Consider the following 57,359-nt stretch of genomic DNA (forward strand, 5'->3'; position numbering starts at 1 on the left):
CTGGAAGCCGTTCCTCCAGGCTGAGTTCGTCGATGACGACGTTCTCGATCTCCTTGCCGTCCACCGCGTAGTGGAGACTCGCGTGCCCGTTGATGGCGCAGACGGTCGTGACCGCTTGACGGCCGCCGCGGGAGAGAGCCTCGGCGGTGCCGTCGAAGGTGTATCCCAGGTCGTCGTAGACGAAGGTCCAGGGCCCGAGACGGCCGGCGAGCAGGGTGGCGGCGTCCCCCGTGTCGCCGCCGAAGGCCGCACCCGGCAGCGACGTGTACCGGTTCGGCTTCTTGTCGGGAAGCACGCACAGCTGGATCGAGGCGGGATCCACGCGAAGGGCCTCCAGTGCCCGCACGGGTCCCATGTCCCGTACGACGTGCAGGCTGTGGTTCGGATCGTCGCTGGCGAGGTCGCGTATCCAGACCGGCAGCCCGTCCGAATCGAGCGCATCGCGCGGGAATCCAGGCGTGACCATGGGCGACCTCTTAACGCTCTTCATCGTGTCCCGGCGCACCGGAACGGTGCCGCAGGCTGCTCTGGAGAGATCGCGCGTCAGGCGACGGTCGAGCAAGATTGCAGAGGGAGGGGGACGCGCGCAACTCGACCGTGATCCTTGGTCGGCCGACGGACAGCGTCAACGTCCGGAGGCGGGGTCTGCTCGAAGGCGCACCGCCGATGCTCCGGAGGGCAGAACAACGCCTCGGCAGGCGGGGTGACCTGCACTGTTGGGCATCCTGAAAATTGTTCCTGCACTTCTTCCTGGTACCTCTCGCGCAGGTGCGATGTGCTGACACCGCTCGCCGTGAGCCCTCGGACCGCCTGACCGCCATCGGATCGGACGGCCCAGGACAGCTCGCGCCCGACGGCCGCGTCGGCTGCGCGTCCGCATGACCTCGCCAGGGAGTCGCCGTGTCCGTGGTCCTGTCCACCGCTCCGTTGTCCGCCTCGGACCGGGCCGACTTCTGGCAGGACGCCGTGTCGCGAACGTTCGTCCCGCTCGATGTCGATCTGCATGAGAACGAACCTGCCACGGCGACGATCGTCAGCCGGCGGGTGGGCTTCATGCAGGTCTCGACGGTCACGGCCGGACCGCAGACGGTCGCCCGCAAGCCGCGGTTGATCGCACGGGACGGCAAGGAGGCCGTGACCCTCACGCTGATGCACCGCGGGAGCGCCGAACGCTCGCAGGACGGCCGGGACGCGGTCGTGCACCCCGGGCAGTTCTCCATGTCGGATTCCCGGCGGCCCTTCGGCAAGTCGCTGCGGCAGGCGTTCAGCCTCACCGCGTTCCACTTCCCCAGATCCGCGCTCGGAGTGAGCGATCCCGAACTGCGGGCCGTGACCGCCACGTCCTTCGGTCAGGACGAGCCGCTCTCCGCCCTCCTCGCCGGGCATCTGAAGCGCCTTGGCGGCAGTGCCGAGTCGGTCGCTCCCGCGCAGGCCGACCGGCTCGCCGCGGTGACCTGTGAGCTGTTGACGTGCCTGATCCAGGAGAGGCACGGGCGGCTGGCTCCCCAAGAGCCCGCCGCGGTCCAGGCGATGCTCCTTCGCGTCAAGGAGTACATCCTGCGCCGTCTCGCGGATCCGGACCTGTCCCTGGTCGAGATCGCCTCCGCGCACCAGGTGTCGCTCAGGTATCTGCACAAGCTCTTCGAGACGGAGGGCGTGACCGCGGCGCGGTGGATCCAGCAACAGCGTCTGGAGCGCTGCCGGAAGGAACTGGCACGGACGATGTCCAACGCACCGACCGTCGCCGTGGTGGCGCACAGCTGGGGATTCGCCTGCGCCTCCCATTTCAGTCGTGTCTTCAGGCTCGCCTACGGCATTTCTCCCCGGGAGTACCAGGCGGCCGCGCGGAGGGGTTCGAGGTGACGAAGGGCATGCAGGTGCTCGCTCCCGATCGTGCGGTGAGCGGCACCCGGGTCGACCGTGGGACGGCCGGCAAGGCGACGCGTTCGCTGATGACGGCGCCCGACGCCGTCCCCGACGGCCGCCGTGACGGCGAGGTGCCGCCACGGGGAGTCGATCCCTGGCAGCAGGCTCTGCACGACACGTTGGGCCTGACCGATGCCACCGTGCCCGACGGGCGGCACGCCGGAGTCATCCGCACGTTCCGTCTGGGCCACTTGAAGCTCGCCACCTTGGAAGGCAGCGGGATGCGGCTGCGCCGGGCCGGGCGGCCCGCCGGCCAGGACGACGGCCTCCTGGTCGTCCTGCTGGTGGAACGGGGCACCGCCACGCTCGAACAGGACGGCCGCCGCGTGTTCCTGCATCCGGGGGAAATGGTCTTCTACGACCTGACGCATCCCGTGTCGCTCGACCTCCCCGGCCCGTTCCGCGCGAGGTTCCTCGCCCTCCCCCGCCGGCTCATGGGGCTGAGAGAGGAGCGTCTTCGGCAGATCGCCGCGGTCCCGGTCACGACGGACGCGGCCGTGGGGTCACTGGTCGCCGCGTTCGTGACGCACCTGATCGACATGGCGGCGGACTGCCCGGCGGCCACGGGAGTTCCTCTCGCGAGCAGCGCGATCGACCTGCTGAGCCTGCTCGTCGAGGAGCAACTGGGCCTGGGAGCGCAGCCGGCGGCGGGTCTCGACCGCCTGCTGGAGATCAAGAGGTTCATCGCGCGGAACATCGACGACCCGAACCTCACCCCGCAGACGGTGGCCCGCGCCAACTCGATCTCCGTCCGCTACCTTCACAAGCTCTTCCAGGCCGACGGCGGCACCGCCGGTCAGTGGATCCAGCGGTGCCGGCTGCAGAAGTGCCGAAGTGAACTGGCCGGACTGGACGCCTCGAAGCGCTCCATCTCCGCGGTGGCCCACCGCTGGGGATTCACCAGCGCGTCCCACTTCAGCCGGGCCTTCCGGTCCCTGTACGGGATCTCGCCGGCGGAGTGGAGGGATCCGGGCGTGAAGCTCTTCAAGGAAGCCGTGGCACAGGCGGGTTCGGTCGCCGCGCAGCGCTAGACCGGGGGGGTGCGCCCCCGAGGCGTCCGCCTGCCCCACCCGGCAGCCGACCGCGGCCTTGACCAGCGGGTCCGCGACCACTGGGGTACCACCCCGGTGCGAAACCACCACGACCCCCGGTTTCATGAACACACGCCGAATCAGCGTCGGCCGCTTCATCCGGGCGTCAGAGGTCGCCGACCTCGTGCTGGACCTCCTTGCCGCCCGGCAGCCGGCATCGCCGTCGACGGCCGCACCGGCCCGTCTTTCTGACCGGCCGTCACCCCCGCGGTGGGCTCCGGTCCCACCGTCTTCCCTTTCCTCCTCCCATCGGAGTTATCAGTGAGATTCCGTCTGTCCGGTTCCCGTGGCCTCGCGGCCTCGGCCCTCGCCGTCGCCGTCGCCCTCGGCTCGGTCACCGTCACGGCCTCGGCCTCCGACACACCTGCGTCGTCGGCGTCGGCTTCGGCGCACGAACAGCTGCCCGCCGGGTTCAGCGAGCACAAGACCAAGGTGGCAGGCACCGGCATCGACTACGTGATCGGCGGCCACGGCCCCACCCTGGTCCTCATCCACGGCTACCCGCAGACCTGGTACGAGTGGCACGACATCATGCCCGCCCTGGCCAAGCACTACACGGTCATCGCACCGGACCTGCCCGGCGCCGGCCGCAGCGACGCCCCCGCGTCCGGCTACGACAAGAAGACGATGGCCGCCGAACTGCACGTACTCCTCGCCTCCCTCGGCAAGGACCAGGACGTGAACGTCGTCGGCCACGACATCGGCACCATGGTGGCCTACGCCTACGCCGCCCAGTACCCGAAGACCGTCAAGAAGCTCGTGCTCAGCGAGGCCCCCATCCCCGACTCGGGCCTTTATGACTTCCCGTCGCTCACCGCACAGGGCCCCGGAGCGTGGCACTTCGGCTTCTTCTCCCTGCAGACCGGTCTGCCGGAGAGCCTGATCCAGGGCCGTGAACTGACCTGGACCAAGGGCTTCATGCGTGGCATCGCCGTCCACAAGGACGCCCTGACCGACGACGACCTGAACGTCTTCGCGTCCTACCTGCGGGACTACGCGCACCTGGAGGCGTCCTTCGCCTGGTTCCGGGCCTTCCCTCAGGACATCGCCGACAACGCGCGCTTCCGGAAGAACAAGCTGACCATGCCGGTGCTCGCGATCGGCGCCGACGGCAGCCTCGGTTCCTCGGTCGGCAAGCAGGTCCGCAAGTACGCCAAGCACGTCACCCCGGTCGTCGTCCCCGACTCCGGCCACTGGATCTACGAGGAGCACCCCGAGGAAATGACCAGCCTGCTGCTGCAGTTCCTCGGCGACCAGCGATGACTTCGGGGGCGAAGATGACGCAGTTCTTCCCGACCTTCGATCCGACGGCCGAACGCGAGCCCTTCTGGTTCCTGGGCGGCCAGGCCAGGATCCTGCTTCCCGGCACCGCGACCGACAACCGGCTCAGCCTCATGGAGTTCGCCGACCCGATCGGCCACGCTCCCCCGCACCACGTCCACGAGGACGAGGAGGAGGTCTGGTTCGTCCTCGACGGCGAGGTGACGTTCTTCGTCGGTGACGAGCGCCACGACCTGGTACCGGGTCAGGTCGCCTACGGGCCGCGCGGGGTCCCGCACAGCTACCTGGTGCGCTCGCCCGAAGGGGCGCGGATAGCTGCGCTGTTCAGCCCGGCCCGCATCGAGGAGTACTTCCGCACCAACGGCATCGCGGTGGCCGAGGCCGGCGTCCTGCCGCCGGAGTTCGATCTCGGAACGGTCGTGGCGTCCGCCGCGGACTTCAACCTGCGTGTCACCGGGCCGCCGCCCACCCTGTGATCCGGTCCGCCCCGCCGGGCGGATCCGAGCAGTTCCGCGAACGGGCGCGGCGCCGGCCGAGCGTCACGCTCGGCCGGCGCGAGCAGGCCGGACGTCGATCCACGACGGCCTGAGCCCAGCGGGCCGCGCCCGTTCGCGACGCACCCGCAATCCGGTCGATCCGCTCGCGGACGACTTCCACCAGACCAGGAGAGACACGCGTGAATGCCACGACCCGCCGCACCGTACTCGTCACCGGCTCCACCTCCGGCATCGGCGAGGCGACCGCCGCGGCCTTCGCCCGCGACGGTGCCGAGGTCATCGTCAACGGCCGTGACCCCGACCGGACCAAGGCCGCCGCCGAACGCGTCCTCGCCGCCGCGGGCAACGGCGAGGTCCGCGCCGTCGCCGCCGACGTCAGCACCGCGGACGGCGTCCGCGCCCTGACGGACGCCGTGCCGGACGTGGACGTCCTCGTCAACAACGCCGCGATCTTCGACGCGAGGCCCGCGTTCGAGATCACCGACGAGGAGTGGAGCCGCTACTTCGAGACCAACGTCCTCAGCGGCATCCGGCTCACCCGCCACTACGCCCCCCGGATGGTGCGGCGCGGGTGGGGCCGCGTCGTCTTCATCAGCAGCGAGTCGGCCATCAACACGCCCAAGGAGATGATCCACTACGGCGCCACGAAGACGACCCAGCTGGCCGTCGCCCGCGGTTTCGCCCAGGAGGTCGCCGGCACCGGCGTCACGGTCAACTCCGTCCTTCCGGGTCCCACCCTCACCCCGGGCGTCCGGGTCTTCATCGCCGACCGGGTCGGCAAGGGCATCCCGTTCGAGGAGGCGGAACGCCGCTTCATCGCCGAGGAGCGCCCCTCCTCGCTCCTGGGACGGCTGATCCGCCCCGAGGAGGTCGCCAACCTCGTCCACTACGTCGGCTCCGACGCGGCCTCCGCCACCACGGGCGCCGCACTGCGTGTCGACGGCGGCGTGGTGAGCAGCATCATCCCCTGACGGCCCCAGGTGCTCGCGCCGCGTCCGCACCTCCGGCCGGTCGGCCGGTCGAGATCCGGCACCCCCGGCCCCCGCGCTCTGCACGCCTGAACCACTGGGGTGGCACCCCGGTGCGAAACCACCGGGGTCCCCGGTTTCGTGGACACCGGTCCGGTCAGGTGACCCAAACAGGAGAGGCTCCGTCATGTCCGTCAACCTTCCCGTGGTCTTCGTCCACGGACTCTGGCTGCACAGCACCTCGTGGCAGCCGTGGATAGACCTGTTCCGCGAGGAGGGCTACGAGCCGTCCGCTCCCGGATGGCCCGGCGACCCGGACACGGTCGAGGAGGCACGTCAGAACCCGGAGAGCATCGCCGGGCACGGCATCGACGACGTCGTCGAGCACTACGCCGCGCTGATCGCGAAGCTTCCCGAGCGGCCCATCGTGATCGGTCACTCCTTCGGCGGGATGATCGCGCAGAAGCTGCTCGGCCAGGACCGCGCGGCCGCCGCCGTCGCGATCGACGCCGCCCAGATCAAGGGCGTCCTGCCGCTGCCGCTGTCCGCGCTGAAGGCGACGTTCCCGGTCTTCAAGAACCCGGCCAACAAGAACCGTTCGGTGTCGCTGACCGCCGAGCAGTTCCGGTTCGCGTTCGGCAACGCCGTCTCCGAGGAGGAGTCGGCCGCCCTGTACGAGCGCTGGACCATCCCGGCGCCGGGCAAGCCGCTGTACGAGGCGGCGTCCGCCAACTTCAACCCGCACTCGCCGGCCAAGGTCGACACGGAGAACAACGGCCGCGGCCCGCTGCTGCTCATCTCCGGCGGCAAGGACCACACCGTGCCGGAGACCGTCACCCGGGCCACGCTGAAGCAGTACCGGCACTCCGAGGCCGTCACCGACATCCTCAACTTCGCCGACCGCGGGCACTCCCTGACGATCGACGGCGGCTGGCGCGAGGTCGCCGACACCGTCCTCGGCTGGCTGCGCGAGCAGGGCCTGGAGAGCGGACGATGACCTCCTCCCCCGCACCGGCGTCCGGCGACGACGCGGGTCTGGCCGGGCGGACGGTCGTGGTCACCGGTGCCGGGCGCGGCATCGGGCTGGCCGTCGTCGAGGCCTTCCTCGCGGCGGGCTCGCGGGTCGTGGCGGGTTCACGCAAGCGCACCGACGCCCTCGACGCGCTCGCGGAGCAGGGAGCCGGACTCACCGTCGTGGAGGTCGACCTGGGGACCCGAGAGGGTCCGGCGACGCTGATCGCCGAGGCCGTCGCGGCGCACGGCGGTGTCGACGTGCTGGTGAACAACGTCGGCGCGGTGCGGCCGCGGGTGGACGGCTTCCTGGGGGTGACGGACGAGGACTGGGAGTGGACGCTGACGCTGAACCTCCTGTCCGCGGTCCGCGCGACGAGGGCGGCCCTGCCGCATCTGCTGACCACCGGTGACGGACGGATCGTCACCGTCTCCTCGGTCAACGCGCGGCTGCCCGACCCGCTGGTCATCGACTACGGCGCGGCGAAGGCGGCGCTGACCAACTTCTGCAAGGCCCTGTCCAAGGAGGTCGGGCCGCAGGGGGTACGGGTGAACACCATCGGTCCCGGGCCGGTGGAGACGGCCCTGTGGCAGGGGGCGGGCGGTGTCGCCGACACGGTCGGCCGGTCCCGGGGCGTCGACCCCGGGGAGGTGGCGCGGGGCGCGGCTCAGCAGTCGCTGACGGGCCGTTTCACCCGGCCGTCCGAGGTCGCCGATCTCGTGGTCTACCTGGCGAGTTCCCGGGCGGCGAACATCACCGGTGCCGACTTCGTCATCGACGGCGGCCTCGTCGAGTCCCTCTGACCGGCCGGCGAGGCGCGGCGGCGGCGTCGGCCCCGCTGCGCCTCGCCCGCCCTCCGCGCCCCTTGGAGAGATCACATGACCGTTCCGACGCTGTGCTTCCCGAGCAGCTCACGACGACGTCGGGGACCACAATGACGAGCCCGTTCTTTCCGACCCTGGACCGGGCCCCCGACCGGGAACCGTTCTGGTTCCTCGGTGGCCAGGCCAGGATCCTGATTCCCGGCGGCGCGACCGACAACAGGTTCAGCCTCATGGAGTTCGCCGACACGGTCGGCCACGGGCCCCCGCACCACGTCCACGAGGACGAGGAGGCGGTGTGGTTCGTGCTGGACGGCGAGGTGACCTTCTTCATCGGCGACCAGCGCCACGACCTGGCGGCCGGGCAGATCGCGTACGGTCCGCGCGGCGTTCCGCACAGCTATCTGGTGCGTTCACCCCAAGGGGCGCGAGTCGGGGTGCTGTTCAGCCCGGCCTGCGTCGAGGAGTTCTTCCGGGCCAACGGCACCCCGGTGGCCGAGGCCGGCGACCTGCCCCCGGATTTCGATCAGGCACTGGTCATGGCCTCGTCGGATCCCTTCCACCTACGTCTCACCGGCGCTCCGCCGGCCTGATCGGACAAGCGAACTCCCGCGAGAGCGGGGCCAGATCATCGAGGAGAACGTCATGACAGGCATCACCCCCGTCGAACCGCGCGAGAACGGCCGGCGGCGCAGAAGGCCGGCGCTCGTGGCGCTGGCGGTCGGAACCCTGCTCACCGTGCCGGCGCTGTCGGCCGCCGTGCCCGCCGGTCCGGCGCTCGCCGCCGGCTCCGCGGCCGCCTCGGCCAAGCCCGGCACACCGAAGCCGACCGTGGTCCTCGTCCACGGCGCCTTCGCCGACGCCTCCAGCTGGAACGCGGTCACGGCACGGCTGGAACGCCAGGGATACCCGGTCGTCGCCGTCGCGAACCCGCTGCGCGGTCTCGCCGGCGACTCCGCCTACGTGTCGAGCATCCTCGACACCATCCCCGGGCCCGTCGTGCTCGCCGGCCACTCCTACGGCGGCGCCGTCATCACCGACGCCGCCACCGGTCACTCCAACGTGAAGGCCCTCGTCTACATCGCCGCCTTCGCCCCCGACGAGGGCGAGACCGGCCTGTCGATCCTCGGGCAGTACCCCGGCAGCCAGCTCTCGCCCGCGCTCACCGTCCGCCCCTATCCCGGCGGACAGGACGCCTACGTCAACCCCGCCGACTTCCGCCAGGTCTTCGCCGCCGACGTACCCGCCGCCACGACCCGGCTGATGGCCGCCGGGCAGCGTCCGGTGTCGCTCGCCGCCTTCGCCGAACCCAGCTCCGCGCCCGCGTGGAAGACCATCCCCTCCTGGTTCCTGGTCGCGGGCTCCGACCGGGCCATCCCGCCGGCCGCCGAACAGGCCATGGCCAAGCGGGCGGGCTCGCACGCCCAGGTGATCCGGGGCGCCTCCCACGCGGTCCTCGTCTCGCACCCCGACGCCACCGCGCACCTCATCGAGGCAGCCGCGCACGCCACCTCCTGACACCCCGGTGGCCGCTCCGGTGCACGCCGGTACGGCGTGCACCGGCCGGTGCACCGGGCGCAGCAGCGGATCCGTGAAAGGAACGACCATGCCCCTCCCGTCGCCTCACCCCCGATGAGCGGCTCCCGCGAGCACGGCCCCCTGCCGGTCCTGCTCCTCGCCCTGACCGTCGGCACCGGTCTGGTGGACGCCGTCAGCTATCTGGCGCTGGGCCATGTCTTCGTGGCGAACATGACCGGCAACGTCGTCTTCTTCGGCTTCGCGGTCGGCGGTGCCGACGGCGTCTCCTGGAGCGCGGCGCTGCTGGCGCTGGGCTGCTTCGGAGCCGGCGCGTTCGTCGGCGGACGCCACGGCGTCGCCCGCCGGATCCACCGCGGCCTCCTGCTGGCCCTCGGCTGCGGGACCCAGTGCGTGCTGGTCGCCGTGACGGCCGCTCTGGCCGCCTTCACCGATCCGGCCCGGCGCGGCACCCAGCTGGCCATGATCGCGCTGCTGGCCGTCGCGATGGGCCTGCAGAACGCCGTGGTCCGCCGGCTGGCGGTCCCCGACCTGACCACGACGGTGCTCACGCTGACCGTCGCGGGCCTGTTCGCGGATCGGACCCCGAACGAGGTCCGGCTGCGGCGTGTCGCGTCGCTGCTGGCGATGCTGGCGGGGGCACTCGCCGGCGGTCTGCTGCTGCGACACGGCCGGCTCGCGGCTCCGCTGTGGGCCGCCGCGGCCGTCCTCGCGGCGTGCGCGGTGACGGCCGACCGCCTGCGTCGGCGCGACGCCGCCGAGCGCTGGGGCTGATCGGGCCCACTCCCGTGCGGCCGCCAGGTCCACGGCCTCTCCCGTCGGCGTGCGCACCCCGTACGCCTGCACCTTCCTTGCCACTCCGGCGCGCATCACGCCGGTCCACCCAGCCTGCGAAAGGGAATCGACATGCCGTACATCACCGTCGGCCAGGAGAACTCCACCGACATCGAGCTGTACTACGAGGACCACGGGAGCGGGCAGCCCGTCGTGCTGATACACGGCTATCCGCTGGACGGCCACTCCTGGGAGAAGCAGCTTCCGGCCCTGCTCGACGCGGGTCACCGGGTCATCACGTACGACCGGCGCGGCTTCGGCCGGTCCTCGCAGCCGACCACCGGTTACGACTACAACACCTTCGCCGCCGACCTCGACACGCTGCTGACCGAGCTGGACCTCACCGACGCGGTGCTGGTCGGCTTCTCCATGGGCACCGGCGAAGTCGGCCGCTACCTGGGCGCCTACGGATCGCAGCGGGTCGCCAAGGCCGCCTTCCTGGCCTCCCTCGAACCGTTCCTGCTCAAGACCGACGACAATCCGGGCGGCGTCGACGGATCCGTCTTCGACGGCATCCTGGAGGCGGTCACCAAGGACCGGTACGCCTACTTCACGGGCTTCTACGAGGCGTTCTACAACCTCGACGAGACGCTCGGCGTCCGCATCAGCGAGGAGGCGGTGCGGGCCAGTTGGAACGTGGCGGCGGGTGCCTCGGCGTACGCGTCGGTGGCCTGCGTGCCCACCTGGATCACGGACTTCCGCGCCGACGTCGCCAGGATCGACGTACCGACGCTGATCCTGCACGGGACGGCCGACCGGATCCTGCCGATCGACTCCACCGGCAGGCCCTTCCACGCACTGCTGCCCTCGGCCGAGTACGTCGAGATCGAGGGCGGCCCGCACGGTCTGCTGTGGACGCACGCCGACGAGGTCAACGCGGCGCTGCTGGCCTTCCTCAGCAAGTAGCCGCACGGACGGCTCGGCCGCGTGCCCGAAGGACGGCCGTGATCCGGTGCGGGTCCCGGCGGCAGGTGTCCCGTCGGCGGTCCGCACCGGGGCGTGACCGCCGACACCCGGCCGGGTCACGGCGGTCGCGCCGGCCCCGGCCCACGGCTCGGCGCAGCCGTCCTCCCGGCCCCCGCTCGGCTCCCCCTCTTCAGCCAAGGACCACTCCATGACCAGCGGAATCATCGGAGCCGGTGCCGACGCGACCACGCCGGCCCCCCACACGAAAGCCCCCCGACGGGATCGGACCGCACCCGACGGGCACCTGCTGGCGGTCCTGACGGCCGAACACGTCAAACCACTGACCGCGTATGTCGAACGCATGCTGAACGACCGCCACTCGGCCGAGGACATCGTGCAGGAGACCCTGATACGCGCCTGGCTCCGCTCGGATCGGCTGCTCGCCGACAACGGCTCGCTGCGCGGCTGGCTGCTGACCGTGGCCCGGCGCCTGGCGATCGACCGCATCCGCAGCGCCTACGTCCGCCACGAGTCACCGGGCGCGGAACACCGGGGGATCGTCCAGGACGACCACGCGGAGGCGGTCGCCATGTCGGTCGACGCCGTGACCCTGCTGCGCCATCTCTCGCGCGAGCACCAGGAGGTCCTGGTGCACACCTACCTCCACGACAGGACCGTGCAGGAGACCGCCCGGATCCTGGGCATCCCCGCGGGCACCGTCAAGTCCCGTCAGCACTACGCCCTGCGCCGGCTCCGTTCCCGTCTGTCTGACGAGGCGGCCGCGGCCCGGGGCGACCTCCGCTCACCCTCGCCGCCCGGCCCGCCACTCGCTCGGCGAGGTGCCGTACGCCGCCCGGAACGCCCGGCTGAAATGGGCGGCGTCCGTGAAGCCCCAACGGCGCGCCACCGCGGCGACGGTAGGGGGGACCGGGGAGCGGCGGGACAGCTCGCCGCGGCATGCGTCGAGCCGGCGCCGCTGGATCCAGCGGGCGGCGGTGGTGGACTCGTTCTCGAAGAGCTTGTGCACGTAGCGGACCGATATCCGGTGTTCGCGCGCGATGGAGGCGAGGGACAGGTCGGGGTCGGCGAGATGCCGGTCGATGAACTCCTTGATGCGCAGCAGCAGGGCGGGGCCACCCCCGGGGGTGTCCTGGGCGTCGCGGCCCAGCCGCTCGGCGAGAAGCGCTCCGACGAGGTCCACGGCGTGGGCCGCCAGCGCGTCGCCCGCCGTGGCGGCGAGGTCGGGAGCGCGGTCGGCCAGGCCCCGCAGGAACGGCAGGATCACCCGGCCAAGGCCGGCGTCCTGGTGCAGTGCGGTCGCCGTCACCCGGTGGAGTTCTCCCTCGGACTGCGGGAGCAGGGCCCGGGGCACCAGCAGCACCTGCATCCGGAAGCGGTGCGGGAAACGTAGGGTGTAGGGCCGTGTCGTGTCGTACAACGCCACCTCGTCCGGGCTGAGTTCGGCGCTGCGGCCGTCCTGCTCCACCTGTGCGTGACCGCTGCGCTGCAGACCCACGTAGACGAACTCGGCGCTGTCCCGGGCGATCAGCCCCGGTGTGCGGTCGACCCGGCCGCGGTCGCAGTCGACGGTGGTCGCCTGGAGCGGGCCGAGCCGGTCGGTGCTGATCCGTCCGCTGAAGGGCTCGTCCTCGGGGAGGGTGATCCGCAGCGGGACGAAGGTGCGGAAGACCTCTTCCTGCCAGTGCTCCAGACGCGCACCGCCGGGATCGGACCGCACCGAGAACACCACGCTCATGCCCACTTCCCCTGGCTCCACGACCCGAGCACCGACTGGCGACGCCCGGCCCGGGACGCCCGCACGCCGGCTTTTCCCCCGCCGGCCGTGCCCTGAAGTCCGGTTCCCGTGCTGTGCCGACGCCTGCGTCCCGGTCGGGCCGCCAGGGGCGAGTGCACGATGCGCACAGCACCGGTGCGCGATGAGCAAACGTGCCCAGCGCCCCGTTTCCTAGGGTGCGTTGTATCGCAGCCCGGCAGGCGGGCCCCGATCCGGGAGAGTCGCGGATGCCATCGTACGTCGCGTCGCATGATCTCGAACTCGGCCTGACGGCAGGAGCGTTCACCCGCACCGCCGTCCCCGTCGCACCACGCGCGCACGGTGACCGCGGCCTCGCGCACGCCGCCCTTCCTGCCCGGACCCGGCGCAGGGTCCTTGCGATCGACCTCACCGCGCCGTAGGAGCCAGACGTGCCCGCCTCATCCGTCCCCGTCCGTGAACCACGCGTACAAGGACGCCTGTCCGTCGGAACCCACCTGCGTCTGAGCCGGTCGCAGCACTCGGAACACATGGAAAGGCAGGCCCATGGTGTGGTCCGGCATGCGTCGTGAGTCCGGTCCGCCGATGGTCGGCCGCGCCCCCGAGTGCGAGGCGATCGGCAGACTCCTCGACTCGGTCCGGGACGGCTTCGGCGGGGCCCTGGTCCTCAACGGCGACGCCGGGGTCGGCAAGTCCCGGCTCCTGGAGCACGCCGCCGCGTCCGCCGAGGACCTGGCGGTCGTCAGGCTGGTCGGCGTGGAGACCGAGACGCGGCTCGCCTACGGGGCCCTGCACCGGCTCCTGCGGCCCCACCTCGGCCGGCTGTCCGCGCTGCCGCAACGGCAGCGTGACGCCCTCAACGCCGCGTTCGGGCTGACCGACGCCGCTCCGTCCGACCGCCATCTGGTCGGCCTGGCCGCGTTGACGCTGCTCTCGGACGCCGCCGCGGTGGCGCCGATGCTCTGCCTGGTCGACGACGTGCAGTGGCTGGACCGCGAGTCGGCGGAGACCCTGGCGTTCGTCGGCCGGCGCCTGTACGCGGACTGCCTCGGGATCCTGTTCGCCGGCCGGGACGGCAGCAGCGACCTCGACGTCTTCGGCGCCCTGCCCGCACTCCGGCTGGAGGGGCTCGCGGACGCCGAGGCCAGGCAGCTGCTGAGCGCCGGTGTGACCGGACACCTGGACCAGGCGGTCGCCGAGCGGCTCGTCGCCGGCACCGGGGGCAACCCGCTCGCGCTCCTCGAACTGGCGGTGAACCTCGGTTCGGAACAACTGGCCGGAGTGACGGCGCTGCCCGAGCCGCTGCCGGTGAACCGGCAGCTGGAAGAGCACTTCCGGCAGACGGCGGCCCTGCTGCCCGCGGACACCCAGACCCTGCTGCTGCTCATGGCCACGACACCGACGGACGACCGGGCCGCGCTGTGGCGCGCCGCCGGCTCCCTGGGGTTGTCGGCCCGTGCGGCCATGCCCGCGGTCGACGCGGGGATACTGACCCGCGGGACCACCGTCGCCTTCCGCCATCCGCTGATCAGGTCGGCGGTCCACTCGGCCGCGTCCGCCGACGAACGGCGGCGTGTCCAGGCGGCGCTGGCCGCCACCAGCGCCCCCGAGCGCCGGGCCTGGCACCGCGCCGAGGCGGCCGACGGTCCGGACGACAGCGTGGCGGCGGAGCTGGAAGCCGCCTCCGAGCTGGCCCAGGCGCGGGGCGGATACTCCGAGCAGGCTCTGGTCCTCACCCGGGCGGCGGAGATGACCGCGCATCCGGGCAAGCGGGCCGAGCGGTACCTCCACGCGGCGGCGGCCCATCTCACCTCGGGCAATCTGGCCGAGGTCCGGACACTGATCGAACTCGCCACTCCCGACCTGAGAGGACCGCGGGCCCGGGTGCACGCGACACGGCTGCGGGCGTCCGTCGAGATGATCCGCTCCCGCCCGCGCGAGGTGCCCGCGATGCTGCTGGAGGCGGTGGCCGATCTTCGTACCACCGACCCGATGGCGGGCTGGGACCTGCTGCGCGAGGCGGTGCAGGCCACGGTCATCGGCGGCCGGATGATCACCGGGACGACTCCCCACGAGGTCGCCAAGGCCGCCGCGGATGCCTGGCGGGACAGCGAGCTGCCCGCCTGGAGCCCCGATCCGCTGATAGCGGCGCTGGCTCGCTCCCTCGCCTACGGCTACGCGGAGGGAGCCCCGGCCATGGCCGCGGCCCTCGCCCGGCTGCGCGCCGCCGACGAGCTCCAGGAACAGGACGCCTTCAGCGTCATGGTCAGCATCGCCGGCGACGAACTGTGGGACATCGAGGCCAAGCGGGACCTGCTGGAGAAGCTGGTGACGGCCGACCGCGACCGCGGAGCGCTCTACGGGCTCAGCCTGGCGCTGCTCGCGCTCGCCAAGGTGGAGATCTGGGACGGCCGGTTCGCCGCCGCCGAGAGCTGCTACAACGAGGCGGACGACTACCTGTCCGCGACCGGCTACTTCAGGTCGGGAGACTTCCACAAGATCCTGCTCTACGCCTGGACCGGCCAGGAGGCCCGGCTGCGGGCGGCGGCGGCCACGATGCGCGCCATGTCCGAGGAGCACGGGACCGGAGTGACGTACCGGTGGGCGGGCCAGGCGCTGAGCATCTTCGAGATCGGCAGCGGGCGGTACCAGGAGGCACTCGACGCCCAGCTCGACATGCTCGACGACCACCCGGTGGCCCTCGGCGACGTCAATCTCGCCGGAATGGTCGAGGCCGGACTGCGGACCGGCAACCGGGAGGCGGCCACCCTGGCCATGCGGTGCCTGGAGGAGCGCGCCCCGCTCGCGGGGACGCCGTGGGCGCTGGGACTGCTCGCACGGTGCCGGGCCCTGATGAGCGACGACGACGAGGCCGAGCAGCTGTACAAGGAGTCGATCGTGCACCTGGAAAAGGTCCCGGTGGCCGTGGACCTCGCGTGGTCGCGCCTGCTGTTCGGCGAGTGGCTGCGCCGCCGCCGGCGCCGAGCCGACGCCCGGGTCCAACTGCGGGCCGCGTACGAGTCCTTCGCGTCGTGGGGAGCCGCGCCCTTCGCCGAAAGGGCCCGAGTGGAACTGCAGGCCACCGGCGAGACGGCCCGCAGACGCACGGCCGACACCCAGCTCGACCTCACCGCGCAGGAACGCCACGTGGCGGCGCTGGCCGCTTCGGGACTGACCAACGCGGAGATCGCCACCAGGCTGTTCGTCACCACCTCGACCGTCGAGTTCCATCTGAGCAGGGTGTTCCGCAAGCTCGGCATCACGTCGCGCAAGCAGATCGAGAGCAAGCTGGGCGAAGCGGGTTCCGCCGACCGGTCACCGCCCGGACGGTGACCTGCCGAGGCGACCGCCCCGGACCGGGGCGGCCCCCCGGTGCGAGTGGCGCCCCGGCCGCGGTGGAATGTGTCGGATCGACACCACGGGTGCCGACGGGCAGCACGATCACCAGGAGGCGGCGATGGCAGGATCCGGAGCACAGGGGATGACGGACCATGCCGGCATCCCGCTCACCCACGGCCGGCCCCGGGTCAACGGGGTCGACCTGCACTACGCGACGGGCGGCAGCGGTGATCCGGTCGTCCTGATCCACGGCGTGCCGAAGACCATGTTCTTCTGGCGCCACGTCATCCCGCTGCTCACCCCGCACCACACCGTCGTCGCGGTGGACCTTCGGGGTTTCGGCGGCTCCGGGCGTCCGGCGACCGGCTACGACACGCGGACCCTGGCCGACGACGTCGCCGCGCTCATGGCGGCGCTGGGGCACGAGCGTTACCGCGTGGTCGGGGAGGACTGGGGCGCGGCGGTCGCCTACGCGGTGGCGGCCTTCCACCGGCCCCACGTCGTCCAACTCGTCTTCCAGGAGACGAGGTTGCCGGGGCTTTCGGCCGCGGACCTCGGACCGCTCGACGCCGAGGACCCCCGTAACGGCTGGCACCGCACCTTCTTCGGCCTGCCGCACTATCCCGAACTGCTGCTGGCCGGCCGGGAGCGCGCCTTCTGGACGTACTTCATGCGGCGGATCATGTGGGACCCCAGTGCGTACACCCAGGCCGACGAGGACGAGTACACCCGCGGCTTGGAGCAACCGGGCGGCAGCCACGCCGTGTTCGAGCTGTACCGCGCGACCGGGACCGACGCCGCGCAGAACCGGCCCGAGTTCGCCGTGCCGCTGGAATGCCCGGTGCTGGCCGTCGGGGGCCGCGCCTACCTCGCCGCGGAGCCCGGCGAGCAGATGGCCCGGGTCGCCACGAAGGTCACACCTGTGGTGATCGAGCGGGCGGGGCACAACATCCCGCTGGAGGCGCCCGACGAACTCGCCCGCCACTACCTGGAGTTCTTCGCGACGGGACTGTGAGCAGCGGGCACGCGAGCGGGCCGGGCCGTGATGTGAAGGTGCTCTACAGGCCGTCCCGCGACATCCCGTGCACCGCCGGGACAACGCCCAGCCGCCCTTTCCGGTAGTCCTCGAAGGCCCGCTCGAGTTCGTCGCGGGTGTTCATCACGAAGGGCCCGTAGTGGGCCATGGGTTCACGGATCGGCAGACCGCCGAGCAGCAGAACGTCGAGGTCCGGCGCGCGGGAGTCCTGTTTCTCGTCGGCGCGGACGGTCAGCGCGGATCCGGCCCCGAAGACCGCTGTGCGGCCGGTGTGCACGGGGTGGCGGTCCGCGCCCACGGATCCGTGTCCGCCGAGGACGTAGAGCAGGCAGTTGAAGTCCTGACGCCACGCTAGCCGCAGCTGGGCGCCGGGACGCAGGGTGGCGTGGACCATGGTGATGGGTGTGTGCGTGATGCCAGGGCCCTGGTGGCCGTCGAGATCGCCGGCGATGACCCGCAGGAGTGCTCCGCCGTCCGGAGTGCTGAGCAGTTTGACGGTGCCGCCCCTGATGTCCTGGTAGCGCGGAGTCATCATCTTGTCCTGTGCGGGCAGGTTCACCCACAGCTGGATGCCGTGGAAGAGGCCCCCAGACATGACGAGCGACTCCGGCGGGGCCTCGATGTGCAGGAGGCCCGAACCGGCCGTCATCCACTGGGTGTCACCATTGGTGATCCGGCCGCCTCCCCCGTGGGTGTCCTGGTGGTCGAAGATCCCGTCGATGATGTAGGTGACCGTCTCGAAGCCGCGGTGCGGATGCCAGGGCGTGCCCTTCGCCTCTCCCGGCGCGTACTCCACCTCGCCCATCTGATCCATCAGGACGAACGGGTCGAGGTCGTCGTAGTCGATTCCCGCGAACGCGCGGCGCACCGGGAAGCCTTCGCCCTCGAAGCCGCTGGGCGCCGTCGTGACCGTGCGGACCGCACGTTCCCCGGCACCGGCCGGAACGGTCACCCGAGGCAGGTTCAGCAGGTTCTCGACCGTCACTGCGGGCATGTCGGCACCTCCTCGAAGCTGAGAGCTCCAGCCAGAATCATAGTGACATTCCGCGCAAATGAGAATGTTTCCGGCCTCGGTCGGGCACGGGACCACCGGCTACACGGCGCTTGCTCCACGCGACTCCCGGTGACGGTCCCGGGCTGTCGGCGACGCAGGCGTTCGCGGTCGGACCTGCGCGTCTTCACCGTGCGAGTCCTCGCCCCTGGGGTCACCCCAGTCCTCGGCGGCCGCCGGTGGGCGTCTCCCGCTGGGGTGGAGCCCCGATGCGAAGGCCGTTCCTCCGCTGCTGTGCTGACGTCGTCGGCGATCGCGGCCGGCGTGGCCGCAAGGGCGGCTCCGTCGGCACCTGACCAGAGGTGGGGGGACCATGACATCCATGCCGGTGGCCGGCATCCGAGCCGGCGCTCCGGAACAGCCCGCGGACCTCGTCCTGCGCAACGCGAAGATCTTCACCGGCGACCGGGGACACCCGGCCGCCACCGCGCTCGCCGTCCGCGACGGTTCGTTGACCGTCGTCGGCGGGGACCGTGAGGTCGCTCCGCTGGTCGGACCGCGGACCAGGGTGGTGGACGCACTGGGGCACCGTGTCGTCCCGGGCCTGAACGACTCCCACAATCACGTCATCCGCGGCGGACTGCACTACGTCCTCGAACTCCGCTGGGACGGCGTGCGGACCCTTCGCCAGGGCCTCGCGATGCTACGGGAGCAGGCGGCGCGTACCCCGCCGGGCCAGTGGCTGCGGGTGGCGGGCGGCTGGAGCGTCGAATCGTTCGCGGAACAGCGCATGCCCACGCCCGCGGAGCTCAACGCGATCGCACCCGACACCCCGGTCGTCGTCACGCACCTCTACCAGGCCGCGATCCTCAACCGTGCCGCCCTGCGGGCAGCGGGGATCACCCGGGACTCCCCCGACCCCGTGGGCGGCCAGATCGTACGCGGCCATGACGGCGAACCCACCGGGATGCTCCTGGCCGCGCCGGGCGCACTGCTGCTCTACTCGACCCTGGCCAAGGCTCCCGTCCTGGACCCCGAGGAGCAGAAGGGATCCACCCGGCAGTTCCTCCTGGAGCTGAACCGGTTCGGGCTGACGTCGATGATCGACGCCGCCGGCGGGTTCCAGGACTTCCCGTCCGGGTACCGCGCGGTCACCGACCTCCATGCGGCGGGCGAGCTGACCATGCGGATCGCCTACCACCTGTTCCCGCAGACCCTCGGCCAGGAGGTCGAGGACCTGCGCCGCTGGATCGCCATGGTGCGGCCCGAGGACGGCGACGAGTGGCTTCGGCTCAACGGCGCCGGGGAGAACCTGACCTGGGCCGCGGGCGACTTCGAGAACTTCGCCCAGCCTCGCCCCGAACTGGGCCCGTACGAGGCCGAGTTCGAGAGGGCGGTCCGGCTCCTGACGGAGAGCGGCTGGGGATTCCGGTTACACGCCACGTACGACGAGACGATCCGCCGCGATCTCAACGTCTTCGAGAAGCTGGCCTCCGACGGGCTCTTCCCCGCCGGGAACCGCTGGCTGTTCGACCATGTCGAGCTGGTCTCGGAGAAGAGCCTGGACCGGATCACCGCGCTCGGCGGATCGATCGGCGTGCAGCACCGCCTGGCGTACCAGGGCACCACCTTCCGTGACCGCTACGGCTCGCTCGCCGCGCAGGCGGCGCCCCCACTGGGCGCGATGCGCGACCGCGGCCTCCAGGTGGCCGCCGGGTCCGACGCCACCCGTGTCTCGACGTACAACCCGTGGGTCGCCCTGTACTGGCTGGTGTCCGGCTGCAACGTCGCCGGCGTGCCGCTGCGGACGGGGAGCAACCGCATGAGCCGCGCCGAGGCCCTCGCCGCGTACACCGTCGGGGGTGCCCGGCTCACCGGTGAGCAGCACGTCAAGGGCGTCCTGCGCCCCGGTTGCTACGCCGACTTCGCCGTGCTGAGCGACGACTATTTCGAGATCTGCGAGGAGCGGATCCCCGAGATCGAGTCGCTGCTGACCGTGGTGGGCGGCCGGGCCGTGCACGCGGCCGGCTTCTTGGAGGGCCTGGCGCCGCCCGTGCCGCCCGTCCGGCCGCAGTGGAGTCCGGTCGCGCACTTCGGCGGCTACCGGACGGGGCACGGGCCCGGTCGTTCCGGGCTGCGCCAGGCCGAGGGCGTCCGGGACGCGGCCGCGGAATCCGCCGAACACCTCCTGTGGCGGCAGCGGACCGGCCGGGCCGGCCACGCCTCCCGGCAGTCCGACCCCTTCGGTCCCTGCCACAACTGACCACCTTCGCCCTGTCGTTCCAGATACCGAAAGGCACTGCCATCCCCATGTCCCACGAACCCGTCTCCTCGACCGGCCGCCGCCGCTTCCTCAAGGGCACCGCCGGTGCCCTGGCCGTCCCCACCGCCGCCGGCCTCCTCGGCGCCCTGGCCCGGCCCGCCTACGCCGACGGCACCGGCCTGCCCGACTTCGACCCGGTACCCGCCGCCTCCGCCGGGCCCGCCCCGAACGCCGACGGCTACCACGTCGGCCGGATCGACGGGCACCTCTACTGGGTCACCGACTCCTACTACCAGGCCATGTTCCTGACCACCACCCGCGGCGTCGTCCTCGTCGACGCGCCGCCCACCATCGGCCACAACCTGCAGCGCGCGATCAACGACGTGACCCGCGCCAACGGCCGTCCCAGCAAGGTCACCCACCTCGTCTACTCCCACTCCCACGCCGACCACATCGGCGCCGCGGGCATCTTCGGACACGACACCGTCCGCATCGCCCACGCCGAGACGGCCCGGCTCCTCGCCCGCGCCGGCGACCCCAACCGTCCGCTGCCGACGGTCACCTTCCGTGACAAGTACCGGCTGCGGGTGGGCGGGGAGACCCTCGACCTGGCCTACCACGGGCCGAACCACTCGCCGGACAACATCTTCGTCCACGCACCCGAATACGACACGTTGATGCTGGTCGACGTCCTCTACCCCGGCTGGGTCCCCTTCAAGGGACTCGCCGTCTCCCAGGACATACCCGACTGGATCAAGGCCCAGCACATCGCCATGGACTACCCGTGGCGCACCTTCGTCGGCGGCCACCTCGGACGGCTGGGAACCCGCGCCGACGGCACCCTGCAGATCCAGTACATGGACGACCTCGACACCAGCACCCGGTCCGCGATCACCTCGGTCGACCCGTCGCCCTACTTCGCCAAGTACGGCGCCCAGGGCAACTCCTGGGCCATCTTCAAGACGTTCCTGGACGCCGTCGCCGACACCGCCGCCGCCCCCGTCGCCGCCAAGTACGCCGGTGTCCTGGCCGCCGCGGACGTCTTCACCAAGGACAACGCCTGGACGCTCCTGGAATCCCTCCGTATCGACACCGGCATCCTCGGCCCCTTCAGCGTCCACCCCTGAGGACGTGACCGCCCGGCCCCGGGGTCGCTGCCCCGGGGCCGGGCCGCGGGACACGAGGGTGCCGCCGACGGGAATGAAACCGTCCCCCGGTTGTTGAAAGTCGCATGAAAAAGATCGGGTTCCTGTCCTTCGGCCACTGGGCGTCGTCGCCGCACTCGCAGACGCGCTCCGCGGCGGACTCCCTGCTCCAGGCGATCGATCTCGCGGTGGCCGCGGAAGAGCTGGGCGCGGACGGCGCCTACTTCAGGGTCCACCACTTCGCCCGGCAGTACGCCTCACCGTTCCCGCTGCTCGCGGCCATCGGCGCACGCACCAGCCGGATCGAGATCGGCACCGGCGTGATCGACATGCGGTACGAGAACCCGCTGTACATGGCCGAGGACGCGGGCGCCGCCGACCTGATCTCCGGGGGAAGGCTCCAGCTCGGCCTCAGCCGGGGATCCCCGGAGCAGGTCGTCGACGGCTGGCGGCACTTCGGTCACCTGCCCGAGGAGGGCAGGTCCGACGCCGACATGGCACGCTCGCACACCGAGCGGCTGCTGGAGGTCCTCACCGGCGAGGGTTTCGCTGAACCCGACCCCCATCCGATGTTCGCCAACCCGCCGGGTCTGCTGCGCATCGAGCCGCACTCCGAGGGGCTGCGGCAGCGCATCTGGTGGGGATCCGGGTCGAACGCCACCGCGGTCTGGGCGGCCCGGCTCGGGATGAACCTGCAGAGTTCGACGCTCAAGGACGACGAGAGCGGCGAGCCGCTCCACGTCCAGCAGCGCAAGCAGATCGAGGCCTACCGGGAGGCATGGCGGGCCGCGGGCCACACCCGCGAGCCGAGGGTGTCGGTCAGCCGCAGCATCTTCGCGCTCACCGACGACCGGGACCGCGCGTACTTCGGCAGGGAACGCGATTCCACGGACAAGATCGGCTACATCGACGCCCAGACACGCAGCGTCTTCGGACGCTCCTACGCCGGCGAGCCCGACGTCCTGGTCAAGCAGCTCGGCGAGGACGAGGCGATCGCCGCCGCCGACACCCTGCTGCTCACTGTGCCCAACCAGCTCGGGGTCGACTACAACGCCCACGTGATCGAGAGCGTCCTGACCCACGTCGCCCCGGCCCTCGGCTGGCGATGACAGCGCGCCTTTGTGGATGAGCTGACCGGCGCGCGCGCCGTGGGCGCGGCCGGTGCCGGGAGGCACCGGCCGCGCCCTTCGGGTCAGAAGGTCAGGCTCCAGCGGTCCAGGTAGCCGGGTTCGACGGTGTAGATGCCGGGGGTGTTGTCCGTGACCCGCAGCTTCCAGGTGCCGTTGGCGGGTACCGCGGAGGCGTCCACGGTGTAGGTGGCGTGGATCTGGCCCTCCCCGGTGTCCCAGTACCACGGCTTCACCGGGATCTCCGTACCGTCCTGACCGACCAGTGTCACCACCTGGCCGCCGACCCACTGGTGGACGAGGTCGATGCTCACCTTGAGGTCCTTGGGGGCGTTGCCCTTGCGGCCGGTCACGACCAGCGGGGACTCGACCGTCTGCCAGTTGGGGATGTCGAAGCGGGCGGGGTTGACGAAGGAGCGCCCGCCGGAGGCGAGCACCGGCCAGTCGAACCGCACCGTCAGCCTGGCCCTGCGCTGGGCGGTGTTCCGGATCGTGACGGCCGCCCCGAAGGTGCCGGCCTTCTTCGGTGTGCCGCTGATCAGGCCGGTGCGCGCGTCGATGGACAGGCCCTTGGGCAGACCGTGCGCCGCGTACGCGAGGCGTCCGGGGGCGGAGCCGACGGCCTCGATCTGACGGGTGGCGGGCTGGCCGACGGCGACGGGCCGGGTGGAGGGGGCCGTGACGGCGATGTGGTGGACGAAGCGGGAGCCGACGTCGACGGCCGCCCAGGCGTTGCCAACGGCCTCGTAGGTGGCGCTGCCCTGTCCGAAGAGGTCGGCGGCCGCCTGGAGGGTGGCGGTGCGGGCACCGGCGTAGTCGGTGGTGCTGGTCATGTAGGTGGTCAGGGCCCGGTACCAGATGTCCGTGGCGTTGTTCAGACCGATGCCGGCGACCGGCAGACCGTCGTAGGTGGGGCTGTCGTACGCGACGCCGTTGACGGTCTTCTTCCCGCTGCCCTCGGAGAGCAGGTAGAAGAAGTGGTTCGCCGGGCCGGAACTGTGGTGGACGTCCTGCTTCTTGAGGTCCGGGCTCCAGTAGTCCGCGGACGTGCCCTTGACCGGATCGGCGTCCTTGGAGGGCTGGTCCATGTAGCGCAGGGGCTTGCCGGTGCCGCGGACGTCGGCGAGTTCACCGATGGTGTAGTCGGGGACGTCGGCGGGGCTGTTCGCGAAGAACTCCACGGCGGTGCCCATGATGTCGCTGGTCGCCTCGTTGAGTCCGCCGGACTCTCCGGTGTAGACGAGGCCGGCCGTGACGTAGGTGACGCCGTGGGTCATCTCATGGGCGGCGATGTCGAGTTCGGTGAGCGGGTTGGCGTTGCCCAGCCCGTCGCCGTAGGTCATGCAGAAGCAGAGGTCGTCCCAGTAGGCGTTGGCGTAGCCGTCGCCGTAGTGGACGCGGGAGGACGCTCCGACACCGTTGTCGGCGATGCCGTTGCGGCCGAAGCGGTCCTGGTAGAAGTCCCACGTCTCGCGCTGGCCGTAGGCGGCGTCGACGGCGGCGGTCTGCCGGTCGGCGGTGGTTCCGTCGCCCCATACGTCATCGTCGTCGGTGACGAGGGTGCCGTTGCCGCCGCCCGTCAGGTCGTAGGTCTTGTGGCCGCCGCGGTCGGGGTCGGTCAACTCGTAGAGACCGTTGTCGTCCACGGTGCCTATCTCGACCCGGCCGCTGTAACGGCTGTTGCCGATGCCTGAGTTGATCTGCTCCGTGCTCTGCAGCCGTCTGCCGGACGTGGCGTCGGTGACGACGTCGAGCCGACTCGGTGTGCCGTCGGCCTGCGTGCCGGTGACGTAGGACTGCCAGGCGAGGACGGGCTCGGCGCCGTCCATGAAGACGACGAGCCGGGGCTCGTCGGTCGTGGCCGGGTCCGCGGTGCGTTGCTTCTCGGCCGTGGAGAGGGCGGCCTTCTTCGCCTGCGCGGCGCTGAGGCCGGCCTTCGTCGTGGGGACGGTGACCGTTGCCGACGACGCCATGGTGACGGTGCGGCGGCCGGCCCGCTCGTGGACCACCAGGTCGCCGCCGATGACCGGGAGGCCCGCGTAGGTGCGTTCGTAGCGGGTGTGCACCGTGCCGTCGGCGTCCTCGATGACGTCCTTGGGTATCAGTTTCTCCTTCGCGCCCAGGTGCAGGGCGCGGGCGGTGGCGGCCCGGCGGTCGGTGGCCGACGTGAGCAACTGCCTGCGCTGTACGGCGGAGAGGGCGTCGGGGCGGGCGCCGGCCCTGGCTTCGGCCACGATCTCTCGTGGTGCCGTGCCGGTGCCGGTGGGCGCGGCCGCGGCAGCGGTGGCGGGGAGGAACGGGGTCAGCAGTGCGGCCACCGTCACGGCGGCGGCCGCGAGGCGAGCACGTGCGGCTCGGCTGCCGCGTACGGAGGCGGGAGAGGGGGTGGGGGGTGATGTGGTGCCCGCGGGGGACGGGGGGCGGTTCACTCGAGCAGCTCCTTGTGCCCGGCCGGAAACGGCCGCAGGGACGGAGGATGCCGGAGGCCTTCGTGGGCTCCGGGAAACGGCGTGCGGCTGAAATCCGCTGCCGGGGTGGATCGTGTCAGCGCGCCCGCCCACTGTCACCACTGCGGAGATCATTGTCCGAATTCCGGTGAGCACGGCGGGGCCCCGTGTTTGCGAGGCCCCGCCCGTCACATGCCGGTTTACGGTCCGGCAACAGGGCGATTACGTCACGCGCGATTGTTTTCGGCCACCCCAACGCAGGTAGCACACGTACCGGTTGGCGCGGTTATGGGCCCTTCCCCCATGGCCCGGAGCAGCAGACTCGCCGCGTCGGGGCGGCCGACCGTCGGGGATCAGAAGCTGCCGGGTTCGGTCAGGACGGTCCTGACGGCAACTTGTCTGCCCGAAGAGGCAAGCCCCGGGCCCGCTTGCCGCCCCGGCACCCGGCTCCGCCACATTTCCAAGCCCATCGAAGTGTTGGCGGCCGACGCGCCCGGAGGGTCAGGATCGCCCGGACCGCACTTCAGTCAACTAGGGGGCATCACCATGAGATTCAGCAAAGGCGCCGCACTCGTCGTAGCATCCCTGGCGCTCACCACCGGCACGCTCGCCGGTCCCGCCTGGTCCGCGCCGGCGGGCTCCGGCGACAACGCGCAGGCGAGCGTGGACGGGGTGGACGGCGTCCCGGCGCGCGGGGACGGCGGCGACTGCGCCTTCGGGCGGCTCTGCCTCTACACCCAGCCGAACTTCAAGGGCACCCGCTTCGATCTGTACGTCTGCAACGACTACCGGCTGGTCCAGTGGAACGGCGCGGGGTCGGCCTGGAACGCGCAGACGGTCGGCACGGTCGCCGCGTTCAAGAACCGCCAGTTCACCGTGCTCGCCACCATCCCGGGACGTGAGGTGAACGGCACCATCCACGGATTCAGCAGCTACAACTTCTCGCCGGTCTGGTACGCGTACAACTGCTGACGGCGACGCCGGCGGATGGCGGCCTCCACGAGGAACGGGGGGAGGCCGCCATCTGTCTCGTACCGTTCCCCTACCCGGGTACGGCAGGCAGGGACGCCGGGACGCGCTCCAGGACCCCGCCCGCGAACACGTCGTACAGCGGCAGTGTTTCCAGGTGGACATAGCCGATGTGGCAGTCGCAGGCGGCCAGCGGGCAGGCCCGGGGCCGCAGCGCGGCACGGTAGGAGCCGTCGTAGAGGTTGCCGAGCGGGGCCGGGACGAAGTGGCAGCGGCGGACCGTGCCCGCCCCGTCCACGGAGACCACCGACTCGCCCGTCCGGCACGGCAGTCCGGCGCTGGCGTGCGGGCTCCGGCTGTAGGGGAACAGCGGGTCGAGGTCCGTCCAGAGGGCGGCCTCCGCGTCCGTGTAGGTGTGGCCCTCGGCCGCGTTGACCCACAGGTAGACGTGGTCCGGCAGGTCCGCGCGCAGCCGCCGGGCCGCGTCCAGGTGGTCCGCGAGACCGACGATCCCCACGCTGTACCGGATGCCGCGCGCCGCCAGGTCCCGGCACTTGGCGAGGAACCGGTCGTAGGGCGTCTGGCCCGGATGGTACGTGCACCACAGGGCGAGCGTGCCGGGGTCGGCGTCGGCGAGCCAGTCGGTGCGGCAGCTCAGGTTGGTCTGGATGGCCACCCGGCGCACGTGCGGCCGGTGGGACAGTTCCACGAGGGCCCGGCGGTACCAGGAGCGGACCAGCCCCTCGCCCCAGGGCGTGAACAGGACCGACAGCCGGTCCTCGCTCTGGGCCCCGGCCCACTCCGTGAAGCGTTCCAACGCGGCCCGGTCCGCGCGCAGTTGCTCGGCGGAGTCGCGCCGCTTGGCGAACGGGCAGTACGGGCAGTCGTAGTCGCAGGAGGCGAGCGGGCCGCGGTAGAGCAGGGTCAGGTCCATGGCGGCGCGGTCACTTCCGCTCGTAGGCGGCCATGGCCGCCCGGACCGCGGGTGAGAACAGCTCGGGGCCGATCGCGTCCGAGTGCGCGAGGCCCTCGGGGGTGAGGCGCAGTACGGTCCCGTCGTCGGTGAGCCAGCCGCGGTCCGCGAACCGGTCCAGTTCCGCGCCGAAGTGCGCGTCCGGCGCGGCGCCGAACCGGGCCAGGTAGGCGTCGTGGCGCAGTCCGTCCGCCTGGAGGAGGGACTGGAGCAGGTGCCGGCGCCCGGCCTCGTCCGCGTCGACGCGGCGGCCGATCTCGGCACGGGCGAAGTCCCCGGCCGGACGGGAGACGTAGTCGTCGATGATCCCGCGTATCTCGTGCATGTCCACGGCGTAGTCGAACGAGTAGTGCAGGTCCCTGGTGTACGACCGGGCGCCGCAGCCCAGCCCGATCATGCCGTCGGTCTGGCAGGCGTAGTCGTCGGCGCCCTGCGGCGGGGCGTCGGCCCGCCGGAACATGCGCATCGACTGCTGGGTGTAGCCGTGCGCGCGGAGGTGGTCGCGGCCCGTCCGGTACAGGCGCAGCCGCTGCTCGTCCCAGGCCGGGTCGCCGTCGGTGCCGGCGCGGCGGCCGAGCCCGGTGAGGGGGCGGACGTACAGCGGGTAGAGGTACAGCTCCTCCGGGCGCCAGGCGAGGGCCGCGTCCAGGGAGCGCAGCCAGGTCTCCTCGGTCTGGCCGTCGATGCCGTAGATGAGGTCGATGTTCAGGACGGGGATGGCCGCCTCGCGGACCCGGGACAGCGCCGCCTCCACGTCCGCGCGGCGCTGCGGCCGTACGGCCGCCCGTGCTTCGGAGTCGACGAAGCTCTGCACGCCCAGGCTGAGCCGGGTGGTGCCGCGCTCGGCGAGGACGGTGAGCCGGTCGGCGGTCGCGGTGGCGGGCGAGGCCTCCACGGACAGCGGTACGGCCTTCAGGTCGGCGCCCATCCGGTGCTCGGCGATGTCGCAGAGCCTGGTCAGCTCGGCGGCCGTCAGGAAGGTGGGGGTGCCGCCGCCGAAGGCGGCCGTCGCGAACCGCACCGGGCCGCTGTCGCCGAGCGCCTCGCGTACGGCTCCCGCCTGGCGTTCCAGGGCGTCGAGATAGGCGCCGGTCAGGCCGTCGGGGGCGCCGATCCGGGTGAAGAGGTTGCAGAAGCCGCAGCGGACCTCGCAGAAGGGGATGTGGAGGTAGAGGGAGAGCGCGTCCTTCGGCTCGTCCGCCCACAGGTCGCGGAGCGCGGGGCGGTCGGGCAGCCTGCGGTAGGCGGTCTTGTGCGGGTAGGCGTAGACGTAGCTCTGGTACGGGCTCGCCGCGGTCGCGGTGGTCATCGGGCGGCCTCCGCCGGGTCGAGGAAGAAGTGGGCGTACGGCACGGTCCACACGGACTCGTGGCCCAGGCGGTGGCCGGTGTAGCCGTCGTCGCCGTAGGCGGTGCCGTGGTCGGAGCAGACGATCGCGAAGCAGCGGCGACGGCTGCTCGCGGCGGTGAACAGCCGGCCGATGTGCCGGTCGACGTACTCCAGCGCGGCGGCGTGCGTGGCCCGGCTGTCGCCTGCCTCGCGGGTGGCGCCGGGCAGGTGGAACCAGTTCGGCTGGTGCAGCGCGGAGACGTTGACGAAGAGGAACAGGCGCTGCTCGTGCGGGAGTTCGCGCACGATCCGTTCCGCGCGGGCGATCTGGTTCTCGAAGGAGGCGGGCGAGGTGACGCCGAACTCCGGCTCCCAGTGCGCCTCGTCGAACAGGCCGGGCAGTACCGAGCCCAGCGGGCCCTGGCGGTTGAAGAAGCCGACGCCGCCGACGCACACCGTGCGGTAGCCGGCCTTCGCGAGGCCGGAGACCAGGTCGGGGGTGTCGTAGACGAAGGTGCCGGGGGCGGTGGTCTCGCTGCCCGCGAAGCTCGCCGCGAACAGCCTGGGGTGCGGGCCGGGCGCGGCCGGGGTGGGCAGGAAGCCGGCGAAGATGGCCTGGTGGGAGGCGTAGGTGAAGCTGCCCGGGGCGTGCCGCTTCTCCCATACGCCGCCGGGGAGATGACGGGACAGGTTCGGCAGGCGGCCCGCGGCGGCCAGCTCGGCGGCCACGTCGTGGCGCAGGGTGTCGAGGGTGACGAGGAGGAGGTCGTGGCTGCCGACGACCTCGTTCATGTCCGGCTCAGCGGCCGGGGCGGGCGAGGGCATGGGGTGTTTCCTTCTGCGGGTGGGGCTGTGTGCTGGGGTGGTGGCGCAGTGCGGCCGTCACCTGGGCGGCGTAGGTGTCCTGGCCCTCCGCGCCGCTGCCGGGCAGTCCGGTGAGCCGGGGCAGGAGGTCGCCGAAGGCGTTCACCTCGCCGACCGCGGCGCGCCGCCAGCCGGTGGCCGGCAGCAGGTCGACGCCGACGCACAGGGTGTGCGGGAAGCAGGCGGCGGCCCGCTCGCAGACGCCGAGCACGTCGGACCAGCCGGCGCCGGCCGCCGTCACCGCGGCCCGCGCCTCGTCCAGGTCGCCGCGGCGGCCGCCGAGGTGGAGGTTGGTGAGCGGCGAGCGGCTGGTGCGCACGACCGCGTGCGTGGCGCGGCCGGCGACCACGACGACCCGCAGGTCGGCGCTGCGCCCCTGCTGCGAGGCCTTGGGCAGCCACCGCTCCAAGTGCAGTCCGTCCGGCGCGAGCGCGTCCACGATCGCCGCGATGTCCGCCTCCGAGGTGTAGCGGCGGACCTTGAGGGAGTTGTGGAGCGTGGCGTCGGACGCGCGCTCCACCGAGGTGGTCGCCCGGATCCGGCCGCCGCCCGCCGACTCCACCGCCAGTACGCCGGAGGCGGAGGAGCCGTGCGCGGGCTTCACGAACAGCCGGTGCAGCCGGTGCTCGCGCATCAGCGCCCGTACGTCGTCCCAGCCGCGCACCGGAGCCGCGCCGGGGCCCGAGGTGGGCGACTCGGGCACCGGCACCCCGGCGGCGTCCAGTACGGCGTGGCAGCGGCGCTTGTCGAAGAGCACGGCCAGTTCGTCCGGGCCGTCGAGCCGCAGACCGCCGCGCAGGGTGGACAGGGCGGCGACGAACCCGGCGTACCAGCGGGCCGAACCCGCCACCCGGGTCGGCTCCCCGGGACCCCGCAGCATCCGGTCGACCTCGGCGTCCTCGCCGGGCGAGTCGATCCGGACGATCTCCCCGGCGGCGAACTCCGCTCCCCCGGACCGCAGTACGTCCGCCCAGGCGACCACCCTCGGTGCGGACAGCCCGGCCGCGCGGACGGCGTCCGCGAACAGGGTGACGCGGCGGTTGCCGGGGTTGCCGACGACCGCGAACCGCGCGCCGGCGGCCGACGCGGGGACGCCGGTCACTCGCCCACGGCGACGTACCGCCACACCGTGCCGTCGTCGTCCTTGTCCTCGTCGGCGTCGCCGCGGCCGAGGTCGACCTCGACGCCGGCCGGTTCCAGGGCGCCGCGGACGCGGTCGCGCAGTGGTTCGGTCAGGTAGTTGTGGTGGAGGTCGAGCTTCTTCAGGTGGGTGAGCGGCCCGCCGTCCAGCAGCGCGGTGGCGCCCTCGTCGGTCAGGACGCCCATCGACAGGTCCAGCACCTCCAGTCGGCCGAGCACCGCGGAGCCGGCGACCGCGGCCGCCACCTGGTCCTGGATCTCGCTGTTGCGCAGGGCCAGCCGGCGCAGGCTGGGCAGCCGGGTGCCGGACAGGATGCCCTCCAGGTCGGACACCTCGCTGTCGCCGCCGTAGTCGGGGGTGCCCAGCCACAGGTCGAGGTCGGTGAGGGCGGGCAGGTCACTGGCGCTCACCCCGCGCACCACCTGGGCGGGCAGGCCGCCGCTCTCCATGGTCAGGCTGCGCAGCGCGGTGTGCCGCAGGCCGGTGAGGACCAGGCCCGAGCCGCCGCGCACCCCGAACTCCTCCAGCTCGGGGAAGGCTTCGAGCAGCGGGGTGACGTCGGTCTGGTTGATCCAGGAGATCTCGCACTCCTCCATCACCATGTCGCCGAGGAACAGCCCGCGCAGCGCGGGCAGCCGATCCCGGGCGGCGAGCAGCGCCTCGATGATCCCGGTCGGCGCGGTGTCGTACGCCTCCTGCCAGGCGCCGACGATCAGCGCCCGCACCTCGGTGGTGTCGACGGTGTCGAGGAAGCGGGCGAACGCGTCCGCCCAGTCCTCGTCCGCGTCGTAGACGTCGCTGGTGATCCGCCAGGCGACCGAACCGGCGTCCGGCAGGCTGTCGGCGGGCGCACCGGGTCCGGGGAAGGTGCGGGCGGGCAGCCGACAGAACGTGGCGAGGTGGTCGTTGATGGTCATACGGCCGCTCCTGTGACGGAAAGGGGTGCGCTCGGTGGTGATCGCAGTTCTACCAAGCCCCACTGACAACGCGACGCCCGGCCCGGTCCGTGGGACAGTCCTGCGGGCGTGCCGCTGCCGTGGCGCGACGCGGCGGTGGGGCGGGGCGGGAGCCGCTGATGCGGGGCACGGTCGTCGGCCGCCGCGTCTTCGGTCTGACGGACCGCTGGGGAGGGAGGCTTCCGAGGGCTGGGACGCCGAGGCGCATCTTCACTTCGTCGACGGCGTCCGGGCAGACGAAGTGGCCTGGTCCAGGTGGGTCTCGACGCATTCCGTCCTGCCGCCCTTCGCGGGGCTGAAGCAGGCTTGCACGGAGGTCGAGGGACTCACCACGCTCATCAGCGTGTGGACGTAGGTGTCCGCCTCGCCGCGGCTGGTGACCCGGGCGGACCGCACGGCGCCGTCCCGGCCGCCCACCCGGATCGCTACGCGGTCGTCGAGGGCCGCGCCCCACATCCGGGCCCAACTCGTCCCGCACTCGGGGCTGTAGCGGATCTGGATCCAGGCGCCCGTGGCCGTCTCGTGTTCGGCCAGGGTCAAGGGGCCCGCGGCGCAGTTCGTGGTGATCGGGTCCTTGTCCTGGCAGGCGGTGTGCCGACAGCGCGCCCCGGCGGCGGGAGAGGGCGTGGCGGCCACCGACGTCTCCTCGGGGCGGGAAGGCGGAAGGTGCGTGAGCACGAGGGCTCCCAGGATCACGGCGCAGGCCGACGCGAGGGCGGTGAGCACGGTCGCGTACCGGTGCCCGGCCGGAACGGGGTGGATGGCTCCGGCACGTGCCCGGTCTGCCTGATCCGCCTCGCCGTCGGGCGAGAGTGTCGGAGTCGGGTTCTGCGGCTCCCCCGTGAGGCCCGGAGCCGCATCGCACGGGTCGGTGCCGGGCGGAACGCCGGTGTCCGGTCGATCCGGCTTCGGCGTGCCCGCTTCCCTCCGGTCCGTCCGGGCGATGTCCAGGAGTGCCAGCGCGTGGTCGGCGCTTTCACCGGCGAGGCGGCACAACTCCTCGACCGCGCTGCGTGACGGCAGGCTCTTGGAGTTGAGATACCGATCCCAGGACGACTTGCTGAATGTGGTCGCGTTCGCCAGCTGTGCCAGGCTCAGACCGGTGCGCTGCTTCAACTCCTGCAGCACGGCGGCCAGTCGGGCGCCCGACGGTGAGGGAGCGCCGGGCGTCATCCGCGGAGCGCCTTCCAGGACCGGGGCCCGAGCATGCCGTCGACGACCAGGCCCGCGCGACCCTGGAAGGTCTTCACCGCCCGCAGCGTCAGCGGGCCGAACATGCCGTCGATCCCGCCGGGCGAGATGCCTGCCCGGCGGAGCAGACACTGGGCCTCGGCGACGTCGGCGCCTGTGTCGCCGTAACTGATCTCGGTGTCACGGCCGTTGTTGATGCCTGCCGACCAGCGGCCGTCCGTGCGGGCGATGCGGCACAGGTAGGAGTGCGGCGGAGTGGTCGCGGCGGTGCCGGCGGGAGTGGCGACGGCTGCCGGGGCGACGTTCTCATCGAGACGCAGCACGAGCAGCAGGGCCGCCATGAAGGCCACGGTCAGGGCGAGGACACCGGCGGTGAGGGCGATGTGCGGCAGACGGCGGGGCGGCTGCCCCTGTTCGCGTTCCTGCTCCCGCCGTTCTCCCTTCTCGTCCTCCGACCGCCGCTGCTCTTCCGGCTCGTGCTCACCGGGCCGTGGCCGTACGGCCGACTCGGCGCGGCGGATGTCCCAGGAGGCGGCGGCGATCTCGTGCATCGCGAGGAGGCGCACGGGGTCGGTGCCGGTCAGGCGGGCCAGTGCCTCCACCGCTGCCCGGGGCGGCAGCGACGTACCTCCCAGGTACCGCTCCCACGATCTGGCGCTGTAGCCGGTCCCGGCCGCCAGCCGGCGCATCGTCAGCTCGCCGTGAGTCTTCAGCTCGCGTAACCGAACCACCAACTGCGCTGCGGAGGGGTCGAGTTCGTCGGGCAGCGGCTTGATACGCGGCATGATTCCCCCTAAGCGGACATGATCGTGTACGCGGTCCCCTCCGCTACTCCGCATTCTGCATGAGCCCACCACATCTGTCACAGCTGTCCCATACGAGCGTCCCGCGACACCGTCCCGCCGAACGCTGTCGCCGCAGGTCAGCAGGGTGATCGTCCCGCAAATCCGCCACTTGCCGCACAGCCGTGGCCACCGCGCCCCAGCGCCCTGCACCTTTGGTCCCGCCACCTGCCCGCCGAGCGGGACGGGTGCCGACCCACGACCGAAAGAGGAACGCATGCGACCGAACGCTCTGGGCAGGACCATCGCCGGCCTCATCACCGTGGCCGGTCTCGCCGCCGGCAGTGTGGCGACCGCGGGCACGAGCTACGCGGCGCCCGCCGCCACCGCGCACACGGCGGCGGCCGCCCAGCCGGCCGCCGTGGCCGCGACGCAGAACTTCGGTCTGAACACCGCCGAGGCCAAGAACGTCCAGGAGTTCCTCGCGGACTACTGGGGCTACACCGACAGCATCGACGGCCAGCTGGGCACCAACAGCTGGAAGGCCTTCCAGCGCTGCCTGAAGACGTACTGGGGCTACACCGGCGCCATCGACGGCGACCCCGGCACCAACACCATCAAGGCGCTGCAGCGTCTGCTGGCCGCCGACTACGGATACACGGGCGCCATCGACGGCATCGCCGGTGCGGGTACCCAGGCCGCGTTCAAGCGCTTCGCCGCCTGACCGGTCCGGCCCGCCCAACCGGTCGGCCGTGCCCGCCCTTTGAGTGAGCGCCCCCGGTCCGTCCTCGCCCGGCGAGGGCGGACCGGGGATCCGTGTTCCCGCTCGCCCTCCGGACCGGGCCGCACCTCGGGACAGCGGTCACACCCAGGTGCGCAGCACCCCCCTCCGCACGACGCATCGTCCGACGACGCACCAGCAACCCGAAGGAGAACCTCGCCACCATGGGAAGACTCGCATCCCTCGCTCCCGCCGAGGACGAGAGATCACGGCACCGCGGCGGATCCCGCACCGGAACGCCGTGGCGGATCCGCATCGGTACCTTCGCCGCCACCGCCGCGATGGTCTCGGCGGGCATCGTGCTCGGTGCCGGCCCGGCCAGCGCGGCACCGGTCGCGATCAAGCTGACCTCCGCGTCCTGCCCCGCCGAGATCGTGCAGGGCCAGTCGAGCGGCTGTGTCACCGAACTGCAGAACCTCCTCAACGCGCACGGCGCGGGTCTGGTGGTCGACGGCCAGTTCGGGTCGAGCACGCTCTACGCCGTCCGCGAGTACCAGGCCGCCACCGCGATCGCCGTGGACGGACGGGTCGGCCCGCAGACCAAGAGCAAGCTGTACGCGACCGCCGGCACGGCGCCCGCGGCCATCAACCTCCAGTCCTCCTCGTGCCCCGCGAACATCGTCCAGGGGGACAAGGGCGGCTGCGTCACCGAACTCCAGCGGCTCCTGGGCCACTTCGGCTACACGGTCGACGTGGACGGCGACTTCGGCGCCGGCACGGCGAGTGCCGTCCGCAGCTTCCAGGCCTCCCACGGCCTCACGTCCGACGGTCAGGTCGGCGCCAACACCAAGCGCGCCCTGTACGACGACGACGAGTCTCCGTCGACGAGCCTGGACCTGAGGTCGTCGTCCTGCCCGGAGAACATCGTGGAAGGGCAGAGCGGCGGCTGCGTCGCCACATTGCAGTCCCTGCTGAACGGCAAGGGCCAGAGCCTCGACGTCGACGGCAGCTTCGGCCCGCAGACCCTGACGGCCGTGAAGGCGTTCCAGTCCTCCAACGGTCTCACCGCCGACGGCCAGGTCGGCCCGAACACCAAGGCCGCCCTGTACGCGAACATCGGCGGTGGCGGCGGCAGCGGCGCGCCCGCGCCGATCAACCTCAACTCCGCCTCGTGCCCCGCCGAGATCGTGCAGGGACAGCGCAGCGGCTGCGTCACGGAGTTGCAGAGCCTGCTCAACCACCACGGTGCCGATCTCGCCGTCGACGGCGACTTCGGTCCGCTCACCGACAGCGCCGTCAGGGACTTCCAGGCCGAGAAGGGCCTCTCGGTCGACGGCCACGTCGGAACGAACACCAAGGCGGCGCTGTACGGCGCGGTGACGCCGCCGACCTCTCCCCCGCCCGGCGGCGGTTACGCCAAGATCCTGGACGTGGCCCAGGCCGAGGTGGGCACGGTCGAGGGCAGCGCCCGCGCGAACAGCTACGGCTCGGCCGTAGGTCTGTCGCTGTCCACCAGCGACTACGCCTGGTGCGCGACCTTCGTGAGCTGGGTGGCCAAGCAGACCGGCGCCAGCTCCTACCGCAACTCGTACGTGTCGGGCTGGGTCAAGCAGGCGCGGGCCGGCAACTACCACCTGTCGGTGACGACCAGCCCGCAGCCGGGTGACATCGTGGCCTTCGACTGGGACGGCGGAAGCGACTTCACCGGCGGCAACGAACACATAGGCATCGTGCGGACGGTGTCCGGGGCGTCCTTCACCACCGTCGAGGGCAACACCGGCAACCCCAACGGCAGCAACGACGGCGTCTACGTCAAGTCGCGCACCACCAACAGCAGTTACGACGTGGTCTTCATCCGCGTCCGCTGAGCGGCCGGACCTGATCCGACGGGGGGCTCGCTCACGGCGAGCCCCCCGCACGGCTTCTCCCGGACCACCCGGTTCCCCGGCGGCACCGACGCTCGGGCGGTCAGTGGCAGGTGGTGGCGAAACCGTCGGTGGCCAGCATCTGGCAGAACGCCGAACGGCCCTGCGGATAGCGGCTGATGAGAGAGTTGACGTACCAGCCGCTGGTGGGCGGGAGGGTGATGGGGGCGCTCGGTGAGGTCTGGCCGTCGAACCCGTACCGCCAGTCGACGTCGATGTAGGTGACGGCGCGCACCACGTCCGAGAGGTCGTAGCCGGTGCCGGTGAAGTGGGTCTGGACGCCGTCGACCACGCCGTTGGGCAGTGGTCCGCGATAGGTGACGAGGGTGTGCAGGCGCTGCATGAACGCCGTGTAGTCGGAGTCGGCCTGGGTGCCGTCGGACGCGAGCCGGTCGGACATGCGCTGCACACCGGACTCGGCGACGAGGACGGGCTTGTGGTGCGTCTGCGCCCACCACATCATGCGCAGGATGTTGAGATCGACGGGGTAGGCGTGCGGGAAGGCGTTGACGTTGCCGCCCACGTAGTCGTCGTAGTAGCCCGAGCAGGTGCGCGCGGCGGTGTCCTCGGTGCCGTTCCAGTACGTGGTGCCGTTCTCGCGGTACGGCTGGCACAGGTCGTTGTTGAAGACGCTGACGCCGACCCAGTCCACGACGTCGTCGCCCGGATAGAGCTTGTCGAACTCGCCGCGCACGGGGTGGTAGACGAACTGGACGCGGGTGCCGGCGCCGCTCTGTGCCCGGACGAGCCCCGCCACGTGGCGGAAGGCGTTCTTGTACGGGGTGCAGTCGGCGCCGCCGGTGCAGAAGAAGGGGGAGCTGACCTCGTAGTCGACGCGGATGAGGAAGGTCGCCGAGGGGTGGGCGGCGATGAACGAGGACAGCGCCGTGAACTGCCGGTCGTAGGTGCCCGCCGCGATGGCGGCCGTCGCCTGCTGTGACGCCCGCTCCTTGGCGGCGTTGTCGCCGTTCCAGCCGGGCGGGTCGTCCTTCCAGCTGACGCCGACCTCGATCTGCTTGCCCCGGTCGGCGAGGAAGGAGGCGTAGTCGGTCTCGCAGCCGGTGCCGCAGGCACCGGAGAAGGCGCCGTCGCGGACGCTGTAGTAGACCGAGCCGCCCTGCGGGCTCGCGCCGGTGGCGGAGGTCAGGTCGTTCCAGGCACCGGTGCTGCTCTGGCCGACGAGCAGGGCACGGGCGGCGACGGCGCCGGAGGCGTGGGCGGCGGGGGCGGTGGCGGTGAGGGCGGCGGCGAGGCTGAGCAGGAGCGTTGCCAGTAGTGCGAGTGCGCGCGGCACTGGCGTGCCGAAGGGCACGGGACGGCGCATCGGGGCCTCCTTGGCCGGTGCGGGTGACGGGTCCGGCGGGTGCCGTGGCCCGGTGGGACGGGGCCGTACGGAGCGGACACCGGCCGCCGGATGCGGGCGGCGGCCGGTCGTCCCTGAGCGGGTGGGTCAGTGCTCGCGGTAGGTGGCGTGGTCGAAGTCGGCGAAGGCGCCGTCGGCTCCGATGTCCTGGACCCACAGCCCGAGGAAGGCGCCGGTGAAGGCGGGGCTGGCGGCGCGGCCGTCGGGCGCCTCCTTCTCGCCGGCGTACTCGTCGGACAGGATCGTCGCGTCCAGCGGGGGGCCCAGCGGTGTCCAGTCCTGGCCGGGCGGACGGTGCTCGAAGCGGACGTGCGGCAGGTCGAGCGTCACCCGCAGTTCGACGGGTCCGGTGTCCGGCAGCACCGTCGTGGGCCCCTCCAGCCGCCGGCCGTCGTCGCAGCTGAGGACCGTCAGCACTCTGCGTCCGTCGTCGTCGCGGCTGACGTAGGCGTAGTGCCAGGTGCGGCTGTCGTAGTACGCGGTGACGCCGGCGAGCTGGCGTACGCCGGCCGGGTCGAATTCGACGGACGTCTGGAGCGAGCAGTGGAACGACCCGGCACGGCGGGCGACCAGACTGGGCGTGCGCAGCCCGCGTGGCGACTGGCCGCCGTACAGGCGCAGGTGGGAGGGGCGGGCGGTCAGGTCGGCCCAGTCGGGGGTGGCGGGACGGCGCAGGGTGGCCCAGTGCGGGCCGAGCCGGTCGCCGTCGAAGTCGTCGCGCGCGGGCGGGTGCGGGAACGGGTGGGCGGGGAGCCGGGGAGCGGGGACCTGCCGGGCGGGGATGCCGTCGGCCACCCGGGGCCAGCCGTCCTCGGACCACTCCACCCGCTGCAGGGCAGTCTCCCGGCCGAGCACGCAGCGGCCGAGCGGGCCGTCGGGTCGGCCGGTGAGGTGGGCGAGGTACCACTCGCCGCTCCGGGTGCGGACCAGGCTGCCGTGGCCCGCCTTCTGCAGGGGCAGGTCGGGGCGGCCTCGCGAGGTGAGGGTGGGCCCGGCGGGGTCGGGCTCGTAGGGTCCGAGCAGGGTGCGGGAGCGGGCGACGGTGACCTGGTGGTCCCACGAGGTGCCGCCCTCGGCGGTCATCAGGTAGTAGTGGCCGCCGTGGCGGTACAGGTGGGGTCCCTCCGTGACGCCCGCGGCGGTGCCGTGGAACAGCATGTGGACCTCGCCGGTGAGGCGGCCGGTGGCGCAGTCCCAGCGCTGGGCCTGGATGCCGGCGAAGGGGTCGCGGCGCGGGCGCCAGTCGCCGGTCAGCGAGAGCATCCAGCAGGTGCCGTCCTCGTCGTGGAAGAGCGAGGGGTCGAAGCCGCGGGCGTGCACCGGAACCGGGTCCGACCAGGGGCCGGAGGCCGAGGGGGCGGTGGTGACGTAGTTCTGGGCGTCCCACCAGCCGCCGTGGTGGTTGTCGACGCGGGTGAAGACCAGGTGGAACAGTCCGTGGGCGTACGACAGGCAGGGCGCCCACACGCCGCCCGAGTCGGGGACACCGGACAGGTCCAGCAGCCGCACGCTGTCGAGGGCGCCGGGCAGCGGGCGCCAGTGGACCAGGTCGCGGGAGTGGTGGATGCGGACGCCCGGGTGCCATTCGAAGGTGGAGGTGGCGAGGTAGTGGTCCTCGCCGACGCGCAGGATCGAGGGGTCGGGGTGGAAGCCGGGCAGGACGGGATTGGTGAGCGTGCCGGGCTGCTGCGCGGACGTCGTGTCCGGGGCGGCGGCCTTGGTGGCTCCGGTGGTCATGTATGCCTTTCCGAGGGGGCGTCGGGCGGTCACTTGCCGAAACCGGCGGTCAGTCCGCCGAGCAGGTGGCGGCGGCCGAAGAGGTACGCGGCGAGCAGCGGCAGCAGGGACAGCACGACCGCCGCCATGGTCGCGGGGACGTTGATGCCGCCCTGCTGGCCCTGGTAGTTCCACAGGCCGAGGGTCACCGTGCGGCGGGCGTCGCTCTGGGTGAGGACCAGGGGGAAGATGAAGCCGTTCCAGGCGCCGAGCGCGGTGTAGACGCCGACGGTGACCAGGCCGGGCCGGGTCAGCGGCAGCACCAGGGACCGCAGGACGTGGGCGGGTTTCGCGCCGTCCACGGTCATCGCCTCGTACAGCTCGCCGGGGATGTCGCGCATGGTGGAGGTGAGCACGAGGATGGCCATGGGCAGGGAGAACGCGGCTGTCGGCAGGACGATCGCGGTGAGGGTGTCGTAGGTGTGCAGCCGGGTGATCAGCAGGTAGACGGGCACGATGGTGGCCTGCGCGGGGATCGCGAGGCCCATCAGCATCACCGAGAACCCGGCGGAGACGAGACGGCTGCGGCTGCGTACGACGGCGTACGCGGCCGGAAGGGCGAGGGCGAGCACCAGGGCGACGGTGAACACCGTGACGAGGATGCTGTTCCACAGGTAGGTGGCGAAGCCGGAGTCCAGGACCGTGCGGTAGTTGGACAGCACGATGTGGTGCGGCAGCGACAGCGGTCCGGCGTCCAGGTAGTCGCTCTTCTCGCGCAGGCTGGAGGCCAGCACGTAGTAGAGCGGCACCGCCACGATCACCAGCCACACCGCTGCGCCCAGGGCGCCCAGCCGGTCCGGCCGCCGGTGGCGGCGCGGGCGGCGGCCGGGGCCGCGGACCGCGCGCGGCCGGGGCGGGCGGGGCGGTGCCTGGCGGGGGGCGGTGTCGGTCGGGGTGAGGGTCTTGGCGCTCATCACAGTCCTTCCCGCTGGCTGGCCATGCGCCGGAAGCCGGTGACGCGGACCACCAGCAGGGACAGGGTGGTGCCGGCGACGAGCAGGAGTACCGCGAGGACGCTGGCGTAGCCCATGTCGAAGCTGCTGAAGCCGGTCAGGTACATGTGCAGCGGCAGGATGCGGGTGGAGGTGCCGGGGCCGCCGTTGGTGAGGATCAGCACGATGTCGAAGTAGGTGAGGGAGCCGACCAGGATCAGCACCGAGGAGGTGACGACGGTGTTGCGCAGCTGGGGCAGGGTGATGGAGAAGAACTGCCGCCACCGCTCGGCGCCGTCGATGGTGGCCGCCTCGTAGAGCTGGGCGGGCACCTGGCGGGCGGCGGCCTGGTAGAGCAGGGTGTGAAAGGGCACGAACTGCCAGGTGACGACGGCCATGACGGTCCACAGCGCGAGGTGCGGGTCGCCGATGAAGTTGCCGTCGTCGACGCCGAGCCAGGGTCCGATGGTGTGCGCGAGGCCGAAGTTGGGGTCCAGCAGCGCGGAGAACAGCAGGGCGACCGCGGCGCTCGACATCAGCAGGGGGACGAAGAACAGCGTGCTGAGGACGGCCCGGCCGCGCTGGTGCCCGGCGCACCAGACGCCGAGGGGAAGGCAGATGAGGGTCTGCACGGCCCAGGTGACGACGGTCAGCAGCAGGGACAGCCGCAGCGACTGGCCGAGTTGGGGATCGTGCAGCAGGCGGGACCAGTTGGCCGTGCCGGCCCAGTGCGGGCTGCCCAGGCCGCTCCACCGGCAGAAGCTGAGGGCGACGACCAGGGCCATGGGGACGACGGCGAACAGGGCGAAGTAGAGCAGGGCGGGGACGGCCCAGAGGGCGCCGGGCCGTCCGTCGCTCCGGCGGGCGGCGGTGCCGCTCACTCGGTGTCCATGGCGGAGACGAACTGCCGCGGGGTGGACTGCTTGTTGAAGACCTTCTGGAGTTCGGTGAGCAGCTTCTGCGCGGTGGCCGGGTCGAGGGCCTGGTCCCAGGACTGGGTGTACGACGGGGCCTGTTCGACCAGGCCGTACACGAAGGTGGTGTAGTCGGCGTGCGGGCCGGACTTGAGCTGGTCCTCGATGCCCGCGATGGCGGGGACCTGGCCGATGCCGATGAGGTCCTTGACGTACGAGGGTTCGGCGACGGTCCTGGTGACGAAGTCGACGGCGGCGGCCCGGTTCTTCGACTTGGCCGTGACGGAGAAGAAGTTGGAGGGGTTGCCGACGATGTCCTTCGGGTCGCCCTTGCCGTGCGGGACGGTCGGGAAGGTGGTCCAGCCGAGCTTGCCCTGCTTGACGAAGTCGGGGGCGGTGGCGAGCTGGCCGGCGTACTCCCAGGAGCCCATCAGCTCCATCCCGGCGCGGCCCTTGGACAGCAGGGCGTCGGCGCCGCCCGAATCCTGGCCGACCGAACCGTAGTTGGTGCCGAAGGCGCCTCGGTCGACGAGGTCACGGATCATGGTGAGGGCGGTGGTGACCGCGGGATCCTTCCAGGCGCCGGGCTTGCCGGCCTGGATGCCGGCGAACACCTGGGGGCCGCCGACGCGGTCGAGCAGGTACTCGATCCACATCAGCTCGGTCCAGGCCTGGGAACCGGCGAGCGCGATCGGGGTGACGCCCTCGGCCTTCATCCTGTCGACGGCATCGAGGAGGTCCTGCCAGGTCGCGGGCGGCTCGTCGATGCCGGCCTTGGCGAAGACGTCCTTGTTGTAGAAGAGCGCGACCGGCTGCACGCCTTCCATCGGCACGCCGTAGATCTTGCCGTCGATGGTGCCGCCGGCCAGGACGCTCGGCAGGAACTTCGCCTTGAAGGCGGGGTCGAGGTCGCCGCTCAGGTCGGCGACGTCGCCGGACTTGACGTAGGTGGAGAGGTTGCCGCCGCCCCAGTTGAGGAAGACGTCGGGGGCGTTCGGCGAGCCGAGGGCGGTCTGGAGCTTCTGCTTGTAGGGGTCGTTGACGAAGAACTCGATGTTCGCCTCGGAGTCCTTCGCCGAGGCGTTGTACGCGGCGACGGACTTCTTCTGCATCGGGTTGAGCGCCGTGTCCTGCAAGGACCACACGCTGACCTTGTCGGCGGCGCCGGTGCTGCTTCCGGGTCCGCTGCTGCCGCACGCGGTAGCGGTGGCCGCCAGGACCGTGGCGGTCGCCAGGGCGGTGGCGGTTCTGAGGGTCAGGGCACGCTTCATCGGGGGAACACGCTCCTCCGGGAGCCGGAAGATTGCGGCTCCACTCGACCGAAAGTTACGATAGTTTCTGCGTGGAGGAACGTAGGGTTTCCGATCGTCAGCGTCAACGCGGCGGCAGGTAACAGTGCGGTCACGGGCGTCCGCCGGGGGTGAGCCCCCCGGAGACAGGAGGCGTCCCGGTGGTGTCCTCTACGCTGGCCGCGACCGTCCGAGAGCAGCGAGGTGACCGTGGTCGACAGCGACCGCCCGACAGCGACCGAGCAGGCAGACCCGCCCGCCCGCGTGACGATCGCGGAGATCGCGCGTGAGGCCGGGGTGTCGGTGGCCACGGTCTCCAAGGTGCTCAACGGCCATTCGCACGTCGCCGAGGCCACCCGCGAGAAGATCGAGGCACTGCTGGAGGGCCACAACTACGTGCGCCGCCGCAGCCGTCCCACCCACACCGTCGGCCTGATCGACCTGGTCATCAACGAACTGGACAGCCCCTGGTCGGTCGAGGTCGTGCGGGGCGTCGAGGAGACCACCGCGCAGCACGGCAGCGGCCTGGTGGTCACCGCGGTGCACGGCCGGCCCGCCGACACGCTGCGCTGGCTGGACAACCTCACCCGGCGCGGGAGCGACGGCGTGATCCTCGCCGTCACGGCCCTCGCCAAGGGGCAGCGCCGCAAGGTGCAGGACCTCGGCGTCCCGCTGGTCGTCGTGGATCCCGTGGGCAACCCCGACCCCGCCATCCCCTCGGTCGGCGCGACCAACTGGCACGGCGGACTCGCCGCCACGCAGCACCTGCTGGAACTCGGCCACCGCAGGATCGGCATCGTCACCGGGCCCGACGACGTGCTCAGCGCCCGCGCCCGCCTCGACGGCTACCGCGCCGCGCTGGAGAGCGCCGGGGTCGGCGTCGACCCGCGGCTGGAGGTCCGGGGCGACTTCCACCACGAGACGGGCTTCACCGGCGCCCGGCAGCTGCTCGCGCTGCCCGAGCCGCCCACCGCGATCTTCGCCAGCAGCGATCTGCAGGCCCTCGGCGCCTACGACGCGGTGCGCCGGGCCGGGCTCCAGGTCGGGCGGGACATCAGCATCGTCGGCTTCGACGACCTGCCCGTCGCCGCCTGGGCCTCGCCGCCGCTGACGACCGTGCGGCAGCCGCTCAGCGACATGGCGGCGATGGCCGCCCGCATCGTCCTGCAGGGCGTGGACAACGTGCTCACCGGCGGCATGCACCGCCTGGAGCTGGCGACCGCGCTGGTCGAACGCGAGAGCACCGGGCGACCGCCGGCCCGGTAGGAACGGCTCGCTCCGCAGGGGTCCCGTCCGCGGGGCCCCTGTTTCGCGTGCGCCGACACGGGCCGCCCCACGCCGATCCGGAGTGATCCGGCGCGATCCATTGACGCGCACCCCACGAGCTTCTACGGTTCCGGATCGAAAACACAGCGACAGTTTCTGGTCTCAGATGTCGTTCTTTCGCAGACCACTCTCCTGCGCCGCCGCACCAGGCCCCCGCGGCTTCAGCAGCCCTTCCGCACCCACAGCCAGGGAGTCCGCCTTGAGACTTCGCACCGCCCTGACGGCGTCCGCCACCGCGGTGGCCGCCACGCTCGCCCTGCTCACGGCGGGCACGGCGCCCAGCACCGCCGCCAGCACCACCGCGAGCGACACGACGAGCGCCGCGCTCACCGCGCGCAATCTGCCCGCCGACGGCAAGATCCTGCCCGTGATGGGGCAGGACTCCGACACGCTGTCCGACTACAAGACGCAGGTCCTGGACAACACCGCCCTCAACGCCCCTCAGCCCGGCGGCGTCACCCTCTACACCAACCTCGTCGAGGGCGGCAGCCCCGCGCCGCTGGCGGGGATGTTCTCCCCCGCCGACTGGGGCAGCGGCACCGTCGACTTCAACAAGACGCTCGGCCAGTATCCGGGCGCGGCCCTCGCCGTCGGCCTGTACCTGTCGGACGCCACCGCGGGCTGCGGCAACCAGCCGCTGCGCGCGATCATCGGCCGCTCGGACGCCGACATCACCCCGCAGCTCACCCAGCAGTACCGCGGCGACATCGACCGCATGCTCAACCAGTTCAAGTCCTGGGGCCGCCCGGTCTTCCTGCGCATCGGCTACGAGTTCGACGGCCCCTGGAACTGCTACAACGCCGACTACTACAAGCAGGCCTTCCAGTACATCAAGGGCCGCATCGACGCACTCGGCGCGGCGAAGGTCGCCACCGTGTGGCAGTCCGCCGCATGGCCGCTGAACGCCTCCCCCGACCACCCCGAGTACAACTACACGGTCACCGACGCCAACCACCTCAACCCCTGGTACCCCGGTGACCAGTACGTGGACTACGTGGGCCTGTCCGACTTCTACAACTCCGGTTCGCTGGCGACCCAATGGGGCTGCAGCAGCTACGACGTCAACCCCGTCACCCTGCAGAACCGGGTGCTGGACTTCGCCCGCTCCCACGGCAAACCGGTCATGATCGCGGAAGCCTCGCCGCAGGGCTACAGCACCTCGGGCCACACCAAGAGCTGCATCATGAAGAAGAATCCCCAGGCCACCAGCGCCGGCACGCTGCTCAGCGAGTGGTACGCGGGCTACTGGTCCTGGATCGAGCAGAACAGCGACGTCATCCGCGTCGCCGCGTACATCAACACCGACTGGGACGCCCAGACCCAGTGGCAGTGCGCGAACGGCGCGCCCGCCGGCGGCACCGGCTGCGCCAACGGCTACTGGGGCGACGCCCGCGTCCAGGCCGACCCGGCCGTCCGGGACGCGTTCCTCGGCGAACTCCGCAAGTGCGTCTTCGTGGGCGGCACGAGCGGCACCTGCGCGGGCGGTGGCACGTCAGGCGGTTCGACGGGCGGCTCGACCGGCGGTGGCACGTCCGGCGGCTCCACCGGCGGGTCGACGGGCGGCTCCACCGGCGGCACCACTCCGCCGCCGAGCGGTGACTTCACCCAGGGAGTGGCCACCGGGGGTAGCGGCCACGACACCATCTGGTTCAAGCCGAGCGGCGCGGCCGAGACCTTCGTCGCCGTGCACTACTCCCTGGCGGGCGGCGGCCAGCTCAACTACATGGCCACCTACAACAGTTCCACCGCCCGCTGGGAACTGCCCGTCACCGTGCCCGCGGGCACCACCCTCACCTACTACTTCGACTACCAGCCCACCACCCAGACGTACCAGAACACCACGCCCCACTACACCTTCACCGGCTGAGCGCCGAGACCCGGGCGGCGCCCCCGACCAGGTGTCGGGGTCGCCGCCCGGACGATCACGTGGTCAGGACAGCGGAGGCCGGCAGGCGAGCCAGTCGGCGTAGTTCACGCTCCCGATGCGCGCTCCGGGCGGCGCGACGAGGGCGTCCTCGGGGACCGCGCCGAACAGACCCGCCGACTCGTCCACCACGACCGTGCGCCGGTCACCGGTTGCCCGCAGGGTGATGCGGCCCAGTTCGTCCAGCGGGAAGACGTCGGGTCCCGCGGCGTTGACGATGCCGTCGACCGGTGGGCCGGTCGCCACGTCGGCCAGTGTGCCGACGACGTCGTCCACGGCGACCGGCTGCAGCCTGGTCGTGGGGAGGCGGACGATGTCGTCCTCGCTGGTCCACGACATGATGGGTTCCACGAACTCCATGAACTGCGTGGCCCGTACGACCGAGGAGGGGATGGGGCCCGACCTGATGAGATCCTCCTGAAGAACCTTGGCCGTGTAGTAGGCGACGTCCGGCACCCGGTCGATCCCGACGATCGACAGCAGGACGACGTGGCCGACGCCCGCCGTGCCTGCGGCCGCGAGAAGGTTCAGCGTGGTGCTGCGGAAGAACGGCGATGCGGCCGCGTCGAAGGACGGCGCGTCGATCGTGAGCACGACGACGTCGACCGAGCGGAGCGCGTCCGGCAGTCCCGCGCCCGTCAGGAGGTCGAGACCCGTGGACCTGCCGTGGGACGTCGTCTCGTGCCCGGTCGCCCGCAGCCTCTCCACGAGCCTCGTACCGACGAAGCCGGTGCCGCCGATCACGGCTGTCTTCATGCCTGCGCCCCTTGGTGGAGTGACCTGTGCCTTCGACCGTAGGTCGGCACGGTGACGGCTGCCGCCAGGGCTACGCCATGTGGCCCCGGACGGATCAACCCGGCGCTCCCGGGTCGTCGGTCTTGAGACTGGCTCCGGTGTCGGAGACGAAGACGACCAGGAGCTTGGCCGCCTTGGTCGTGCTGGTGTTCTCGGTCAGGAGGTGATGGGCTCCTGGCTCCTCGACCCAGTTCTGCCCCTGGTGGTACACGGTCACCGGCTTGTCGGCCAGCTGACTGCGCACGGTGCCTTCGAGGACGTAGGCGTACACGAACGCCTGGCCGTGCCGGTGCGGCGCGGCGCGCGCGTCGGGCGGGAGGTCGACGATCGCCGAGGTGAACGTCTTGCCCTTCACGTTCGGCAGAGCCTGCTGCACCAGCAGGTCGAGGTGATCCGTGGGGCGTGTCGATGACGACGCGGCAACCCTGGCTTCCCCGGCCCGTGCGCTCGGATCCAGGCTTGCGCAGGCGGTGGCCGTGGTCAGCGTGGCGACTGCCAGCAGGCCACCGGCGATCCGTGGTCCGATCATGATCGGTCTCCTGTCGGGTCTGCGGTGATGCTGATGTCCGCTCGCCGGAGGAGCGGCTCACGCGGAGAGACCGGGCATGTGAAAGCCGGGCGAGCGGGCGCTTCCACCGTTGCTCGCGGATGAGCCCCGTCCGACGGGTCCCGGGCATGTCCAGCTTAGGAGGCCTCTCGCGGCCCGGCATCGGCTGCGGCCGCGCCCTGCGCCGGCCCCTGGGGCTGCTGCTCCGGTCCGACTACGTTCCCGCGGGTTTCAGCCCCATGCCCCAGGTCATCTGGTCCGGCGGCTGGCATCGTGACTCCCACGACCCACACCGCGGTGAACCCACGAGCGCGCACCCACGGGGACGACGGGAACACCGCCCGCATCGAGAGGAGTGCCGGATCGATGACGACCATGCGTGCCGTACGAGCCCACAAGCGGGGTGGGCCGGAACAACTGGTGTACGAGAACGCGCCGCGCCCCGTACCGGCCGCGGGCGAGGTGCTCGTGTCCGTGCACGCCGCCTCCGTCACGAACGGCGAACTCGCCTGGGACGCGACCTGGACCGACAGTTTCGACGGCAGCGGCAGCGACCGGACGCCGATCGTGCCGTCTCACGAGGTCAGCGGTGTCGTGGCCGAACTCGGCCCCGGCGTCACCGGTCTGTCCGTGGGGGACGAGGTGTACGGGCTGATCCCGTTCACCCGCAACGGAGCGGCCGCGGAGTACGTCGCCGCTCCGGCGGACGTACTGGCGGCGAAGCCGTCACGGCTCGCCCATGGCGACGCGGCCGCCGTCCCGCTGGCCGCCCTCACGGCCTGGCAGGCACTCGTCGGCAAGGCCTCGCTGGCTTCCGGGCAGCACGTCCTGGTCCACGGGGGTGCCGGAGGCGTCGGCTCGTTCGCCGTGCAGATCGCGGCGGCACTCGGCGCGCGGGTGACGGCAACGGCGGCCGCGCGGAACCGTGACTTCGTCTCGGGGCTCGGCGCCGACCGGGTCGTCGACTACGCCGGTGAACGCTTCGAGGACCTTGTCGACGGCGCCGACGTGGTGCTGGACACCGTGGGCGGCGAGACCCTGGCCCGTTCATGGCCGGTGCTTCGCCCCGGCGGGACCCTGGTCAGCATCGTGCAGCCGCCGGACGCCGATGACGCCGCCGCGCGCGGCGCACGCGGGGTGTTCTTCGTCGTGGAGCCCGACCGTCCCGGTCTGGAGGCGATCACCGCACTGATTGACGACGGTCGGCTCAAGCCGGTCGTGGACCGGGTGGTCCCGCTGTCCGCGACCCGTGGCGCCTACGAGGCCCTGGAGTCGGAGCACCCGCGCGGGAAGATCGTGATCCGGGTGGTCGAGGACGACGGCGACGGCGTCACCGGCTGAACGCCGACCTCGCGGGTCACCGGGCCTCCGCCCGGTGACCCGGTGCCCTCATCGGCCGCGGGACGACACGCACCCGCCGCCTACCCCGCGAGCCGACGTGCCCGACTCGATACTGGGCGGCATGCGCGTCGAATACTCCCCCGAGGCGATGAGCGGTGCCGACTTCTACCGGCTGCTGACCTCGGTCGTCGTCCCGCGGCCGATCGCCTGGGTATCCACGGTCACGCCGGACGGGGACACCGAGAACCTGGCACCGCACTCCTTCTTCAGCATCGCCAGCACCGACCCGCCGATCGTCCAGTTCACGTCGATCGGGCGCAAGGACTCGTTGCGGAACGTCGAGGACACCGGGGAGTTCGTCGTCAATTTCTCCTCCGAGCCACTCCTGCACCTGATCAACGCCACGGCCATCGACTTTCCCCGGTCGGTCAGCGAGTTCGGCACCGCCGGTATCGAGCGCGAGGCCAGCAGGAGCGTCCGGCCCCCGCGAGTGGCCGCCTCCCACGCGGTGCTGGAATGCCGGTCCCACACCACCCTGCGCATGGGCAACTCCACCCTGGTCTTCGGGCGTGTCCTGCACGCGGCGGTGGACGAGGACTGTCTCGTCGACGGCCGGCCCGACAGTGAGCGACTGCGTCCGCTCACCAAGCTCGGCGGCGACGAATGGGGCACCCTCGGCGACATCGTGCATCTGAACCGGATCCCGTACGAGGAGCCCGGGACGCGGTGACGAGCCGCCGCACCGATGGACTCCGGCTCCGCGTGGGGCTCAGTCCTTGACCTCGGCCACGGGATTCTGCCATGGCCATCGCCCGGTGATCTCGAGTTCCAGAGAAAAGCTGAGGAAGGTACGGATGCCGACGATCACGGCCAGCACTCCGACGCTTTCGTACGTCGGTGCCACGGCGACCGTACGAATGATGTCCCCGGCCACGAGAAACTCCAGCCCCAGCAGGATCGACTGCCCGATGCGACGGCGACAGCCGCGATAGACGTCCGTTTGCCCGCGCACGAGTCGTACAGCCGCCATCACGGTCGCCAAGAGCGTCCCCACGACGATGATCGCCACGCCCGCGGCGTCCACGGCACGACCGACCTGCTCCACGACGGGTTGGAATTCCACGGTGTCCCTCTCACGCCGACCTGGATCCACTCGCTTGCGGTCCGCGACCTCCACGACAGGCCGCGGGCGGCTCAGCGCATTCCGTCGAGCACGTCGTCGGTCGACAGCAAGGCATGCGCGAAAAAGCGGTAGTTGATGATCGCGGCCTGATACCCGTCGCCCCATTCCGGGTGCCGGGGACCGGCTGTCGCATCCCTGACCACCGCGACCTCGAACCCCTCCTCGATGAGGTGACGCATGTGGGACTCGACGCACATGTTCGCCAGCATCCCGCCCAGGATGATCTTCTGCATTCCCCGCTTGCGCAGTTGCAGCGCCAGGTCGTTGGATTCGGGACCGAACACCTTGTGCGGGCTGGCGACCACCGTTTTCCCGTCTTCGATGTAGGGCTTGAAACGGTCCACCCAGTCCGCCCCCGAGTTCCGGAAGCCGGCGAGATCGAGCTGTCCGGCCCGTGCGAATGTGCGGGTCTCCAGCTCGCTCGTCTCGAGCGGGCCGTTCATTCGCCATCCGTGATCGGTCGGATAGAAATAGTGAGGCGAGATGAAGACTTCATATCCGCCCGCTTTCGCCGCCTCGAATATTCTCTCCATATTCTCGACGGTCCTGTTCTCCGTGACGCTCTCCCCCACCACGTCCCAGTTCGCACCGTCTTCGCTCAGCACGTCGTTCTGTGGGTCAATGAACACCACGGCCGTGTCGGTCCTCTTGAATTCCACCTGACGCTCCTCACCACGTCCTTTCATTCCACCTTGCCCCATCACAGAGCGTTCCGCAGCGCCTTTCGCCGGCCTGCGGACAGCAGCCCGCGTTGTCCTTCCCGACGGCCGGGACTAGCGTGGTGCGTGGGAATGGACGTCATATGCCGTGGGGCCACGACACCGCGCAGAGGGAGCAGCCTTCGGCTCCGCGACGGCCGCCCATGGCCGAGCGCATGCGACCGGCACGTGGGTGGGTCTGACGGATTCGATGCCGGAGGGTGCAGGAGGTAGATGTGCTTCCCACGCGACACAAGTCAGCGACCGTCATGGGGCAGAAGGTCTTCTACCGAGAAGCGGGCCCCAGCGACGCGCCGGTCGTGCTGCTGCTCCACGGATTCCCGAGCAGCTCACACATGTTCCGCCATCTCGTCCCCGCACTGGCCGACGACTACCACGTGATCGCCACGGACCATATCGGGTACGGTCACTCGGCCATGCCGAAGGTGGACGAGTTCGACTACACCTTCGACAACCTGGCGGCGGTCACCGCCGGGCTGCTGGAGCAGCTGGGCATCCGGCGCTTCGCGATCTATGTGCACGACTACGGGGCGCCGATCGGGTGGCGGCTGGCACTCAGCCCTTCCTTCGACGTCAGCGCGATCATCTCGCAGAGCGGGAACGCGTACATGGAGGGTTTCGCCCAGCCCTTCTGGGACGATCTGTTCGCGTACGCCACCGAGCCCAGCCGGGAGACGGAGCCGGGCGCGCGCGCCAAGTTCAGCCCCAGCACGACGCGTTGGCAGTACGAGAACGGCGCGTCCGACGCCAGTCTCGTCAGCCCGGACACCTGGATGTTCGACCAACTGCTGCTGGAGCGGCCCGGGAACGACGAGATCCAGCTCGCCCTGTTCCGTGACTATCCCACGAACATCGAGGGCTACCCGAAGCTGCAGGAGTACTTCCGCAGCAGTCAGGTGCCGCTGCTCGCGGTGTGGGGCGAACGGGACGAGATCTTCGGGCCGGACGGCGCGCGTGCGTTCTCGCGCGACCTGCCCGAGGCCGAGGTGCACCTGCTGCCCGCCGGGCACTTCGCCCTCGAGACACACCTGGACGCCATCAGCGGGTACATCCACGGTTTCCTCGGGCGTGTCCTCACCTGAACCTGAGAGACGGGCGGTGACCGGAAGGGGTCACCGCCCACCGAGAACCGTCTCTCACGTCAGCTGGGAGAGGTCGACCGCGTCCGCCAGGGCCTGCATGCCGGACTCGTTGGGATGGATGTGGTCGCCGGAGTCGTACGCCGGGTTCAGGGCGGCCGGGTCGGCCGGGTCGGCGACGGCCTTGTCGAAGTCGACCACGCCGCCGAAGGCCCCGCTGGTGCGGATCCAGTGGTTGGCCGCCTGGCGGATCGCCTCCGCGGAGTGGGAGTAGTAGCCGTTGCCCTTGTCGGGCAGCATGGTGCCGCCGATGACGCGGACTCCGGCGGCGTGGGCCTGCCGGATCAGGTCGCGGTAGCCGTCGATCAGGTCCTGCGTGGTCAGTGGCGCGCCGTCGGGACCCTGGTTGTTGCCGATGTCGTTGATGCCCTGCAGGAGGATCACGTCCCGTACTCCCGGCTGGCCGAGCGCGTCATGGGCGAACCGCTTCTTCGCGCTGACGCCCTGCCAGATGTTGGGGACGTCCGTCAGGACGCGGTTGCCGCCTATGCCCGCGTCGACGACGGCCATCGGGCGGGTTGCCGCCAGTCGCCGGGCGAGGTCGTCGGGCCATCGGCGGTAGGCCCCCGCCGGGGTGTTGTAGCCGTCGGTTATCGAGTCCCCGAACGCCACCACCGTGCCGCGGGCGCGCGTCGGTACGACGTCGATGCCGGACAGGTAGTACCAGGAGGTCCGCGACGCGACGTAGGACGCGTCGGACGTCTCGGCGGTGTGGTCGCCCGGCCCCGACAGGTAGCTGGTGTCGAAGGCGTCGGAGTGCCAGGTGGCCGAACTGGTCGCGTGCGGCAGGTAGACGCTGACCAGGACGCTCTGGTCGGCCTTGACGTGCATCGCCACCGGGTCGCTGACCACTTCCCCGCCGGTGGGGACGGTCACGGACCGCCGGTGGGCGAAGGTGACCGGGCGCAGTGACCCGGCGGCCGCCGTCGCCCGGCCGGCCTGCGCGCCGACGGTGACGTCGCCGACCGTCAGCGGGATGGTGCCGCGCAGGTTGGACAGGTGGATGCGCAGGGCGCCGCCGTCGACGGTGGAGTGCGCGACCATCCGGATGGTCTGGTCGTCGAAGTTCGGTCCGCCGGCCGTCATGCTCGGCGACCAGGCCGCGACCCGGCGTTCCTGCGGCACCTGGGTGTGCGGGGCGGTGGATCCGGCGGCCGGGGAGGCGGCCGTCCGGCCGACGGCGACCTGCGCGCCGGCGATCAGTGCGACGACCGCGGCGGGTGCCGTCAGCACGGTGAACAGTCTGTGTCTAGGTGCGGAGAGCATGGGTGTGTCCTTTCTCCCGGCGCGTGGCCGGCCGCGATGGCGACGAGGTGCCTGTGACCGTGGCCCTACGGCCGGTTCAGGGTGAAGCCGTCCACCAGGAGGTAGTCGCCGCCGGCCTTGGTGAGCGTCAGGGTGTGGGTGCCGGCGGGCAGGTCCGCGACCGTGTACACGCTCTGCCGGGCGTGCCGTTGCGGGGTGTTCGCGCTGACGGTCTGCTCGGGGCCGCCGTCCAGGGAGACGGCGATGTCGCCTTCGTCGGAGTTGGTCTCGGTGAGGAAGGTGATCCCGGTGCCGGTGAAGGTGATCGTCGCGGCGGCGCCGTCGTGCTGGGTGTAGTGCACGCCGTCGTCCAGGTCGCCGTAGCCGCGGGAGCCGCTGGAGGACCAGCTGCCGGTGTAGGAGATCCGCAGGTCGTCGTCGTCGACGGTGCCGCCCGGGAGGGTGCCGGGGCCCGCGTCCTTGATGATGGCCCTGGCCGCCGGCGGCCAGTTCCCGTCGGTCACCACCGTGGCCTGCTGGAACGCGATGTCGGTGCCGCTGTTGTTGTAGGAGGCGGTGTCGCTGTAGTTGTCGTGGATCGTGTCGTCGTGGATGCTCGGCGTCCACAGGTTCGTCCAGAGCGATCCGTTGGCGAAGCGCACGACGTTGTCGTGGGTGTTCCACATCGAGCTGCCCTCGTCGTGGTAGATCATGTTGCAGCCGTCGATGCACTCCGAGAGGACGTTGCCGGCGAGTTCGGAGGGTGCCGACTGGCCGCCGAGGGTGTAGATCGGACCGCCGTCGAAGAGCGCGCCCATCACGCTGTGCACGTGGTTGCCGAGGATCTTGTTGCCGCCCGCGTACGTGGTGCCGTGCAGGCAGGGGTCGGGCAGACCTTGTTTGGCCTGCAGGGTGCAGTTCGACGTCCATCCCCAGCCCCAGCCGACGGACATGCCGGAGTAGGGGGTGTAGCCGATGTCGTTGTGGGAGACGGTCGTCGTCCTGCTGTGGCCGACCCAGACGCCGACCGCGTCCTGGTACTCCTGGCCGGGGAACCGCATGGTGTTGCCGGAGACTGTGTCGCCGCTCGTCATCAGGGCGGGGTCGGTCTGGTAGTAGTCGTCCACCTCGCCGACCGAGACGCCGGTGCCGGAGGTGTCGGTGATGGCGCTGTCCGCGACGGTGGAGTCCTGCGTCTGGTCGGCCAGGTCGATGCCGCTGGTGCCGGTGTGCCGGACCACGTCGTGGGAGAAGGAGATCCGTGTGCCGCGGTGCACCTGGACCGCGGCCGGGATGCGAACGGGGGTGCGGGTGGCGGGGTCCCAGAGCACCCCGGCCTGGTTGTCCACGTAGCCCTCGGCGGACGGGGCGTTCCACGTGGTGTAGGCGAAGGTCAGTCCGGAGAAGGCGAGGTCGTGCACGGGGGCCACGGCGTCGGGGATCACGGTGAAGCCGTCGACGAGCAGGTAGGAGCCGCCGGTCTTGACCAGACGCAGGGTGTGCGGGCCCTTGGGCAGTCCGGTGACGGAGACCATGGCCTGCTGGGCGAGGCGTCCCGGGCCGTCGCCGGAGACAGTCGAGACCTTCTTCCCGTCGATGTACACGTCCGCGGTGCCTTCGTCGGAGTTGGTCTCCGACAGCACCTGGATGCCGGTGCCGGTGAAGGTGTAGGAGACGGCGTCGCCGTTGCCGGAGGTGTAGTGGACGTCGGCGTCCAGGTCGCCGAGGTGCCGGCCGGCGGAGTAGCCCCAGCTGCCGGTGTAGTCGGCCCGCCAGTCGGTGTCGTTGACGGGGGCCAGGTGTCCCGGGGTGCCCGAGGCGTCGAGCAGTTCGGGCGCCACGGGCAGTTCGACGTCCGCCGTCGCCAGGTTCTCGTCGGCGCGCGGCACGTAGTAGAGGTATCCGGCGGCCTCGTCGAGATAGAACTGGCCCGGTGTGCCGAGGAGTTGGTAGGCGTTCTCCAGCCAGCTGACGCCGTCCATCGTCGGCAGTCCGGCTCCGTTGAAGGGGAAGCTCGGGTTGGGCACCGCGTTGTGGTTGTTGTTCCAGCAGCCGGGATCGACGGTGAGGTCCGAACCGCCGGACGCGGAGCGGGTGATGGACGCCAGCGGGCAGCGCATCTGCTTCCAGCCGCTGTTGTGGACGACCTCGACCCGGGCCGGGTTCGTCCACGTGGTGTAGGAGGCGTCGGAGGTGGTGAAGCCGGTGGCGGTCACGGAGAACCCCGCCGGGTCGCGCGGCCCGCGGGCCCGGTCGGCGCGTGTTCCGTCGACGAACAGCTCGCGGCCGGTGGTGCCTTCGGGTACCCGGGCCCGGTAGATGTTCTTCGCGGCGTCGACCCGGGTGAAGCCGGTGATCCGGGTCGCGCCGCTGAGCACCGGCGTCTGTCCCGCGGCCGCCCGGTACACCACCGGGTGGCCGGGCCGCCCCGAGTCCTGGACGCCGAGCCGGAAGGGAGCGGTGAGCCGGTAGGTCCCGCCCGCCAGTTCGACCACGACATCGCCCGAGGCGTGCGGGACGAGGGATCTCGCGCGGTCGCGAGCGGTTTCGAGGCCGCATGGATTCCGGTCACCGCACGCCGAACCCCGCCCGTCGGGTGCGACATGGAGGATGGTGTCCGGCGCGTGGGCGGACGCGTCGGCGGCGACGGCTCGGGGCGGGCCGCCGGTGAACCCGAGACAGGCCACGGCGGCAGCAAGGCACGCGGCGACAACGGTGCGCATGGTCGATCTCCCACAGGACGAGCGATGGCTCAGACATCCGATGAATGTACGGAACCGGGGATCCAAGTCCTAGATCTGGGAGGCAAATTCTCTGCCGCCATCCGATCTCTCCGGGAGAGAGTGCGGCCGTACCGTCGTCGGCGGGCTCGTCGGAACGGTCCGTCCGGGGGCGTGCGGCCTCCGGACGGACCGTTCTCGTCTTCTGTGCGAACCGCGGCGCGGCGTCAGCGCAGGCCGAACGCCCGGATCACCGTCTGGTGCACCGCGTTGCCCGCCGAGTCCCGGGCGCTCGCCCTGAGCGAGACGTACGACGCCTTCTTCGGCGCGTCCAGGCGGAACCGCCCCGCGTGGTCACGGGTGGCCGGGTGCCAGGTCGCGCCGTCGTCGTAGGACATCTCCAGGGTGACCGCGCCGAGCCGGCCGGCCCCGACGGCGCCCGGCAGCTGACCGGCGGTGGCGGACACGAGGTCCTGGCGTCCGGCCCGCCCGGCCGCGTCGGTGGCGACCTCGTAGTCGAGCTGCACCAGCGGCAGCACCGCGGCGGAGCCGTCCGCCGACGCCTTCGAGGTGAAGTCCCACTCGGTGCGCGTGCGGGAGGAGTACGGAGTGAACGCCACGTCACGCTTGCCGGTGACGACCAGCCGGTAGGGCAGGGGTCCGGCGCCGGGTGCGTCGCCCGAGACGTTCGTGAACGTGCCCGTGCCCAGCTGGGTGGTGCCTTGGTAGAGGGTCTGGCGCTGTTCCGCTCCGCCGTCGATCTGGTTCATGCCGACGTGCGTGCGGCTGCCCCAGGCCGGGGTGTCGAGGTACAGGTGGCCGCCCGTGCGCGTGGGCATGCTGTAGGTGTCGTTCAGGTAGGGCCGTTCGATCGGCTTGAACCACTCCTCCGACTGCGTGCTGCCCGGCCGGTAGGAGGTCTTGGCCCCGGCCTCGAAGACCATGCCGTCCGCGTAGGCGCTCTGGCTCCAGCTGTTGAAGCCGCCGGTGGAGACCCAGTCGGTGCGCTGGCCCCGGACCGGTTCCGGCATCATCGGGCCGATTGCCCAGGCGTTGTAGTCGGGCCAGTCGAAGCGGAACTCGCCGCCGGTGCTGCCCGGGGCGGGGCTGTCGAAGGTCTCGTCGATCCGGGCGAGGTTCTTGGCACCGCCCTGCACCACCAGGTGGGCGGGGATCTCGTTGTGCCAGGTCAGGTCCAGGTCGTACACGTACGGGCTCACGGGCGCGGATCCGGCCGTGACCGTGGCGCCCCGGGTCTGCGCCTGCCGTACGAGCTTCTCGCCCTCGTCGGTGCTGAGCAGGCCCACGTCCAGACGGACGGGCGTCGAGCTGAACGGCGCGTTGTAGGAGCGGAAGCCGCGGCCGTCCACGTTGTTGACGACCAGCATGAGCTTCGCGCCCGCGGTCACCGCGGCGGCCGCCTGGTCCATGTCGGAGACGTCGTCGTTACGGCGTACCACCACGGCCTTGCCGCGCACGTCGAGGTGGGCGTAGTCGGCGGTCGCGCCCTCGCCGGCGAAGACCAGCGGGAGCTTGGTGGTGCCCTTGGGCAGGGGCGTTACGCCGTCCTGGCGCAGCACGTCGGTGAAGTCGGTCGTCCTGGTGGAGACGGACAGCGCGGGCTGCTCCTTGCGCCAGCGGGCCGCCAGGTAGAAATCGCCGTGGGTGACCTTGTGGGTGGTCGGCTGGGCCCAGAGGCTGTCGTAGTTGGTCTGGGTCTCCATGTAGTCGCGCCAGACCTGGCCGCCCATCAGGCGGGTGTAGTCCAGCCGCTGGTAGGTCGTCTCGGTCTGTTGTGGTGTCGTCATGTCGACGCGGCCGATCCTGGACGCGTCCAGCGTGACGGTGGTGTCGCGGTCCACGCGGACGTCGGGGTCGCCGAGCAGCGCCATGCCCCAGGAGTGGGGTCCGTGGACGCCCTGCACGGTCTTGAAGGACAGCACCGAGTACACGTCGTTCGGCAGGTACATCTCTCCCGTGCCGGAGCCGTCGATCTCGACGAACATCGGGGAGTCGTCACCGGACCTGAGGAGTTCGACCACGCCGGACATCGGCCGGCCCTGGGCGTCCTTGAACCGCATGGTGAGTTTGTGCTCGACGTCTCCGAGGGCGACGGCGGTGTGCGCCGCGACCTCGCCGGCCGCGGTCTTCGCGAGCACCTGGCCGCTGTACCGGCCGGCGGTGGTGACGCCGGAGCCGTCGATCGTCACGGTGACACCGGCGCTGCCGTGCGCCGGCACGGTCACCCGGGAGGCGGAGATCCGGAACACTCCGCCGGGGGCGTGTGCCGCGTCCACGCTC

47 protein-coding genes and 1 pseudogene (2 of these 48 running past the window's edge) are annotated in these 57,359 nt (G+C 71.5%); 25 read left to right on the forward strand and 23 right to left on the reverse strand.

Going from position 1 to position 57,359, the window contains the following annotated elements:
- Positions 1 to 466, reverse strand: partial view of a hypothetical protein gene (locus ACIQOE_RS38000; protein WP_365575713.1) — the 5' portion only. The gene continues 188 nt to the left of window position 1, outside the view; 466 of the gene's 654 nt are visible here — the first part of the coding sequence; its start codon is at positions 464 to 466; the stop codon falls past the left edge of the window.
- Between the two features lie 434 nt (positions 467 to 900).
- Between ACIQOE_RS38000 and ACIQOE_RS38005 the strand changes: the two genes are divergently transcribed.
- The 12 genes and pseudogenes from ACIQOE_RS38005 to ACIQOE_RS38060 all read left to right on the forward strand — a co-directional run.
- Positions 901 to 1,863 carry a helix-turn-helix domain-containing protein gene (locus ACIQOE_RS38005; protein ID WP_351324781.1) on the forward strand — a complete coding sequence of 321 codons (963 nt, stop codon included), beginning with the start codon at positions 901 to 903 and terminating at the stop codon, positions 1,861 to 1,863.
- The gene (locus ACIQOE_RS38010) at positions 1,860 to 2,957 is read left to right on the forward strand and encodes a helix-turn-helix domain-containing protein (protein WP_401416545.1); all 1,098 of its coding nucleotides are present in this window, start codon (positions 1,860 to 1,862) and stop codon (positions 2,955 to 2,957) included. Before ACIQOE_RS38005 ends, ACIQOE_RS38010 begins: the two co-directional genes overlap by 4 nt.
- Before the next feature lie 321 nt (positions 2,958 to 3,278).
- Positions 3,279 to 4,280, forward strand: coding sequence for an alpha/beta fold hydrolase (locus tag ACIQOE_RS38015; protein ID WP_401416547.1), 1,002 nt, complete (start codon positions 3,279 to 3,281; stop codon positions 4,278 to 4,280).
- A gap of 14 nt (positions 4,281 to 4,294) precedes the next feature.
- On the forward strand, positions 4,295 to 4,774 hold the full coding sequence (locus tag ACIQOE_RS38020; protein ID WP_401416549.1) for a cupin domain-containing protein: 480 nt from the start codon (positions 4,295 to 4,297) through the stop codon (positions 4,772 to 4,774).
- A gap of 200 nt (positions 4,775 to 4,974) precedes the next feature.
- Positions 4,975 to 5,766: an SDR family NAD(P)-dependent oxidoreductase gene (locus ACIQOE_RS38025; protein WP_401416552.1), complete on the forward strand. Its 792-nt coding sequence runs from the start codon at positions 4,975 to 4,977 to the stop codon at positions 5,764 to 5,766.
- A gap of 184 nt (positions 5,767 to 5,950) precedes the next feature.
- Positions 5,951 to 6,760 carry an alpha/beta hydrolase gene (locus tag ACIQOE_RS38030; RefSeq protein ID WP_351324790.1) on the forward strand — a complete coding sequence of 270 codons (810 nt, stop codon included), beginning with the start codon at positions 5,951 to 5,953 and terminating at the stop codon, positions 6,758 to 6,760.
- Positions 6,757 to 7,578 carry an SDR family oxidoreductase gene (locus ACIQOE_RS38035; RefSeq protein ID WP_365575704.1) on the forward strand — a complete coding sequence of 274 codons (822 nt, stop codon included), beginning with the start codon at positions 6,757 to 6,759 and terminating at the stop codon, positions 7,576 to 7,578. The genes ACIQOE_RS38030 and ACIQOE_RS38035 overlap by 4 nt, the downstream gene beginning before the upstream one ends.
- A 131-nt stretch (positions 7,579 to 7,709) precedes the next feature.
- Positions 7,710 to 8,189, forward strand: a complete 480-nt coding sequence (locus tag ACIQOE_RS38040) for a cupin domain-containing protein (protein ID WP_365564601.1) — start codon at positions 7,710 to 7,712, stop codon at positions 8,187 to 8,189.
- A 52-nt stretch (positions 8,190 to 8,241) separates the two neighbouring features.
- The gene (locus ACIQOE_RS38045; protein ID WP_365575700.1) at positions 8,242 to 9,114 is read left to right on the forward strand and encodes an alpha/beta hydrolase; all 873 of its coding nucleotides are present in this window, start codon (positions 8,242 to 8,244) and stop codon (positions 9,112 to 9,114) included.
- A gap of 114 nt (positions 9,115 to 9,228) precedes the next feature.
- Positions 9,229 to 9,906 carry a YoaK family protein gene (locus ACIQOE_RS38050; RefSeq protein WP_401416556.1) on the forward strand — a complete coding sequence of 226 codons (678 nt, stop codon included), beginning with the start codon at positions 9,229 to 9,231 and terminating at the stop codon, positions 9,904 to 9,906.
- Between the two features lie 132 nt (positions 9,907 to 10,038).
- Positions 10,039 to 10,872, forward strand: coding sequence for an alpha/beta fold hydrolase (locus ACIQOE_RS38055; RefSeq protein WP_401416558.1), 834 nt, complete (start codon positions 10,039 to 10,041; stop codon positions 10,870 to 10,872).
- 208 nt (positions 10,873 to 11,080) lie between these two features.
- Positions 11,081 to 11,578: pseudogene (locus ACIQOE_RS38060) on the forward strand (sigma-70 family RNA polymerase sigma factor); the annotation flags it as partial.
- A 96-nt stretch (positions 11,579 to 11,674) separates the two neighbouring features.
- Here the strand turns inward: ACIQOE_RS38060 and ACIQOE_RS38065 are convergent.
- Complete coding sequence (locus ACIQOE_RS38065) at positions 11,675 to 12,628, reverse strand: helix-turn-helix domain-containing protein (protein ID WP_365564610.1); 954 nt, start codon at positions 12,626 to 12,628, stop codon at positions 11,675 to 11,677.
- 579 nt (positions 12,629 to 13,207) lie between these two features.
- Here ACIQOE_RS38065 and ACIQOE_RS38070 point away from each other — a divergent pair.
- Positions 13,208 to 15,979 (forward strand): AAA family ATPase, encoded by a 2,772-nt coding sequence (locus ACIQOE_RS38070; protein WP_401416561.1) that lies wholly within the window; start codon positions 13,208 to 13,210, stop codon positions 15,977 to 15,979.
- 148 nt (positions 15,980 to 16,127) lie between these two features.
- Positions 16,128 to 17,000, forward strand: a complete 873-nt coding sequence (locus ACIQOE_RS38075) for an alpha/beta hydrolase (protein ID WP_365575690.1) — start codon at positions 16,128 to 16,130, stop codon at positions 16,998 to 17,000.
- A gap of 43 nt (positions 17,001 to 17,043) precedes the next feature.
- Here the strand turns inward: ACIQOE_RS38075 and ACIQOE_RS38080 are convergent, their stop codons facing one another.
- Positions 17,044 to 18,015, reverse strand: a complete 972-nt coding sequence (locus ACIQOE_RS38080) for a pirin family protein (protein ID WP_401416564.1) — start codon at positions 18,013 to 18,015, stop codon at positions 17,044 to 17,046.
- Between the two features lie 370 nt (positions 18,016 to 18,385).
- Between ACIQOE_RS38080 and ACIQOE_RS38085 the strand changes: the two genes are divergently transcribed.
- The 3 genes from ACIQOE_RS38085 (at position 18,386) to ACIQOE_RS38095 (ending at position 22,529) form a co-directional block, all read left to right on the forward strand.
- Positions 18,386 to 20,275: an amidohydrolase gene (locus ACIQOE_RS38085; protein ID WP_365575686.1), complete on the forward strand. Its 1,890-nt coding sequence runs from the start codon at positions 18,386 to 18,388 to the stop codon at positions 20,273 to 20,275.
- A 47-nt stretch (positions 20,276 to 20,322) separates the two neighbouring features.
- Positions 20,323 to 21,402, forward strand: coding sequence for an MBL fold metallo-hydrolase (locus ACIQOE_RS38090; RefSeq protein ID WP_365575684.1), 1,080 nt, complete (start codon positions 20,323 to 20,325; stop codon positions 21,400 to 21,402).
- Between the two features lie 104 nt (positions 21,403 to 21,506).
- Positions 21,507 to 22,529, forward strand: a complete 1,023-nt coding sequence (locus tag ACIQOE_RS38095) for an LLM class flavin-dependent oxidoreductase (protein WP_399010336.1) — start codon at positions 21,507 to 21,509, stop codon at positions 22,527 to 22,529.
- 83 nt (positions 22,530 to 22,612) lie between these two features.
- Here ACIQOE_RS38095 and ACIQOE_RS38100 read toward each other — a convergent pair whose 3' ends face one another.
- Positions 22,613 to 24,976 (reverse strand): M4 family metallopeptidase, encoded by a 2,364-nt coding sequence (locus tag ACIQOE_RS38100; protein WP_401416567.1) that lies wholly within the window; start codon positions 24,974 to 24,976, stop codon positions 22,613 to 22,615.
- Between the two features lie 564 nt (positions 24,977 to 25,540).
- On the opposite strand from ACIQOE_RS38100, the gene ACIQOE_RS38105 reads away from it, so the two are divergent.
- Positions 25,541 to 25,966, forward strand: coding sequence for a peptidase inhibitor family I36 protein (locus ACIQOE_RS38105; RefSeq protein ID WP_401416569.1), 426 nt, complete (start codon positions 25,541 to 25,543; stop codon positions 25,964 to 25,966).
- 70 nt (positions 25,967 to 26,036) lie between these two features.
- Here the strand turns inward: ACIQOE_RS38105 and ACIQOE_RS38110 are convergent, their stop codons facing one another.
- From ACIQOE_RS38110 to ACIQOE_RS38140, 7 genes are all read right to left on the reverse strand, one after another.
- Positions 26,037 to 26,897: an STM4011 family radical SAM protein gene (locus ACIQOE_RS38110; protein WP_401416571.1), complete on the reverse strand. Its 861-nt coding sequence runs from the start codon at positions 26,895 to 26,897 to the stop codon at positions 26,037 to 26,039.
- A gap of 10 nt (positions 26,898 to 26,907) precedes the next feature.
- Positions 26,908 to 28,245, reverse strand: a complete 1,338-nt coding sequence (locus ACIQOE_RS38115; RefSeq protein WP_401416573.1) for an STM4012 family radical SAM protein — start codon at positions 28,243 to 28,245, stop codon at positions 26,908 to 26,910.
- Positions 28,242 to 29,057: an STM4013/SEN3800 family hydrolase gene (locus ACIQOE_RS38120; RefSeq protein WP_401416706.1), complete on the reverse strand. Its 816-nt coding sequence runs from the start codon at positions 29,055 to 29,057 to the stop codon at positions 28,242 to 28,244. The genes ACIQOE_RS38115 and ACIQOE_RS38120 overlap by 4 nt, the downstream gene beginning before the upstream one ends.
- 7 nt (positions 29,058 to 29,064) lie before the next feature.
- On the reverse strand, positions 29,065 to 30,231 hold the full coding sequence (locus tag ACIQOE_RS38125; protein ID WP_401416575.1) for an STM4014 family protein: 1,167 nt from the start codon (positions 30,229 to 30,231) through the stop codon (positions 29,065 to 29,067).
- Positions 30,228 to 31,187 (reverse strand): STM4015 family protein, encoded by a 960-nt coding sequence (locus ACIQOE_RS38130; RefSeq protein WP_365564037.1) that lies wholly within the window; start codon positions 31,185 to 31,187, stop codon positions 30,228 to 30,230. Before ACIQOE_RS38130 ends, ACIQOE_RS38125 begins: the two co-directional genes overlap by 4 nt.
- A 249-nt stretch (positions 31,188 to 31,436) precedes the next feature.
- Positions 31,437 to 32,399, reverse strand: a complete 963-nt coding sequence (locus ACIQOE_RS38135) for a DUF2690 domain-containing protein (RefSeq protein WP_401416578.1) — start codon at positions 32,397 to 32,399, stop codon at positions 31,437 to 31,439.
- On the reverse strand, positions 32,396 to 33,202 hold the full coding sequence (locus tag ACIQOE_RS38140; protein ID WP_401416581.1) for a peptidoglycan-binding protein: 807 nt from the start codon (positions 33,200 to 33,202) through the stop codon (positions 32,396 to 32,398). Before ACIQOE_RS38140 ends, ACIQOE_RS38135 begins: the two co-directional genes overlap by 4 nt.
- A gap of 274 nt (positions 33,203 to 33,476) precedes the next feature.
- Between ACIQOE_RS38140 and ACIQOE_RS38145 the strand changes: the two genes are divergently transcribed.
- Together ACIQOE_RS38145 and ACIQOE_RS38150 are read left to right on the forward strand one after the other, a co-directional pair.
- Positions 33,477 to 33,923: a peptidoglycan-binding protein gene (locus tag ACIQOE_RS38145; protein ID WP_365564030.1), complete on the forward strand. Its 447-nt coding sequence runs from the start codon at positions 33,477 to 33,479 to the stop codon at positions 33,921 to 33,923.
- Positions 33,924 to 34,144: 221 nt separating this feature from the next.
- Entirely contained in the window at positions 34,145 to 35,788 is a 1,644-nt protein-coding gene (locus ACIQOE_RS38150; RefSeq protein WP_362640741.1) for a peptidoglycan-binding protein, read from the forward strand.
- Between the two features lie 100 nt (positions 35,789 to 35,888).
- Here ACIQOE_RS38150 and ACIQOE_RS38155 read toward each other — a convergent pair whose 3' ends face one another.
- The 5 genes from ACIQOE_RS38155 to ACIQOE_RS38175 form a co-directional block, all read right to left on the reverse strand.
- A complete protein-coding gene (locus ACIQOE_RS38155) occupies positions 35,889 to 37,169 on the reverse strand; it encodes a hypothetical protein (protein WP_401416583.1) in 1,281 nt (426 codons plus the stop codon).
- A 126-nt stretch (positions 37,170 to 37,295) separates the two neighbouring features.
- The gene (locus tag ACIQOE_RS38160) at positions 37,296 to 38,945 is read right to left on the reverse strand and encodes a glycoside hydrolase family 43 protein (RefSeq protein ID WP_401416585.1); all 1,650 of its coding nucleotides are present in this window, start codon (positions 38,943 to 38,945) and stop codon (positions 37,296 to 37,298) included.
- Between the two features lie 29 nt (positions 38,946 to 38,974).
- Complete coding sequence (locus ACIQOE_RS38165; RefSeq protein WP_365564023.1) at positions 38,975 to 39,898, reverse strand: carbohydrate ABC transporter permease; 924 nt, start codon at positions 39,896 to 39,898, stop codon at positions 38,975 to 38,977.
- Positions 39,898 to 40,797: a sugar ABC transporter permease gene (locus ACIQOE_RS38170; RefSeq protein WP_351324835.1), complete on the reverse strand. Its 900-nt coding sequence runs from the start codon at positions 40,795 to 40,797 to the stop codon at positions 39,898 to 39,900. Before ACIQOE_RS38170 ends, ACIQOE_RS38165 begins: the two co-directional genes overlap by 1 nt.
- Positions 40,794 to 42,101, reverse strand: coding sequence for an extracellular solute-binding protein (locus ACIQOE_RS38175; protein WP_401416589.1), 1,308 nt, complete (start codon positions 42,099 to 42,101; stop codon positions 40,794 to 40,796). The genes ACIQOE_RS38170 and ACIQOE_RS38175 overlap by 4 nt, the downstream gene beginning before the upstream one ends.
- 222 nt (positions 42,102 to 42,323) lie before the next feature.
- Between ACIQOE_RS38175 and ACIQOE_RS38180 the strand changes: the two genes are divergently transcribed.
- A complete protein-coding gene (locus tag ACIQOE_RS38180) occupies positions 42,324 to 43,385 on the forward strand; it encodes a LacI family DNA-binding transcriptional regulator (RefSeq protein WP_365564019.1) in 1,062 nt (353 codons plus the stop codon).
- A gap of 259 nt (positions 43,386 to 43,644) precedes the next feature.
- Positions 43,645 to 45,312 (forward strand): endo-1,3-beta-xylanase, encoded by a 1,668-nt coding sequence (locus ACIQOE_RS38185; RefSeq protein ID WP_401416591.1) that lies wholly within the window; start codon positions 43,645 to 43,647, stop codon positions 45,310 to 45,312.
- A gap of 63 nt (positions 45,313 to 45,375) precedes the next feature.
- On the opposite strand, the gene ACIQOE_RS38190 is transcribed toward ACIQOE_RS38185, so the two are convergent.
- A complete protein-coding gene (locus ACIQOE_RS38190; protein WP_401416594.1) occupies positions 45,376 to 46,125 on the reverse strand; it encodes an SDR family oxidoreductase in 750 nt (249 codons plus the stop codon).
- 94 nt (positions 46,126 to 46,219) lie between these two features.
- Complete coding sequence (locus tag ACIQOE_RS38195) at positions 46,220 to 46,693, reverse strand: cupin domain-containing protein (RefSeq protein ID WP_351937818.1); 474 nt, start codon at positions 46,691 to 46,693, stop codon at positions 46,220 to 46,222.
- A gap of 384 nt (positions 46,694 to 47,077) precedes the next feature.
- Between ACIQOE_RS38195 and ACIQOE_RS38200 the strand changes: the two genes are divergently transcribed.
- Together ACIQOE_RS38200 and ACIQOE_RS38205 are read left to right on the forward strand one after the other, a co-directional pair.
- A complete protein-coding gene (locus ACIQOE_RS38200; protein ID WP_401416596.1) occupies positions 47,078 to 48,052 on the forward strand; it encodes an NADP-dependent oxidoreductase in 975 nt (324 codons plus the stop codon).
- 121 nt (positions 48,053 to 48,173) lie between these two features.
- Entirely contained in the window at positions 48,174 to 48,782 is a 609-nt protein-coding gene (locus ACIQOE_RS38205) for a flavin reductase family protein (RefSeq protein ID WP_362640746.1), read from the forward strand.
- Positions 48,783 to 48,821: 39 nt separating this feature from the next.
- On the opposite strand, the gene ACIQOE_RS38210 is transcribed toward ACIQOE_RS38205, so the two are convergent.
- On the reverse strand, positions 48,822 to 49,175 hold the full coding sequence (locus ACIQOE_RS38210) for a DUF1622 domain-containing protein (RefSeq protein ID WP_365575656.1): 354 nt from the start codon (positions 49,173 to 49,175) through the stop codon (positions 48,822 to 48,824).
- 71 nt (positions 49,176 to 49,246) lie between these two features.
- Positions 49,247 to 49,894, reverse strand: coding sequence for a cysteine hydrolase (locus ACIQOE_RS38215; RefSeq protein WP_401416598.1), 648 nt, complete (start codon positions 49,892 to 49,894; stop codon positions 49,247 to 49,249).
- Between the two features lie 275 nt (positions 49,895 to 50,169).
- On the opposite strand from ACIQOE_RS38215, the gene ACIQOE_RS38220 reads away from it, so the two are divergent.
- Complete coding sequence (locus ACIQOE_RS38220) at positions 50,170 to 51,036, forward strand: alpha/beta fold hydrolase (RefSeq protein WP_401416600.1); 867 nt, start codon at positions 50,170 to 50,172, stop codon at positions 51,034 to 51,036.
- Positions 51,037 to 51,090: 54 nt separating this feature from the next.
- On the opposite strand, the gene ACIQOE_RS38225 is transcribed toward ACIQOE_RS38220, so the two are convergent.
- From ACIQOE_RS38225 to ACIQOE_RS38235, 3 genes are all read right to left on the reverse strand, one after another.
- Positions 51,091 to 52,359 (reverse strand): SGNH/GDSL hydrolase family protein, encoded by a 1,269-nt coding sequence (locus ACIQOE_RS38225; RefSeq protein ID WP_401416603.1) that lies wholly within the window; start codon positions 52,357 to 52,359, stop codon positions 51,091 to 51,093.
- A gap of 65 nt (positions 52,360 to 52,424) precedes the next feature.
- Positions 52,425 to 55,061 (reverse strand): hypothetical protein, encoded by a 2,637-nt coding sequence (locus ACIQOE_RS38230; RefSeq protein ID WP_401416605.1) that lies wholly within the window; start codon positions 55,059 to 55,061, stop codon positions 52,425 to 52,427.
- 224 nt (positions 55,062 to 55,285) lie between these two features.
- A protein-coding gene (locus ACIQOE_RS38235; protein ID WP_401416607.1) for a S8 family serine peptidase crosses the window boundary here: on the reverse strand, positions 55,286 to 57,359 show its 3' portion. Its footprint extends 1,691 nt past the window's final position; only the last 2,074 of its 3,765 coding nucleotides appear in the window; its start codon lies beyond the right edge, outside the window — the gene reads right to left on this strand; its stop codon occupies positions 55,286 to 55,288.

This window comes from Streptomyces sp. NPDC091282 (genome assembly GCF_044757385.1).
Taxonomy (GTDB): domain Bacteria; phylum Actinomycetota; class Actinomycetes; order Streptomycetales; family Streptomycetaceae; genus Streptomyces; species Streptomyces gramineus.

Excerpts from the sequence above, each read along its gene's own strand:
- ACIQOE_RS38120 (WP_401416706.1), bottom strand. The coding sequence starts at position 29,057 with ATGAACGAGGTCGTCGGCAGCCACGACCTCCTCCTCGTCACCCTCGAC.
- ACIQOE_RS38065 (WP_365564610.1), bottom strand. The coding sequence starts at position 12,628 with ATGAGCGTGGTGTTCTCGGTGCGGTCCGATCCCGGCGGTGCGCGTCTG.
- ACIQOE_RS38205 (WP_362640746.1), top strand. The coding sequence starts at position 48,174 with ATGCGCGTCGAATACTCCCCCGAGGCGATGAGCGGTGCCGACTTCTAC.
- ACIQOE_RS38050 (WP_401416556.1), top strand. The coding sequence starts at position 9,229 with ATGAGCGGCTCCCGCGAGCACGGCCCCCTGCCGGTCCTGCTCCTCGCC.
- ACIQOE_RS38105 (WP_401416569.1), top strand. The coding sequence starts at position 25,541 with ATGAGATTCAGCAAAGGCGCCGCACTCGTCGTAGCATCCCTGGCGCTC.
- ACIQOE_RS38195 (WP_351937818.1), bottom strand. The coding sequence starts at position 46,693 with ATGATCGGACCACGGATCGCCGGTGGCCTGCTGGCAGTCGCCACGCTG.
- ACIQOE_RS38190 (WP_401416594.1), bottom strand. The coding sequence starts at position 46,125 with ATGAAGACAGCCGTGATCGGCGGCACCGGCTTCGTCGGTACGAGGCTC.
- ACIQOE_RS38135 (WP_401416578.1), bottom strand. The coding sequence starts at position 32,399 with ATGACGCCCGGCGCTCCCTCACCGTCGGGCGCCCGACTGGCCGCCGTG.
- ACIQOE_RS38115 (WP_401416573.1), bottom strand. The coding sequence starts at position 28,245 with ATGACCACCGCGACCGCGGCGAGCCCGTACCAGAGCTACGTCTACGCC.
- ACIQOE_RS38080 (WP_401416564.1), bottom strand. The coding sequence starts at position 18,015 with ATGCCCGCAGTGACGGTCGAGAACCTGCTGAACCTGCCTCGGGTGACC.
- ACIQOE_RS38085 (WP_365575686.1), top strand. The coding sequence starts at position 18,386 with ATGACATCCATGCCGGTGGCCGGCATCCGAGCCGGCGCTCCGGAACAG.
- ACIQOE_RS38160 (WP_401416585.1), bottom strand. The coding sequence starts at position 38,945 with ATGACCACCGGAGCCACCAAGGCCGCCGCCCCGGACACGACGTCCGCG.
- ACIQOE_RS38045 (WP_365575700.1), top strand. The coding sequence starts at position 8,242 with ATGACAGGCATCACCCCCGTCGAACCGCGCGAGAACGGCCGGCGGCGC.
- ACIQOE_RS38145 (WP_365564030.1), top strand. The coding sequence starts at position 33,477 with ATGCGACCGAACGCTCTGGGCAGGACCATCGCCGGCCTCATCACCGTG.
- ACIQOE_RS38230 (WP_401416605.1), bottom strand. The coding sequence starts at position 55,061 with ATGCGCACCGTTGTCGCCGCGTGCCTTGCTGCCGCCGTGGCCTGTCTC.
- ACIQOE_RS38150 (WP_362640741.1), top strand. The coding sequence starts at position 34,145 with ATGGGAAGACTCGCATCCCTCGCTCCCGCCGAGGACGAGAGATCACGG.
- ACIQOE_RS38070 (WP_401416561.1), top strand. The coding sequence starts at position 13,208 with ATGCGTCGTGAGTCCGGTCCGCCGATGGTCGGCCGCGCCCCCGAGTGC.
- ACIQOE_RS38155 (WP_401416583.1), bottom strand. The coding sequence starts at position 37,169 with ATGCGCCGTCCCGTGCCCTTCGGCACGCCAGTGCCGCGCGCACTCGCA.
- ACIQOE_RS38200 (WP_401416596.1), top strand. The coding sequence starts at position 47,078 with ATGACGACCATGCGTGCCGTACGAGCCCACAAGCGGGGTGGGCCGGAA.
- ACIQOE_RS38165 (WP_365564023.1), bottom strand. The coding sequence starts at position 39,898 with ATGAGCGCCAAGACCCTCACCCCGACCGACACCGCCCCCCGCCAGGCA.
- ACIQOE_RS38020 (WP_401416549.1), top strand. The coding sequence starts at position 4,295 with ATGACGCAGTTCTTCCCGACCTTCGATCCGACGGCCGAACGCGAGCCC.
- ACIQOE_RS38175 (WP_401416589.1), bottom strand. The coding sequence starts at position 42,101 with ATGAAGCGTGCCCTGACCCTCAGAACCGCCACCGCCCTGGCGACCGCC.
- ACIQOE_RS38130 (WP_365564037.1), bottom strand. The coding sequence starts at position 31,187 with ATGACCATCAACGACCACCTCGCCACGTTCTGTCGGCTGCCCGCCCGC.
- ACIQOE_RS38075 (WP_365575690.1), top strand. The coding sequence starts at position 16,128 with ATGACGGACCATGCCGGCATCCCGCTCACCCACGGCCGGCCCCGGGTC.
- ACIQOE_RS38095 (WP_399010336.1), top strand. The coding sequence starts at position 21,507 with ATGAAAAAGATCGGGTTCCTGTCCTTCGGCCACTGGGCGTCGTCGCCG.
- ACIQOE_RS38035 (WP_365575704.1), top strand. The coding sequence starts at position 6,757 with ATGACCTCCTCCCCCGCACCGGCGTCCGGCGACGACGCGGGTCTGGCC.
- ACIQOE_RS38055 (WP_401416558.1), top strand. The coding sequence starts at position 10,039 with ATGCCGTACATCACCGTCGGCCAGGAGAACTCCACCGACATCGAGCTG.
- ACIQOE_RS38040 (WP_365564601.1), top strand. The coding sequence starts at position 7,710 with ATGACGAGCCCGTTCTTTCCGACCCTGGACCGGGCCCCCGACCGGGAA.
- ACIQOE_RS38140 (WP_401416581.1), bottom strand. The coding sequence starts at position 33,202 with ATGCCGCGTATCAAGCCGCTGCCCGACGAACTCGACCCCTCCGCAGCG.
- ACIQOE_RS38030 (WP_351324790.1), top strand. The coding sequence starts at position 5,951 with ATGTCCGTCAACCTTCCCGTGGTCTTCGTCCACGGACTCTGGCTGCAC.
- ACIQOE_RS38110 (WP_401416571.1), bottom strand. The coding sequence starts at position 26,897 with ATGGACCTGACCCTGCTCTACCGCGGCCCGCTCGCCTCCTGCGACTAC.
- ACIQOE_RS38225 (WP_401416603.1), bottom strand. The coding sequence starts at position 52,359 with ATGCTCTCCGCACCTAGACACAGACTGTTCACCGTGCTGACGGCACCC.
- ACIQOE_RS38090 (WP_365575684.1), top strand. The coding sequence starts at position 20,323 with ATGTCCCACGAACCCGTCTCCTCGACCGGCCGCCGCCGCTTCCTCAAG.